48 protein-coding genes and 9 pseudogenes are annotated in these 49,290 nt (G+C 59.3%); 31 read left to right on the top strand and 26 right to left on the bottom strand.

The window, feature by feature from the left end:
- Positions 1 to 345: 345 nt before the first annotated feature.
- A complete protein-coding gene (locus FHX14_RS31355) occupies positions 346 to 528 on the top strand; it encodes a hypothetical protein (protein ID WP_003591008.1) in 183 nt (60 codons plus the stop codon).
- 642 nt (positions 529 to 1,170) lie between these two features.
- A pseudogene (locus FHX14_RS31350) lies at positions 1,171 to 1,390 on the top strand (SOS response-associated peptidase); the annotation flags it as partial.
- Between the two features lie 545 nt (positions 1,391 to 1,935).
- On the opposite strand, the pseudogene FHX14_RS31345 reads toward FHX14_RS31350, so the two are convergent.
- Positions 1,936 to 2,435 (bottom strand): annotated as a pseudogene (locus tag FHX14_RS31345) (ATP-dependent DNA ligase); the annotation flags it as partial.
- A 234-nt stretch (positions 2,436 to 2,669) separates the two neighbouring features.
- Between FHX14_RS31345 and FHX14_RS31340 the strand changes: the two are divergent.
- From FHX14_RS31340 to FHX14_RS31330, 3 genes are all read left to right on the top strand, one after another.
- Positions 2,670 to 3,080: a hypothetical protein gene (locus FHX14_RS31340; protein ID WP_003595326.1), complete on the top strand. Its 411-nt coding sequence runs from the start codon at positions 2,670 to 2,672 to the stop codon at positions 3,078 to 3,080.
- Positions 3,081 to 3,177: 97 nt separating this feature from the next.
- The gene (locus tag FHX14_RS31335; protein WP_012556075.1) at positions 3,178 to 4,272 is read left to right on the top strand and encodes a glycosyltransferase family 4 protein; all 1,095 of its coding nucleotides are present in this window, start codon (positions 3,178 to 3,180) and stop codon (positions 4,270 to 4,272) included.
- A gap of 15 nt (positions 4,273 to 4,287) precedes the next feature.
- Positions 4,288 to 6,498 (top strand): amylo-alpha-1,6-glucosidase, encoded by a 2,211-nt coding sequence (locus FHX14_RS31330; RefSeq protein ID WP_184380993.1) that lies wholly within the window; start codon positions 4,288 to 4,290, stop codon positions 6,496 to 6,498.
- A 25-nt stretch (positions 6,499 to 6,523) separates the two neighbouring features.
- On the opposite strand, the gene FHX14_RS31325 is transcribed toward FHX14_RS31330, so the two are convergent.
- Positions 6,524 to 6,757 carry a hypothetical protein gene (locus tag FHX14_RS31325; protein ID WP_012556073.1) on the bottom strand — a complete coding sequence of 78 codons (234 nt, stop codon included), beginning with the start codon at positions 6,755 to 6,757 and terminating at the stop codon, positions 6,524 to 6,526.
- A 309-nt stretch (positions 6,758 to 7,066) separates the two neighbouring features.
- Between FHX14_RS31325 and FHX14_RS31320 the strand changes: the two genes are divergently transcribed.
- Positions 7,067 to 7,576 (top strand): Hsp20/alpha crystallin family protein, encoded by a 510-nt coding sequence (locus FHX14_RS31320; protein ID WP_184380991.1) that lies wholly within the window; start codon positions 7,067 to 7,069, stop codon positions 7,574 to 7,576.
- Between the two features lie 269 nt (positions 7,577 to 7,845).
- On the opposite strand, the pseudogene FHX14_RS33305 reads toward FHX14_RS31320, so the two are convergent.
- From FHX14_RS33305 to FHX14_RS31310, 3 genes and pseudogenes are all read right to left on the bottom strand, one after another.
- Positions 7,846 to 7,992: pseudogene (locus FHX14_RS33305) on the bottom strand (ATP-dependent DNA ligase); the annotation flags it as partial.
- 868 nt (positions 7,993 to 8,860) lie between these two features.
- Positions 8,861 to 9,397: a hypothetical protein gene (locus tag FHX14_RS31315; protein WP_184380989.1), complete on the bottom strand. Its 537-nt coding sequence runs from the start codon at positions 9,395 to 9,397 to the stop codon at positions 8,861 to 8,863.
- 128 nt (positions 9,398 to 9,525) lie between these two features.
- On the bottom strand, positions 9,526 to 10,200 hold the full coding sequence (locus FHX14_RS31310) for a transcriptional regulator (RefSeq protein ID WP_184381003.1): 675 nt from the start codon (positions 10,198 to 10,200) through the stop codon (positions 9,526 to 9,528).
- A gap of 356 nt (positions 10,201 to 10,556) precedes the next feature.
- Here FHX14_RS31310 and FHX14_RS31305 point away from each other — a divergent pair.
- From FHX14_RS31305 to FHX14_RS33295, 3 genes and pseudogenes are all read left to right on the top strand, one after another.
- A pseudogene (locus tag FHX14_RS31305) lies at positions 10,557 to 10,738 on the top strand (helix-turn-helix domain-containing protein); the annotation flags it as partial.
- Between the two features lie 143 nt (positions 10,739 to 10,881).
- A complete protein-coding gene (locus tag FHX14_RS33300) occupies positions 10,882 to 12,369 on the top strand; it encodes a diguanylate cyclase (RefSeq protein ID WP_348649279.1) in 1,488 nt (495 codons plus the stop codon).
- Positions 12,335 to 13,045 (top strand): EAL domain-containing protein, encoded by a 711-nt coding sequence (locus FHX14_RS33295; RefSeq protein WP_348649278.1) that lies wholly within the window; start codon positions 12,335 to 12,337, stop codon positions 13,043 to 13,045. The genes FHX14_RS33300 and FHX14_RS33295 overlap by 35 nt, the downstream gene beginning before the upstream one ends.
- 108 nt (positions 13,046 to 13,153) lie before the next feature.
- Here the strand turns inward: FHX14_RS33295 and FHX14_RS33290 are convergent.
- A pseudogene (locus FHX14_RS33290) lies at positions 13,154 to 13,255 on the bottom strand (transport-associated protein); the annotation flags it as partial.
- On the opposite strand from FHX14_RS33290, the pseudogene FHX14_RS33285 reads away from it, so the two are divergent.
- A pseudogene (locus FHX14_RS33285) lies at positions 13,212 to 13,454 on the top strand (hypothetical protein); the annotation flags it as partial. The pseudogenes FHX14_RS33290 and FHX14_RS33285 overlap by 44 nt on opposite strands.
- A 222-nt stretch (positions 13,455 to 13,676) precedes the next feature.
- Here FHX14_RS33285 and FHX14_RS33280 read toward each other — a convergent pair.
- The gene (locus FHX14_RS33280; protein WP_348649280.1) at positions 13,677 to 13,910 is read right to left on the bottom strand and encodes an alpha/beta fold hydrolase; all 234 of its coding nucleotides are present in this window, start codon (positions 13,908 to 13,910) and stop codon (positions 13,677 to 13,679) included.
- A 193-nt stretch (positions 13,911 to 14,103) separates the two neighbouring features.
- Complete coding sequence (locus FHX14_RS31285) at positions 14,104 to 14,997, bottom strand: SDR family oxidoreductase (RefSeq protein ID WP_184380987.1); 894 nt, start codon at positions 14,995 to 14,997, stop codon at positions 14,104 to 14,106.
- 144 nt (positions 14,998 to 15,141) lie between these two features.
- Between FHX14_RS31285 and FHX14_RS31280 the strand changes: the two genes are divergently transcribed.
- The gene (locus FHX14_RS31280) at positions 15,142 to 15,459 is read left to right on the top strand and encodes a plasmid stabilization protein (protein ID WP_184380985.1); all 318 of its coding nucleotides are present in this window, start codon (positions 15,142 to 15,144) and stop codon (positions 15,457 to 15,459) included.
- 41 nt (positions 15,460 to 15,500) lie between these two features.
- Here FHX14_RS31280 and FHX14_RS31275 read toward each other — a convergent pair whose 3' ends face one another.
- Complete coding sequence (locus FHX14_RS31275) at positions 15,501 to 16,076, bottom strand: alpha-ketoglutarate-dependent dioxygenase AlkB (RefSeq protein WP_184381001.1); 576 nt, start codon at positions 16,074 to 16,076, stop codon at positions 15,501 to 15,503.
- A gap of 611 nt (positions 16,077 to 16,687) precedes the next feature.
- Between FHX14_RS31275 and FHX14_RS31270 the strand changes: the two genes are divergently transcribed.
- Both FHX14_RS31270 and FHX14_RS31265 read left to right on the top strand, forming a co-directional pair.
- The gene (locus tag FHX14_RS31270) at positions 16,688 to 17,059 is read left to right on the top strand and encodes a MarR family transcriptional regulator (protein WP_246713508.1); all 372 of its coding nucleotides are present in this window, start codon (positions 16,688 to 16,690) and stop codon (positions 17,057 to 17,059) included.
- 4 nt (positions 17,060 to 17,063) lie between these two features.
- Positions 17,064 to 17,879, top strand: coding sequence for an NAD(P)-dependent oxidoreductase (locus FHX14_RS31265; protein ID WP_184380983.1), 816 nt, complete (start codon positions 17,064 to 17,066; stop codon positions 17,877 to 17,879).
- A gap of 68 nt (positions 17,880 to 17,947) precedes the next feature.
- On the opposite strand, the gene FHX14_RS31260 is transcribed toward FHX14_RS31265, so the two are convergent.
- Complete coding sequence (locus FHX14_RS31260) at positions 17,948 to 18,721, bottom strand: SDR family oxidoreductase (RefSeq protein WP_184380982.1); 774 nt, start codon at positions 18,719 to 18,721, stop codon at positions 17,948 to 17,950.
- Positions 18,722 to 18,809: 88 nt separating this feature from the next.
- Between FHX14_RS31260 and FHX14_RS31255 the strand changes: the two genes are divergently transcribed.
- A complete protein-coding gene (locus FHX14_RS31255) occupies positions 18,810 to 19,427 on the top strand; it encodes a TetR/AcrR family transcriptional regulator (RefSeq protein WP_184380997.1) in 618 nt (205 codons plus the stop codon).
- A gap of 103 nt (positions 19,428 to 19,530) precedes the next feature.
- On the opposite strand, the pseudogene FHX14_RS31250 reads toward FHX14_RS31255, so the two are convergent.
- The 4 genes and pseudogenes from FHX14_RS31250 to FHX14_RS31235 form a co-directional block, all read right to left on the bottom strand.
- Positions 19,531 to 19,716 (bottom strand): annotated as a pseudogene (locus tag FHX14_RS31250) (MFS transporter); the annotation flags it as partial.
- Positions 19,713 to 20,420 (bottom strand): arsenical resistance protein ArsH, encoded by a 708-nt coding sequence (gene arsH / locus FHX14_RS31245; RefSeq protein ID WP_184380995.1) that lies wholly within the window; start codon positions 20,418 to 20,420, stop codon positions 19,713 to 19,715. The gene arsH and the pseudogene FHX14_RS31250, both read right to left, overlap by 4 nt.
- Positions 20,413 to 20,772, bottom strand: a complete 360-nt coding sequence (locus FHX14_RS31240) for a metalloregulator ArsR/SmtB family transcription factor (protein ID WP_184380980.1) — start codon at positions 20,770 to 20,772, stop codon at positions 20,413 to 20,415. Before FHX14_RS31240 ends, arsH begins: the two co-directional genes overlap by 8 nt.
- 99 nt (positions 20,773 to 20,871) lie before the next feature.
- Positions 20,872 to 21,579, bottom strand: a complete 708-nt coding sequence (locus FHX14_RS31235; RefSeq protein WP_184380978.1) for a haloacid dehalogenase type II — start codon at positions 21,577 to 21,579, stop codon at positions 20,872 to 20,874.
- Positions 21,580 to 22,066: 487 nt separating this feature from the next.
- Here FHX14_RS31235 and FHX14_RS31230 point away from each other — a divergent pair, with 487 nt between their 5' ends.
- The 4 genes from FHX14_RS31230 to FHX14_RS31215 all read left to right on the top strand — a co-directional run bounded on the left by FHX14_RS31230 (position 22,067) and on the right by FHX14_RS31215 (position 24,994).
- Positions 22,067 to 22,699, top strand: coding sequence for a hypothetical protein (locus tag FHX14_RS31230; RefSeq protein ID WP_184380976.1), 633 nt, complete (start codon positions 22,067 to 22,069; stop codon positions 22,697 to 22,699).
- 191 nt (positions 22,700 to 22,890) lie between these two features.
- Complete coding sequence (locus tag FHX14_RS31225) at positions 22,891 to 23,460, top strand: hypothetical protein (RefSeq protein WP_184380974.1); 570 nt, start codon at positions 22,891 to 22,893, stop codon at positions 23,458 to 23,460.
- Positions 23,457 to 24,170: a nucleotidyl transferase AbiEii/AbiGii toxin family protein gene (locus tag FHX14_RS31220; RefSeq protein ID WP_184380972.1), complete on the top strand. Its 714-nt coding sequence runs from the start codon at positions 23,457 to 23,459 to the stop codon at positions 24,168 to 24,170. The genes FHX14_RS31225 and FHX14_RS31220 overlap by 4 nt, the downstream gene beginning before the upstream one ends.
- Positions 24,167 to 24,994, top strand: a complete 828-nt coding sequence (locus FHX14_RS31215) for a protein phosphatase 2C domain-containing protein (protein ID WP_246713507.1) — start codon at positions 24,167 to 24,169, stop codon at positions 24,992 to 24,994. The genes FHX14_RS31220 and FHX14_RS31215 overlap by 4 nt, the downstream gene beginning before the upstream one ends.
- A gap of 246 nt (positions 24,995 to 25,240) precedes the next feature.
- Here FHX14_RS31215 and FHX14_RS31210 read toward each other — a convergent pair whose 3' ends face one another.
- From FHX14_RS31210 to FHX14_RS31200, 3 genes and pseudogenes are all read right to left on the bottom strand, one after another.
- A complete protein-coding gene (locus tag FHX14_RS31210; protein WP_184380971.1) occupies positions 25,241 to 25,630 on the bottom strand; it encodes a hypothetical protein in 390 nt (129 codons plus the stop codon).
- Between the two features lie 423 nt (positions 25,631 to 26,053).
- Entirely contained in the window at positions 26,054 to 27,148 is a 1,095-nt protein-coding gene (locus tag FHX14_RS31205) for a GSU2403 family nucleotidyltransferase fold protein (protein ID WP_184380969.1), read from the bottom strand.
- A 192-nt stretch (positions 27,149 to 27,340) separates the two neighbouring features.
- Positions 27,341 to 27,454, bottom strand: a pseudogene (locus tag FHX14_RS31200) (3,4-dihydroxy-2-butanone-4-phosphate synthase); the annotation flags it as partial.
- Between the two features lie 219 nt (positions 27,455 to 27,673).
- Here FHX14_RS31200 and fba point away from each other — a divergent pair.
- Positions 27,674 to 28,738, top strand: coding sequence for a class II fructose-bisphosphate aldolase (gene fba / locus FHX14_RS31195; RefSeq protein ID WP_184380967.1), 1,065 nt, complete (start codon positions 27,674 to 27,676; stop codon positions 28,736 to 28,738).
- Between the two features lie 7 nt (positions 28,739 to 28,745).
- Here the strand turns inward: fba and FHX14_RS31190 are convergent, their stop codons facing one another.
- The 7 genes from FHX14_RS31190 to FHX14_RS31160 form a co-directional block, all read right to left on the bottom strand.
- Positions 28,746 to 30,488, bottom strand: a complete 1,743-nt coding sequence (locus tag FHX14_RS31190) for a glycerol-3-phosphate dehydrogenase/oxidase (protein ID WP_184380965.1) — start codon at positions 30,486 to 30,488, stop codon at positions 28,746 to 28,748.
- Between the two features lie 43 nt (positions 30,489 to 30,531).
- Positions 30,532 to 32,061, bottom strand: a complete 1,530-nt coding sequence (locus tag FHX14_RS31185) for an FGGY-family carbohydrate kinase (protein WP_184380963.1) — start codon at positions 32,059 to 32,061, stop codon at positions 30,532 to 30,534.
- Positions 32,062 to 32,098: 37 nt separating this feature from the next.
- Positions 32,099 to 32,941, bottom strand: a complete 843-nt coding sequence (locus FHX14_RS31180) for a DeoR/GlpR family DNA-binding transcription regulator (RefSeq protein WP_184380961.1) — start codon at positions 32,939 to 32,941, stop codon at positions 32,099 to 32,101.
- Positions 32,942 to 33,091: 150 nt separating this feature from the next.
- On the bottom strand, positions 33,092 to 34,039 hold the full coding sequence (locus FHX14_RS31175) for a D-ribose ABC transporter substrate-binding protein (protein WP_184380959.1): 948 nt from the start codon (positions 34,037 to 34,039) through the stop codon (positions 33,092 to 33,094).
- A 111-nt stretch (positions 34,040 to 34,150) separates the two neighbouring features.
- Entirely contained in the window at positions 34,151 to 35,203 is a 1,053-nt protein-coding gene (locus FHX14_RS31170) for an ABC transporter permease (RefSeq protein ID WP_184380957.1), read from the bottom strand.
- Positions 35,204 to 35,225: 22 nt separating this feature from the next.
- Entirely contained in the window at positions 35,226 to 36,770 is a 1,545-nt protein-coding gene (locus FHX14_RS31165) for a sugar ABC transporter ATP-binding protein (RefSeq protein ID WP_184380955.1), read from the bottom strand.
- On the bottom strand, positions 36,767 to 37,423 hold the full coding sequence (locus FHX14_RS31160) for a DUF2291 domain-containing protein (RefSeq protein WP_184380953.1): 657 nt from the start codon (positions 37,421 to 37,423) through the stop codon (positions 36,767 to 36,769). Before FHX14_RS31160 ends, FHX14_RS31165 begins: the two co-directional genes overlap by 4 nt.
- A 403-nt stretch (positions 37,424 to 37,826) precedes the next feature.
- On the opposite strand from FHX14_RS31160, the gene FHX14_RS31155 reads away from it, so the two are divergent.
- The 11 genes and pseudogenes from FHX14_RS31155 to FHX14_RS31110 all read left to right on the top strand — a co-directional run bounded on the left by FHX14_RS31155 (position 37,827) and on the right by FHX14_RS31110 (position 46,335).
- Positions 37,827 to 38,207, top strand: coding sequence for a hypothetical protein (locus tag FHX14_RS31155; RefSeq protein ID WP_184380951.1), 381 nt, complete (start codon positions 37,827 to 37,829; stop codon positions 38,205 to 38,207).
- On the top strand, positions 38,204 to 39,778 hold the full coding sequence (locus FHX14_RS31150; RefSeq protein WP_184380949.1) for an FGGY-family carbohydrate kinase: 1,575 nt from the start codon (positions 38,204 to 38,206) through the stop codon (positions 39,776 to 39,778). The genes FHX14_RS31155 and FHX14_RS31150 overlap by 4 nt, the downstream gene beginning before the upstream one ends.
- A gap of 32 nt (positions 39,779 to 39,810) precedes the next feature.
- Positions 39,811 to 41,322 (top strand): glycerol-3-phosphate dehydrogenase, encoded by a 1,512-nt coding sequence (locus FHX14_RS31145; protein WP_184380947.1) that lies wholly within the window; start codon positions 39,811 to 39,813, stop codon positions 41,320 to 41,322.
- A gap of 11 nt (positions 41,323 to 41,333) precedes the next feature.
- The gene (locus FHX14_RS31140; RefSeq protein WP_184380945.1) at positions 41,334 to 42,266 is read left to right on the top strand and encodes a TIM barrel protein; all 933 of its coding nucleotides are present in this window, start codon (positions 41,334 to 41,336) and stop codon (positions 42,264 to 42,266) included.
- 70 nt (positions 42,267 to 42,336) lie between these two features.
- Positions 42,337 to 43,272 carry a sugar-binding transcriptional regulator gene (locus FHX14_RS31135; protein ID WP_184380943.1) on the top strand — a complete coding sequence of 312 codons (936 nt, stop codon included), beginning with the start codon at positions 42,337 to 42,339 and terminating at the stop codon, positions 43,270 to 43,272.
- Positions 43,273 to 43,370: 98 nt separating this feature from the next.
- Positions 43,371 to 44,147: a DeoR/GlpR family DNA-binding transcription regulator gene (locus FHX14_RS31130; protein WP_184380940.1), complete on the top strand. Its 777-nt coding sequence runs from the start codon at positions 43,371 to 43,373 to the stop codon at positions 44,145 to 44,147.
- Entirely contained in the window at positions 44,144 to 44,914 is a 771-nt protein-coding gene (locus FHX14_RS31125; RefSeq protein WP_184380938.1) for a triose-phosphate isomerase, read from the top strand. The genes FHX14_RS31130 and FHX14_RS31125 overlap by 4 nt, the downstream gene beginning before the upstream one ends.
- A gap of 11 nt (positions 44,915 to 44,925) precedes the next feature.
- Positions 44,926 to 45,381: an RpiB/LacA/LacB family sugar-phosphate isomerase gene (locus FHX14_RS31120; RefSeq protein ID WP_184380936.1), complete on the top strand. Its 456-nt coding sequence runs from the start codon at positions 44,926 to 44,928 to the stop codon at positions 45,379 to 45,381.
- Positions 45,372 to 45,506, top strand: a pseudogene (locus tag FHX14_RS33275) (ATP-dependent DNA ligase); the annotation flags it as partial. The gene FHX14_RS31120 and the pseudogene FHX14_RS33275, both read left to right, overlap by 10 nt.
- A gap of 221 nt (positions 45,507 to 45,727) precedes the next feature.
- Positions 45,728 to 45,982: a type II toxin-antitoxin system HicA family toxin gene (locus FHX14_RS31115; RefSeq protein WP_012556062.1), complete on the top strand. Its 255-nt coding sequence runs from the start codon at positions 45,728 to 45,730 to the stop codon at positions 45,980 to 45,982.
- Positions 45,979 to 46,335: a type II toxin-antitoxin system HicB family antitoxin gene (locus FHX14_RS31110; RefSeq protein WP_054185827.1), complete on the top strand. Its 357-nt coding sequence runs from the start codon at positions 45,979 to 45,981 to the stop codon at positions 46,333 to 46,335. The genes FHX14_RS31115 and FHX14_RS31110 overlap by 4 nt, the downstream gene beginning before the upstream one ends.
- 178 nt (positions 46,336 to 46,513) lie before the next feature.
- Here FHX14_RS31110 and FHX14_RS31105 read toward each other — a convergent pair whose 3' ends face one another.
- Positions 46,514 to 47,134 (bottom strand): hypothetical protein, encoded by a 621-nt coding sequence (locus FHX14_RS31105; protein WP_184380934.1) that lies wholly within the window; start codon positions 47,132 to 47,134, stop codon positions 46,514 to 46,516.
- Between the two features lie 493 nt (positions 47,135 to 47,627).
- A complete protein-coding gene (locus tag FHX14_RS31095) occupies positions 47,628 to 48,074 on the bottom strand; it encodes a hypothetical protein (protein ID WP_184380930.1) in 447 nt (148 codons plus the stop codon).
- 583 nt (positions 48,075 to 48,657) lie between these two features.
- Here FHX14_RS31095 and FHX14_RS33505 point away from each other — a divergent pair.
- Positions 48,658 to 48,969 carry a hypothetical protein gene (locus FHX14_RS33505; protein WP_184380928.1) on the top strand — a complete coding sequence of 104 codons (312 nt, stop codon included), beginning with the start codon at positions 48,658 to 48,660 and terminating at the stop codon, positions 48,967 to 48,969.
- Positions 48,970 to 49,290: the final 321 nt, after the last annotated feature.

The raw sequence follows: 49,290 nt of genomic DNA, 5'->3' as shown, positions 1-49,290 counted from the left end.
ACATGTCTCGCCTTGCCCCACACGGGTCATCGCCAGTTCTCGCAAATCCATCGAATAAGCACGACCCATCGAACAAGCCTCCATGGCTCATTCAACCAAATCTGATTTGCGACAAAAACGGAATCCCGATTCAACCAAGTCGCAATCTGCTCTAGAGCAATTACACAAGCTGAACGCGCGGCCGGCGGATCAGTCGAGTTTCTGGAGGCCTTGTAACGCGGGGGAGGTCCACTAGATCGCGGGAAGGTGTTCGGTAACGTACCAACGAGTTGGACATGTCTTATTTAATATATTTCTAATTTAGAAATGCCTACTTCATCTGCGTTGTAGTAGGAGGACTGAGTAATGATGCAGCGTATTGAATCTCTCGAGAATGTCGAAACAAAACCCATTTGGTCGGTTAGGGATTTCGCCAAGCGTCACCAACTCACTGATATCGAGGAAACCCGCCTGCTGCAGCTGTTCGGCCACTTTGCTACAGCATCCGAACTTCTTCATAACGTCCAGCGACAGCCTCGGTGGCGATAGTGTTACGCCCGGCCCATCGCTGGCCCATGGCTGGCACAGGGTTCATCGCCTTTGTCCGGATAAAGCGCTAGAGAGTGGGCGTTGAGATCGAGGTCGCATCGCTATAGAGGTATTCCTGATAGTCACCGACCGCCGAGGCCATATCAGCAATACGCACGAGCTGTCGGCAGCGATACGAATTTATGGCGCTGGACCCTAATCAGACGGGGCTGGTACGCTCGAAAGCGAGATGCGGCGGCATAGTTGGGACTTAGGGGTCGGTTTTGACCTCAATTAGGATGGGGCGGTCGGACGCAAGCGCGTCATCCCAGGCGGGCCCCGGGTCTCCCGAGTGTATCGCCCTTGCCGTATCACCGGGCATCCGTGTGATGGCGGATGCTCTCACGCTCGTCGGAAAGGCTACGAAGCACCTAGATCAAGACGACCGCCAGCGATGATGCATGACCAAGGGGTTGGAACTCCAGCAGATGCCAGGTCCGGATTGTGTCAGCTGACCGACCTCCGGAAGTCTCAACAGACATATTACCGCCAATGCCCGGTGCTTCGAAAGGCATCGCCCACTCAATAGCGATCACGTCTGCGGCTAAGTGGTCTTGCTTACGCCGCGCTACATGAAGTCGCCGGCGGCACCGATCCAGGCAGTTGCGCATCGCGAAGGGCTTCACCGACCCGAAAATCAAGATCCGCTTTGGTGAGGCAAACATTAACTTTGAGGCACGTGAGGACATCAAGATGATCACCCATCCCGGCCCCATCGTCCGAACGATCGATGGAGCCGGCGATGAGGCCGAGCTCGTGCAGCGGCGCTGGAGTTGGGCCGGGACCCGACAAGCGGCGGGTGTTCCGGTCGAAAGATCGGGACGTCGAGCAGCGCTCCGCCTTGCGCAATGCGACAGGTGTGTCGATGGATGATGATGTGGAAGAAGTCATTCGCGAACTGGCCGGCGGGTTCTGATTGACGCCCAACGACACCATCAAGTTCGTCGTGGGGAATGGAGGAGAGGAGCACCTACCTGCCGGTGCATGTGCTGGATGGGCACACGCGGCTCGGCTTGAACGCGCAGGGCCATTGTGGCAACAGTGACTCGTACAGGAGTCGAGGCCTTAAGCTGGCCAAACTCTAAGATTGGACTGCGGCCCCAGGTCGCAATCAGAATAGGCGACTCGACTTTGCGCGCGCATATCGTAGAATTCCTTGTGCACGTCGAGGGCTAAAGAGGGTTGGCCGATGAGCGCAAATTCCGTGAGGGTTTTCGAACGCGATGGAAAATGGATTGTGGTTATAACCGAAGGCGATGAGTGCACTGAGCGTGAATTTTTAAACGAAGAGTTCGCGCAAAACTACGCAGCTGGCCAAGCCTTGCGGTTACATGCCATGCCCGAGAAATCGCCTATCTCCGCGAAGCGTTAAGGAACCTCACAAACGCCAGCCTCATAAGCAGCGTCACGCAGCCGCGTATATGACGCTGTCGCAGCTTTCCTTCATGCGTCCACTCGCGATATTCAATATCGGCAACGAGCTTTGGCTCGATAAAGGACCGCGTTTCGCTTCGGTCCGGTGTCGACGGCCGGCTTGGCGATGGTTAACCTATCCATCTGCTCCCGGAGCTCGCTCACGGAACGTTCGTTAAACCCCGTCCCCAGTCCCCCGACATATACGAGCTCGCCTCCTTTGCGCGCGGCGAGCAGTAGCCGGACGATGACCCCGAACGATGCTGTGGACTTCTCATAGCCGACGATCGCGAAGCGATCGCTCTGAATGCACTTGATCTTGAGCCAATCGCCGAGGCGACCGATGCTATACGGGTTGTTGCGGTCTTTCGCGATGATGCCTTCGAGCCCAACATCGCACGCAATAACGCAAAAGCTTTACCGTCAGCATCGATCTCTTCAGAAAGCCTGATGGCCTCCGCACCGACATTGCGAAGGTGGCGCAGGATTTATGGCAATAACGGGATTGTTGTTCTTTTTTAGCGGGTTAGCAGCGCAGGAGCATGAATACTAATTTTTCGTTTCGCTCTCTCTTGAAATCGAAAAATGTCAGAACCAAATCTTTTCGCGCAAAGTGCTCGACAACAGGTTTTGCATCCGCCCGGACTGGTCATCCGGTCCGGCCAACCGCAGGCTAATGGAGCCAGACCATGAGAAAGGAAACCGCCAGTAATTCGATACCGGACGAAGCCAGGGCAGCGATCAGCGCCGACCACCTGCTGCATCCGGCGAAACATTTTGGCCACCCGCGTGACGTGCTTACCGCCAACGATATCGGCGATGACGAAAAGCGCGCCATTCTCGCGTCGTGGGCATCCGACATCTTTGCCGTCGAGTCTATTCCGGCGGTTCGTCTTTATCCCGGTGCGGATGAAGCCGTCTCCTATGACGAGATCATTGAAGCGCTGAAAACTTTGGACGGGCACAATCTGCAATCTGGGGTTCAAGACTCGCCTAAATCCAAATCCATTGACGTCCGCAGGGCACGCCGCCGCAGAGCGGGAGCGCGTCGGTTTGGTGGCCTTGGCCTCTCCGGCTACCGGAAAGGAGATCGATGCTGACAGCCATTTGAGATGTAGACTTCGACGTAACACCCGTGTGCCTGGAGGACACGAACAGGGTTTTTGGCGACGACCCTTAGCTGAGGAGGTTTTGCCGATGAAGATCGCTCAGATCGCACCACTTGCTGAAAGCGTTCCGCCCAAGCTTTATGGGGGAACCGAGCGCATTGTTTCCTATCTCACCGAAGAACTGGTCCGTCAGGGCCATGATGTCACGCTGTTTGCCAGCAGCGATTCTGTTACCGGCGCGCGCCTCGTAGGATGCTCCGATGTCGCGTTGCGTCTTAATCCGGCCATCAAGGACCATCTGCCGCATCAGGTCGTGATGCTGGAGGAGATCCGCCGGCGGGCGCACGAATTCGACGTGCTGCACTTCCATATCGATCTCCTGCATTTTCCGCTGATCCGCGACTTTGCCGATCGCACCGTCACGACATTGCACGGGCGCCTCGACCTGCCGGATCTCAAGCCCCTTTACAAGGCCTTTCCCGATATTCCGCTGGTGTCGATCTCCGATGACCAGCGCCGCCCGATGCCACCGGTCGACTGGCGCGGAACGGTCTATCACGGATTGCCTGCCGACCTTCTTCCCTTCACGCAGAACCCTAGGGGCAATTACCTTGCCTTCCTTGGGCGGATTTCTCCGGAAAAGCGCCCCGACCGCGCGATCCAGATCGCGGCAAAGGTTGGAATGCCGCTGAAGATCGCCGCCAAGATCGATAATGCCGACAAGGCCTATTGGGAAACCCTAATCGAGCCGATGGTGAAGAGCCATCCGAATGTCGAATTCATCGGCGAGATCGACGAACATCAGAAGGCTGACTTCCTTGGTAATGCTGGCGCCCTGCTCTTCCCGATCGATTGGCCGGAGCCCTTCGGGCTGGTGATGATCGAGGCCATGGCCTGCGGCACGCCAGTGATCGCTTTCGGCTGTGGCTCGGTACCCGAGGTCATTGACAATGGCATTTCCGGCATTCTCGTCGACAGCGTCACCGAGGCGGCTGAGAACGTCGAATGGGCGCTGCGGCTCGATCGGCAAAGGGTACGGGCAGCATTCGAAAAGCGCTTCACCGCGAAACGGATGGCGTGCGACTATGTCGACATCTACCGCAACTTGCCGGGCGTTCGTACCAAAGCCGCGCCAATCCGTCGGTCAAATGGTCAGGCGCCCGACCTGCAGGCCGTTGCCTGACGTCAAGGAGGAGACATGTCAAACATTTCTGCGGACAGCAACTCCGCCGCGGCATCGCCGGGCCCGGCGGCGGCGGTCGCTCAGTTTTTCATTCCGGCCGCCGCATCGCTGCAGGAGCGCCGGCCGCGCACCCTGAAGCACGGCGATACTTTCGCCGTCTTCGACCACAATGGCGATGCTCTTTCCGGTCCCGGCAGTCCGGAAGGTCTCTTTCACCGGGATACCCGTTACCTCTCGCATCTCTACCTGACGATCACCGGGCAGCGGCCGATGCTCCTGTCGTCGACACTGCGCGATGACAATGCCACGCTGACCTGCGATCTCACCAATCCTGATCAATTCGATGACAAGGGAAGGCTGGTTCTCGGCCATGACACCATTCATCTGCGCAGGTCGCGCTTTCTCTGGAATGCCTGTTGTTATGAACGGCTGGCCGTGAGGAACTATGACGAGCGTCGGCAACATGTCCGCATCCAGATCGCGTTTGATGCCGATTTCGCTGACCTTTTCGAAGTCCGGGGAACCGCAAGGGCAAGGCGAGGGCGCCATCTTCCTGCCGTCATAGAACAAGATAGCATCCTCCTTTCCTATATTGGCTTGGACGATCGCAAGAGGTCGACGCGACTTTCCTTCATGCCGGAACCGACCGAGATTCGGAGCGATCTTGTCACCTTCGATCTCCATCTAGAGCCACACGAGACCAAATCGCTGTTCATCCAGATCGGCTGCGACCAGACCTCCGCCGACCGACTGAGCCGCCTTTCTTTCTTCCTGGCCTTGCGGGACGCCCGTCGTGCGTTGCGCGCCTCTTCCTCGCGCGCGGCCTTGATCGCCACCTCGAACGAGATCTTCAACGAAGTCTCGCGCCGCAGCGTCTCCGACCTCTACATGTTGCTGACCGACAAGGCAGAAGGTCCCTATCCCTATGCCGGCATCCCCTGGTTCAGTACCGTCTTCGGCCGCGACGCTCTGATCACCGCGCTTCAGACGCTTTGGCTCGATCCGGAGATCGCCCGCGGCGTTCTCGGTTATCTGGCAGCCAACCAGGCGACGACTCTCGATCCTGCTTCGGACGCCGAGCCGGGCAAGATCCTGCACGAAACGCGCTACGGCGAGATGGCCGAACTTGGCGAGGTTCCGTTCGGACGTTATTACGGCAGCGTCGATTCTACGCCGCTATTTGTAATGCTAGCTGGCGCCTATCTTCAGCGAACCGGTGATCTTGCGACGGTCGACCGGCTCCTGCCATATGTCGAAGCGGCGCTGACATGGATCGACGAATATGGCGATCGCGACAGCGACGGCTTCGTTGAATATGGACGGCTGACGGAGGAAGGACTGATCAATCAGGCATGGAAAGACAGCCACGATTCGGTTTTCCATGCTGACGGCACATTGGCCCGGGGGCCGATCGCGATCGCCGAAGTCCAGGCTTATGTCTACGGCGCGTGGCAAAGTGCTGCTGAAATCTTCAGGCGGACGGGCAGGCCGGAACGAGCCGCGAGTTTTCTCGCGCGGGCGGAGGGACTGCGCCGGGCTTTCGACATCAGCTTCTTCGACGAGGAGCTTGGCACATATGTGTTGGCCCTCGACGGAGATAAGCGACCCTGCCGGGTTCGATCCTCAAATGCCGGCCATACGCTATTCACCGGCATTGCTTATCCTGAACGGGTCCAACAGCTTACCCGCACTCTGATGAGCGCATCGTCCTTCTGCGGCTGGGGCATTCGTACCATCCCCTCCACCGAAGCACGTTACAATCCGATGAGCTATCACAATGGCTCGATCTGGCCACATGACAATGCCCTGATCGCCAGTGGCCTTGCCCGCTTTGGCTATCGCGTCGAAGCGGCACGGATCTTCGAGGGGCTGTTCGCCGCCGCGACCTACATCGACCTGCGACGGCTCCCCGAACTCCTCTGCGGCATGCCGCGCCAGAGGGCACGCGGGCCCACCTTTTATCCGGTAGCCTGCTCGCCTCAAGCATGGGCTGCAGCAGCACCCCTGTCTCTGCTGCAATCCTGTCTCGGCCTCGACTTCGACCCCAACGGCCCGCTCATCAGCTTCAATATGCCGCGCCTTCCCTCCTTCCTCGACGAGGTGATCTTGCGACGCCTGCTGATCGGTGGCGGCTCGGCAGACGTCGCCATTCGCCGGTCGGGAGGCCAGGTCGTTGTCGACGTGATCAATCGCCAGGGCAATGTTCAGGTGCTCATCACGGCCTGATGAAGAGAGGGTTCCGGAAGGCGGGTCACCCGCCTTTCCAATCCTCTTCCTCTTCATCCGACCGTAGCAGATCGACAAGCCTGGCAACCCTGCCGGTCGGCAAATGCCGGCCTTCACCCATCAATGCTTCGTCGTTATTGGCCCATGCAAATGCCTCGGCAAGTTCGGCCTGCGTCGCACCTGTCGCGATGACCTCGGCGACAAGCGTTTTGTCGGCGGGCCCGAGGATGGCGATGACGTCGTCAGAAGTCATTGTCATGTCCGTTACTCCGTTTCTGGACTTATCTGGATCTGGCCTCACCCAGATCTGGTATTTGGAAACGAAACCAACAATTTTACATCGCAAAACTGCACTGCTCTTGAAACTCCAAGCCCATGAATTATATCACTATTGTTCGATTACCCACTAGGAATCTACAAGTCCAGGAGGCGCCATGTGCCCTTGGCGCCTCCTTGTATCCATGTTGCTTGCAAGGAGGATATGGCTATGAGGACAAACCTCGATTTCTCTCCCCTGTTCCGGTCACGGAAAGACTTTGCCACCTGAATCAACAGAAAGGAGAAAACCATGAGTGTTCGTGATCTGATTCCCTGGGGCCGCGCTAATGGCAACCAGGTTCCGAGTGGCTTGCGCGACGACAATCGGGATCCCTTCCTGTCGCTGCATCGCGAGGTGAACCGCCTGTTCGACGACGTTTTCCGCGGCTTTGGCTCCGGCCTGCCCACCTTCGGGAGCGGTTCCGCCTTCAGTGCCGGCTGGCCGAGCATCGAGATCTCCGACGCCGACAAGGAGATCAAGGTGACCGCCGAGGTGCCGGGCCTTGAAGAAACGGACATCGAGGTCCTGCTCAACGACGGCGTGCTGACGCTGAAGGGTGAAAAGCGCTCCGAGTCCGAAGACAAGGGCCGAAACTTCTCCGAGCGCTATTACGGCCGTTTCGAGCGCCGCATTCCGCTCGGGGTCGAGGTCAAGGATGACCAGGTTGATGCCCGCTTCAAGAACGGCGTGCTGACCGTGACCTTGCCGAAGAGCGAGAAGGCACAGTCGCAGGTCAAGCGTATCGCCATCAAAAGCTGATCGGTTAACCACCTGGCGGCCGGGTCGATTGGGCCGCCAGTATCCTTCGCCAGCCGGGAGGGGTTAACAACGGAGATTGCAAGAGAGACACAGCAGGAAACATAACGCGGGCCTCCAAGAACCGACCCCGCCGTCTTCTGCGAAGGTGGAAGGATACGGAAGCCACGAACGCCATGCCCACACCCACGGCTTGGCGCCAAAGGCAAGGAACCGCTGTCGTACTCATCGATACGGATCCTAATCTCACTCGGGCATTCTGATCGCTGATAGCCCCGGCCATTCTATCGACTGCAGCAGTTTGCCGAAATCCGAGCGGCTCTCGTCGTCCAACACTACGGCTTCGCCGTCGACGCGCCGAACTGTGCCGCTTCCGCCGCGATCGCTGGGAAGCGGTGTGTCCAGTCGTGCCTGCCGCGCTTGGTCCCGGCCGCAACGAATGGAGAGAAGATGTTCGCCCTTGGATCAGTGTTTATCTGTAAAGAGGGGGAACTGCGGCGGGCCAAGTAGGTTGTTAAGTGGATCGCAGGAGCCTTTCAACCTAGCGGTCAACCTATCCCCGAGTTGGGTCGTGCGGAGGAAAGTTTCGGTCTGCTCCCAAGCGACGCTCCGCGCGGCCCGACATTCTCGAAGCCGCAAGCCGTGAAATGCCGTAGCCGATCGTCTTCACGCCAAGGCCGGTCGTCTGCGCTTCGGCAGCCATGCCGAAGGCTGAACCGCAAAAGCGCCCTCCCCGGTTAACGAGAGGGCGCTTTGGAGTTTCGGCTGACGGAGTAGCTGCGGCCGATCAGCGTGAGGCATTGAAGCTGAAAAGGAGGCGGCCGTCTGCAAGCGATGACGGCTGTCTGCAAACTGCGCCGTTTCTAAGGCAATCGTCAAGAAATACTCAAGCGAAACGCCGGGCAAAGGCCGCCTCCATACCTGCGTCGACGCCTATCATTCGGCCAAAGACGCCGGCACGCTCGGCGATCTGAAGTGGATCCAGAAGGGCCGTGGCTATTGGAGCTTCTGCAACACGAGCATCACGGGTGCCGGCTGAGCAGGGGCTCCCGTACGCGAGAATCCAGGCGGCTTAGGCGCCGCCTGGTGACGAAAACCAAAACAGGCGCTATCCACCGTAAGCGTTCCGCCCCTTGGAGTATTTCTTAACCCTGCCCCAAACCGGTGACGAGAATTCGCTATGCCACCGTCCCCGGCGATATATCGAACCCACCGAAAAGGCACCACGCATTGGCGCCCGTGTGCGGTTGCAGTCGATCTCCGCTCAACGCCGTGCACACGACAGCGTCATCGTTCAAACCGCTCCAGCATTTTTCTTAACTGCGCATTTTGCAGCTTCAGCTTGCCCGCCAGCTGAGCCCTGAGCACCCTGATCTCTTCGTCAAGGGTCATCTCGACTGCATGGGAGACGTCTGAAATCGCACCCGCTTTCTTGCCGCGATTTCTTTGCTTACGCGGGATGACCTCCACAGCTCGCTTGAGGTCGGCAGCACCTCGTGCAGCAATGACGTCGATGTCAAGCCCACCTGACAAAGGAGGAGCAGCAGCCCCTTTGTTTCTGGTGCCTTTGCGGTCGACCTGGCCGGCGCGATCGTTTTCGGCTTTTTCGGAATGCACAGGCTGTAGGGAAAGCGCAACGGCTTCACGATGTGTCTCGGCGCTTGCCGGCCGATCAGCTCCATTTACGCCCTCGCTGGCAGCCGCGTCAGCCAAACCCGCAGTAGCCGACGCTTCCGGCGTAGCCTCGCTGGGCGAGCCGGCTTCTTTCTTTTGTTCGCGTCCCGGTGAGATCAGTCGGGCCAGAAATTTCCAGGGAGACGCCATCTATCCACCCTTGAGCTTTATCCCGCAAGCAGGCTGCAAATTTTAGTCCGGCAACAGCATCCACCGTCGCCAAACTGTATGTCTCGATAATCATAGAAATGCGGCCGGTGATTGACCGGCTGCTTATATCAATCGAGCTTAAGCCGCTTGCGCAGATCGGCGTTTTCAGCGCGAAGTTGCTCGGCAAGAAGCTTGCGCAGTCGTTGATTTTCTTCTTCCAACTGCAGGAGATCTTCCATCTCATCGATCGCCGTCATCGGCGCGGCCGAGGCGGTTTGCATAGCTTTTCGAGCACGGCCTGGAGGCCCACGTTTGGCGGTCGCGGTAGCTTCAATAACCTTTGCCTTGCGCCCTCGCCTCCTGCCGTCACCAGCGCTGGTCAGAGCAGCTGCTGGCTTTGCCGCAGCGTCAGCAGACGCCGTCTCGGGTGCCGCCGCTTTCTTGGCACGGGGCTTGCGCTGCTTCTTCGGCGCAGCAGGCGTTTCGACAACGGTCGGTACATCGATCTTGGCTGCCGTATCAGTCTCGTCGGCCATGCTCATCTCCTGTGTATCTGATGCAGTTGTCGACGGCCCGAGAGGCGGTGTCAACAATGACTCGACCCGATCTGCTTTTGGTGAAGACATTTCGCTCTCGGACCTGCCACTCTGGGAAGCATCCGATAGATATGGCGTTGTCTCTTCCTCGAGGTCGCGTGCGACTGACTTTAGATCCAGGTTCCCCCAGATCGAGCTTGACCTGGAATCGAGTTTTCGCCTGCCGCTTTTGTACTCGACGGCAAAACTACGTTGCACTTTCTTCAATATAAAGGGCCCTTGGAGAATTCGCGGATGATTTGGTGACTGGGAACATCCGGAATAGCGAATACCGCACTGCCAGTCTATACCCGCCACTGGCTGCCCGAAGCTTTTCGGCACCGAGTTTAGTGTTCCTCGCGCAATGCGAGAGCAGAACCCGAAGAGGCTGATGGCGCACGGTGAAGTAAGCACTTCCAGAATAAGGCAGGGCGGTTGCTTTCGCTTCCAGCGCAAGCTTGTCCAGCGTCTTCCGAAGTCTGATAGCCCTTGAGAGGAGGATCGGGTCGCCTGAAACACAAAGCTTTGCGGGAGGAGGTGCATCGCTCGGATGGACGGAAGATATCAAAGGCAATGTAGGCGAGATGTGTCGCGCGTTCGCGATGCTCTCGGGCAAGTGGAAGCTGGAAAACATGTGGCTGCTCCAGCGGCGGATTTACCGTTCGGCGAACTTCGCAACGCGATCCCGGGAATTACCCAGCACATGCTTTCGACGCAGCTTCGCGAGCTGGAGGCCGACGGTCTCGTTTCGCGCACCGTCTTCGCAGGAGTGAGATTTGGTATGATTTCGTACAATTAGAATTTAACGCCGCATTCATCGCTCACGAATAGCCTACAACTCCGCGGCTGACGAGGCATGACGCCAACTCGGTGCCCTTGGCGGAGGGCACATGCATAGCAGGTGTTTCGGTGAATTTTGACTTCTTTAGAACCAAATTGAAGTGGCGTCTCGCAACGGTTGCCGCAACGTCATTTATCTTCGTCTCGACGCTGGGAACCCTCGGATATACTGTCGCCGGAGCTTTTCACTACATGGCTTCGGTCGTCGACGATATAGACGATGCCCGCGCTGTGACAGCAGCGAAAGGCGCTCTGAGGGCGCTGCAGAAGCAGCTTGGGGCGACGGTGCGAGACAATGCCTATTGGGACGACGCCTTTAGCCAGATGTCGGGACCGGGTGCAACGGACTGGGCTACAGAGAACTGGGGATCAACCACAGCAAACTATCCACTCTACGACACGGCCATGGCTCTCGGGACGGACGGAAAACCAATAATGGCCTACCACAAGGGCGAGGTGGTTACCGACCCCAACGGATTCTATCTTGGAAAGCTGGCCCAGGTTATCGACGCCGCGCGGCGGCCAGATCCTGGCCGCGACGGGGTCCCGGTCTCTTTCATCAAGACACAAGACGGCATCGCGATAATCGGCGCTGCAGCAATCCAGCCTTCGGCATTCGAGGACAAGCTCGACTACTCCGCCCTTCCTGTACTGGTCTTCTCCAAGCAGCTGACGCCGACGGTGGTGGCCGAAATCAGTGCGACGTTTACAATCAGCGGGCTAGCGCTCCAGAATACAGTTGATCCGCTGCGTGCGTTGCATGCCGAACTGAAGGACATGGAGGGTCATGATGTCGGCTATCTCACCTGGCCGCATGTCGATCCAGGCACAACAGGCTACCTCAGGGTGAGGCCAACAGTCGTCGGTGCCGGCATCGTCCTAATCCTACTTCTTACGGCAGTTGGCGGCGCGGGATTTATGGCATTTCGCTCGATCAGCAGCAGTGAACGCCGATCAGCCTATGAGGCAAAGCACGACGCGCTGACAGGATTGTTAAACCGAGTAGGGTGCTTCGAGCAACTCGAAAAGGCCGTCCAATCAAACATCCTCGGCGCAAGCCTTCTGATGATCGACCTGGACGGCTTTAAGCCCGTCAACGACGCCTGGGGCCATGCCGTCGGGGACGAACTCCTCAGATCCGTTGCCGCGCGGCTGGTGGACCACCTACCGGATGGCGCGATAGTGGCTCGGCTAGGCGGCGACGAGTTCGCCGTCATCTCGCGGGATCAGGTTTTGAAAGATGGGGCGCTCGCCGCCCGCATACTCACGTCGTTGTCCAGTCCATTCGTCATCGGCGGGCGCACGATCGAAATCAGCTGCAGCGTCGGCGCCGCCAAGATGTCTGAACCCGGGACGAACGCCGCCGAACTCCTTCGCCGCGCGGACCTTGCGCTTTACCGCAAGGATATGGGCCGGGGACGGTCGATGATCTACAGTCCCTCGCTCGACGAAGACGCAGCAAATACCTCGGACCTTGAACAAGAACTGCGGGCACGCCCTTGCAAGCGGCCAAATAAGAACTGTGTTTCAGCCACTCGTCGACGCCACAACGCGTGAAATCCGAGGCGTTGAGGCATTGGCCCGCTGGAAAAGCGCGACGCGAGGCGATGTGACGCCGGAAGTGTTCATCAGCCTGGCCGAGAGAGCGGGCTTGATCGATCAGCTCGGTTTCGAAGTGCTACGGCTAAGCGTGCGAGAGGCGTCGCGATGGCCAGGTGTTGGCGTGGCGGTGAATGTCTCGCCTCTTCAGCTCAGGAACCCGTACTTTGCGTCCCAGGTCGGAGACATCTTGGCTCAGGCTGACTTCGACCCGATGAGGCTGACCATCGAAGTGACAGAAGGCGTTCTCATCTCAAATCCGGATCAAGCCAAACGCGCATTTAAGACGCTTCGGAACATGGGCATTAAAATCGCGCTTGACGATTTCGGATGCGGATATGCAAGCATCGGTGCGCTTCGCGAATTCGGGTTCGACCGCATGAAGATTGACCGCTCCCTCATCGTGGCCCTCGACCATGACGATCGAGACGGCGCGGTCCTCCATGCTACGATCGCACTCGCCAACGCCTTGCACCTTCCCGTGACCGCTGAGGGTATCGAAACTGAGGAACAGGCCGCGGCGGTGAGGCTGTCGGGATGCGACGAGCTACAGGGATACCTCTTCAGCCGCCCCGCCAGCGCAGATCAGATCACCCAAGCCTATTTCGCGCCATCGAGCCGTCTGGCGGGCTGAGCCTCAAAATGCCCGTGCCCGTTTATATCGCAGCTTCCTGATACGTCCTGGACGAATTTCAAAGCAACAGTCCGCGAAGGCGACGTTCGCGATCGCCGTGGTCGCGAACTACTGCATGGGGAAGCGGCTCAGCATTCGGTCATGGACGTTTTCCCAGCCCACGATCATGGCTGCAATCGAGGTCGCTCTGTCACGATCTGCTGCCTTCGTCGGCACGAAGCACGCGCGTTTCAGGGAGTTCTTCCCGACACCAAGAAAGGTCAAGGACCAAGTCTGTGGCAGTCACCTTTCCTTCACTGCCATGCCGTCTTTCGATTTTCGACGGTTCGGCGAAGCGCCTGAATACGGCGCGCCGGACGATAATATCGACTACGGGCTGTTCGATATCGGTGGTGTCGATATAGGCCCTCGCTCGCATCCGCGCGGCATCCCAGGGAGACTGCGCTGCGAACCTACCTCGCCGGTCGGCAATACCGGTCAGTGCGATTGTTGTATATGCTGCACTATGCCCGCCACTTTCCACGACCGCTGCGGCGACCAACTCCCGGAGGCGATTGGCAAGAAGCACGGCTGCGGCCTCATTCGTTTCGCGCAAGAGCACAACAAACTCCTCGCCACCGAAGCGGCGACCTTATCGGTTGTCCGGATGCCGGCACTGATGATTTGTCCCATCGTCCTGATCACAAGCGGCGACGATGCAGGCGGCCCGGCCACCCCAGTCGTATCCGCCGAGAATAGTTCTTTCGATGCCAAGGGCGTCCATCATCGCCAGCAGGTCCGCGCCCAAGGCCGCCTGTTCACCAGAACGTGGCGTCGTCGGCGATAAGAAGCGGGTCGCGCCGTAGCCGCGAAGGAACGGTACGATGCAACGGTGCCCCGGGGCGGCAAGGTTGCTCGCACCTCGTCATAGGCATGCGCATCATAGGGGAACCCATGCAGCAGGATCGTCGGGGCGCCATTGGCCGGTCCCAGCTCGAAGTATGCAATATCGAGCACACCCGCGCGAACCTGCTTCAAATCCTGATTCTGAACCATGTTTCGCCTTCAGCCCGATTGCTTTATGCGACGCCTTTGCCGCCGGTGACGCCGTAGACCTCGCCGTTGATGAAGCTGGCTTCCTGCGAGGCGAGAAGCACGAACACAGGAGCAAGCTCCACCGGCTGGCCAGGTCGACCAAAGTCGCTGTCCTTGCCGAAGTTCTTCACCTTCTCGTCCGGCTGACCACCGCTTGGCTGAAGCACCGTCCAGACTGGGCCGGGTGCCACGACGTTGGCGCGGATGCCGCGCTCAATCAACTGCTTGGCGAGTGCCTTGGTATAGGCGACGATGCCGGCCTTCGTCGTCGCGTAATCGAGCAGGATCGGCGATGGCTGATAAGCCTGGATCGAAGCGGTCGTAATTACAGCGGATCCAGCCGGCATGTGCGGTACGGCGGCCTGGGCGATCCAATGCAGCGCATAGAGATTGGTCTTCATGGTCTTGTCGAAATCGTCCGTCGACAGTTCCGCGATCTTTTCGCGGTACTGTTGGCGTCCGGCATTGATTACCAGGATGTCGAGGCCGCCAAGACCGGAGACGGCCTTTTCGACCAGTTCGCGGCACCAGGTCTCGTCCTTGATGTCGCCCGGCAGCGCGACCGCCTGTCGGCCCTCCGCCTCGATCAGCTTGATCACCTCTTTCGCATCCGCTTCCTCTTCCGGAAGATATGATATCGCGACGTCCGCACCCTCGCGGGCAAAGGCGATCGCGGCGGCGCGGCCAATCCCGGAATCGCCGCCCGTAACCAGGGCTTTGCGGCCAGTGAGTTTGCCGGACCCGCGATAGCTTTCTTCACCATGGTCCGGTACGGGGTCCATCTTGCGGGCAAGTCCGGGAGCGGCTTGCGGCTGGTCGGGAAACGGAGGCGCGGGATAGAGGTTGCGTGGGTCGCTCAAAGAGGCTTTGTCGTTCATCGTCACACCAAGATTATGTTTGTCGCTGATTGGATCTCCAATTCGCGAACGCGGCGTGCCTATGTTTGTTCCGGGATCGTGGCGCTGGGGAACTATCTGCGGAAGGGTTCGTTCGTTTTGATCATCAACCCAGGAGGAAGCATCATGCCCCAAGGTGACAAATCGAAATACACGGACAAGCAGGAACGCAAGGCAGACCATATCGCAGAAAGCTATGAGGACCGCGGGGTTTCGGAAAAAGAAGCCGAACGTCGCGCCTGGGCGACCGTCAACAAAGACGACGGCGGCGGCAAGAAGGCCGGCGGCTCCGGCAGAGGAAAGGATACCGGCCATCCGGCAGCCCACAAAGGTGGCGAGAAGGGCGGAAAGGCCGCCGCATCAAGATCTGCCGCCGACCGCTCGGCGTCGGCGAAGAAGGCTGCAGCAACGCGGAAACGCAACGCCGAGCACGCCCATCACTAGATGGCCGCGCTGACAGCCGGGGCCAACCTGGCACCTGTCGATCACGCGATTTCCCGGAAGGTGATCGAATAGCGGAGCTGATCGACGGGGGGGATGGAATGCTCCCATTCGCTGCGCGCGGGTCCCGAGAGCACATAGGCAGAGCCGGGTTCGGCAATCACCGAGATGCGCTCCCATTTGTCGCCGGCACGGTGCCGAAGCCTGAGTGTGCAGGCCGACAGCAGAGAAACCCCGACAATCCGCCCGAAGACGTTTTTATCCCGGTGCCAGCCGATCGGCGCACCGGGTGCATATTCGGCGATGAGAGCCTGCCGTAGTTGATCCGGCGCGATGCCGGCAAAGGCTGCGGCCATGGATCGTACAGGCAGGAGAAAAGGCGGGACATCTTCGGTCCGCCTCACCTGCTGGGTGTCGAAGTCGTATTTCCAGCCATAGGAGACCACCCTCCGCTTGCCTTCGAAACCGTGGAAGTCGAACGGCTTCAGTGGCAGTTGCGGTAGTTCACGCAATAGGTCCGACTGAACCTCTTTGGGAACGATATCGGGTTGGTAGCGGAAACCTGGCGGTAGAGCCGGTTCCGCTTTCCCAAATAGATCTGTTTGCTCTGACAAACCCATGGTCAATTCTCTTCAATGCGCGCTGGGACTTTGATGGCTGTGGCAAAGTGCGCCGATACGCGAGCTTGGTGATTGCGATCAGAACCTCCTCGGCCGAAAAGCCGCTTAACCGTGTTGCTCGGCGATGATGGCTTTCAGTTCCGCGCGGGTAAGCAGGCAGGGATATTTTTGGTTCTTCTCGGGCCGTTCGGTAACCTCGCTTCGGTCGCGCGGCTCTGGTACCGCCCGTGTGGCGGCATTATTAGCTTTGCTCAATTGGAATCCTTCGTGGCCGCACCGGAATAGCACGTGTAACGCGCTAGACCCTGGACGTTTGCAACGTCCGCCGCGGCATGGACATGTGAGTGATGTCTAAAACGTAAGAGGCAGGTGGCCCCATTTCAAGACAAGGCATCGTCGGCAGGAGGGGACGGGGAAGGAGCAATCAATGTCGAGACGCCTTTCTTTACGAGTCCAAGAACGTCCGACACTTGACAATTCGTTCGCTACCTTGCAATATTCGTAAGGTAGCAAACGAATGGGGTGTTTGGACCGTGCGGGACGAACGAGAAATCGAACAGCTGACTGTCGGGGCATGGACGAAGCGATGCTATCTTGCAGGACGGGCCCTCATGGACGCGACCCTACGCCCATACGATCTCGGTGCGACGCAATGGTACGTCCTGTGGCATCTGGCGAATGCCGGCCCAGCGGTGCAGCGCGATCTTGGTCGTGCCCTTGAGCTCGAGCGGGCAACTTTGAGCGGGATCATCGCCACCCTCGTTCGGAAGGGACTGGTCGAGCAAACCTTGGACGAAGGAGACCAACGCCAGCGTCTTCTGACCTTGACGAGTTCAGGCGAGGCGCTGTGGCGCGAACTGCCTGACCTTACGTTTATTCACCAGGCTGCGTTTGACGGCATCAATGAGGCCGATTTGGCCACGACGATCCGCGTCCTTCGATCGGCGACTGAGCGGCTACAGGCCCTCTCAAGAAAGGCGTGAGCTGATGACAATCCTGATAACTGGAGCAACAGGCCTCGTTGGCGAGCGCCTTGTTCCGCGGCTGGTGAAAGCAGACCTTGCTTGCCGGCTGCTGCTGCGGACGGGGAAAATCTGCCCGCCGGGAGCAACGGCCGTGACCGGCGATATTCTTGACCCACCGACGCTTTCGCAGGCTGTTCGAGGTGTTTCCGCGGTCGTGCATCTGGCCGCCGTCTTTCGCAGCCCGGATACCGATTTGATCTGGCGGAGTAATCTGGAGGGTACCCGCAATCTGATCGCCGCCGTGCAAGCCGATGCTCCTGACGCGCGCTTCATTATGGCGAGCACATCGAATGTCTATAACAAGAATTCGCCTCAGCCGGGCCGAGAGACCGACGACGTTGAGCCGGAGCAAGCCTACCCCGCCAGCAAGATCGCGGCCGAGAAACTGCTGCGCGAAAGTGGCTTGAACTGGTCGATCACACGGTTCCCGTTCGTTTATGGCGACGGTGACGGTCACTTGAAGATGCTGCCAAAGCACTTGGCCGCCTTCGGCTTCCATCCCGCCAATCGGATGAGCACGATACACCACCGCGATATTGCAACGGCAATGAAATTGGCGCTGGCGGGCAACTTTGACGGTCGGATCGTTAACATCTCCGATGAGGCGCCCACAACCGTCTATGAATTGGCAGGCCTCGTCGGCCACCAGATGAAACCATCGTCCACGCCAATGCATAACCCCTGGTACCTCCATGTCGATGCATCGCTCGCGCGAAGCCTTGGTTTCCAGCCGACAGTGAGGACGGTTTTTCAGGCCGTCCAAGAACAGATCCTGTGAACCGGGTAATTGCCGGGGCCCTGCTCCAGTTAGGTCACTGACGCGGAAGCAACGAGGAGAAGACTCGTTCAGATCCGGGCGCCACCCGTCGCGTCAATCATCTGGCCGGTCGTCCAGCGTGCATCGTTTGATGCGAGGAAAGCGATGACATCAGCAACGTCCTCTGCCTTTCCGACACGCGAAAAGACCGAGAGTGCTTCGGCGCCAGCCCGCGCATCCGGCGATGCCAGCCACTCGGCATTCATATCCGTCTCTGTCACACCCGGAAGCACGGCATTGACCGTAATCCCGCGCGCTGCAAATTCAGGAGCAAGCGCCAAAGTCAATGTCTCCAGCGCCCCCTTGGAAGCTGCATAGGCCGGATGCGTCGGCGCCGCGATCCGCGTAAATCCAGTCGAGACATTGATGATGCGGCCATTGTCACGGATGTGGTCGGCCACGGCCTGGATCAGGAAGAACGGTGCCTTGTAGTTAATCGTCATCACTTCGTCGAACACGGCTTCGCTGGTTTGCTTCAAAGGCAGTGCCGGCGCGATGCCAGCGTTGTTCACCAGAATATCGAGAACCGACGAGCCTGTCTCATTGCGGGCAGCTTCGCTGAACTGTGCCCAGAGGCTGTCGGCCGCGTCCTTGCCGTTTCGGAGGTCAGCCCTCACGCCTACAGCCTTGACGCCGAGGGCCTCGATGTCGCGGATCGTGGTATTCGCCGCATCGGCATTGGCGGTGTAGTGCACACCAATCAGTGCAGCACCCTCCTTTGCGAAGGCAAGGGCCGCCGCCCGGCCAATACCGCGCGAACTTCCAGTAATGAGGGCTATCTTTTTTGCCAGTCTCTGAGACATGGATCACTCCGTTGCTAAATTAAATAGTGATCTCTATAATAAGATTGAAAACGTGTCTGTCAACGATATTAATAGGGATCGCTATTTAATGAATGAGCCGGCTCGCAAACGTGGCAGGCCGCGCGTGCTCGATCGCGACGTCGGGCTTGATATCGCCGCACGGCTGTTCTGGGAACGTGGCTATGAGGGAACCTCGACCGCCGACCTGACTAAGGCCATGGGCATCAATCCGCCGACGCTCTATTCGATGTACGGCTCAAAAGAAGAATTATACCGTCAGGCACTCGACTTCAGCATTGCTCGGGAGACCAGCCGCCGGTTGGAAATTCTCCAATCGGATCTTCAAGCTTATGAGGCTTTGAGCCGTTACCTTTACGATATCGCCGACGGCGACACGCAGCCGGACAAGCCGCCAGGTTGCATGGTCTCAACCGCTGCCCTTCAGCATGCGGAAGAAAACGCTGCTGTCGCACGGATGACGGCAGCACTGCGTGAGGCGTCGGTGCAGACCCTGAAAGCTCGCTTTGATCGTGCAGTCGAGAACGGTGAATTACCCCCTAAAACCGATACCGACACCCTCGCCCGGTTTTACGGTGCGATCATTCAGGGCATGTCCGCCCAGGCCTGCGACGGCGCCTGCAATGCGCTGCTGAAGCGACTGATCGATGTCGCGCTCACGGCATGGCCTGGGAAGCGTGGCACGTGAAGGGAGTTCTGCCCGACATCTGCTCGTCCTTCCCGCAAGTATCAGCCGAACCGATCGTCATCACCCGGCCGGCGCCGATGCGGTCAAACAGCCTGCCCAGTCAGGGGGCCGTCAGGCCGCCGATCAGCAGCGCGATCGACAACGCCCCGAAGATCCATTCGGTCGACCACGCGAATTGAGCCGCCATATCCGGCGCCACGATGCTGAAGCTGTAATAGAGGGCGCCGTAGCCGATATTCTGGGTGACACCGAGGGCAACGATGGCGGCGGTCGGCACCCACTCGCTCATATGGATTTAAGACTCACGCGCTGCTCCAGCTTCTCCGCTTCTTCCTTCCGCTCGCTGTAGCGATCGGTGAGGTAGGAGGAGGCGTCACGCGTTAGGAGCGTGAATTTCACCAGCTCCTCGCAGACATCGACGACGCGATCGTAGTAGGACGACGGCTTCATACGACCGTCAGCATCAAATTCCTGGAAAGCCTTGGCGACGGAGGACTGGTTCGGGATGGTGATCATCCGCATCCAGCGGCCGAGGACGCGAAGCTGGTTGATGGCGTTGAATGACTGCGAGCCGCCTGAGACCTGCATCACCGCCAAAGTCTTGCCCTGGGTCGGCCGCACCGAGCCGACGGAAAGCGGGATCCAGTCGATCTGCGCCTTCATGACGCCGGTCATCGCGCCGTGACGCTCCGGGCTGACCCAGACCTGGCCTTCCGACCAAGCCGACAGGTCCCGCAACTCTTGTACCTTGGGATGACTGACCGGCTCGGCGTCCGGCAACGGCAAGCCTGTGGGGTCAAAAATCCGCACTTCGCAGCCGAAGTGTTCGAGCAGGCGTGCAGCTTCCTGTGCCAGCAGGCGGCTGTAGGACACCGGCCGCAGTGAGCCATAAAGGATCAGGATGCGCGGCTTATGTGTGGAAAACGCCGGACGTAGCGCGGCCGGGTCTGGTTGACGCAAATGCGCCAGGGATGCAGCGGGCAGATCAGACAACACGCGTGCCCTCCGGAGCCGGTAGGCAACATGCGGCAACCTCTGCAGCAGGTGCACAGATTTCCGGGTGGCCGACGCAGCAATCTTCCATCAGGAAACGGACCAGAGCCCCCAGGCCGTCGTAGTTGGCGGTATATATGATCGAACGTGACTCGCGCTTCTGATTGATCAGGCCCGCGCGCTCTAGCTCCTTCAGGTGAAACGAAACGTTCGATGGCGAAACCTTGGCCCTCTCTGCGACGGCTCCTGCGGCCATGCCGCCCGGACCTGCGACAACAAGGATGCGCACGATATACAGACGGGTCTCCTGGGACAGCGCCGCGAACGACATAAGAGCCTGACGTTCATCCATACTTTTACAATCCTTGAATTATTGAAGGATGGATAGCGAATATGAAAGCGACCGGCAAGCCAGGCCTCGCAAAAACAACTTGCGACTTAGGCACAGTGGTTACGGAAGAAGCAGGTTGGCGGCGCCTTCCAAATCGGAGACCTCGGCATAAGGCAGCCAGTCCGGGTTTCCTTTCTCTCCGCGGCGATTGACCCAGATGCCGCGGAAACCAAGTTCGTGACGCGCCTTCATGTCCCAATACATCCCCATCGCCACGTGAACAGTCTCGTTTAGAGTGACATCCATCTGGCGATAGGCGTATTCGAACAATTCCCTCGACGGTTTGTACGCACCGGCCTGCTCGGCGGTGATGACATAGTCGAATGGGACGCCGATGGCAGCGACTGTCGGTGCAATCAAATCATCGTCAGAGTTAGTGAAGATCGCAAGTTTATATCGCTGGCGCAGCCGGCGAAGGGCATGCGGCACCTCCGGATGCGGGCCCATCGTCATCGGAGATCGAGCGATCTTCTCGATCTCCACTTCGGTAGGCTCCACGCCATGTTCCCGAAACGCCGCGGCAAAGCCGACGCGAAGAATATCCTTGTACAGACGGTGCGGCTTGTCTGCGGTGAGTGTTCGACCTTGAGCCGAGAAGCTTTCCAGGATGACCGAAGCATCCCTACCGCTGGCGTAGTGCTGCTTCAAAATGACGTCGATCTCTTGCAGCAGAACTTCGTACCATTGCACGAGGGTACCGTAGCAGTCGAAGGTGATGATCTTGGCGGGCGGATCGGAAATAAGCTTCGACTGCGATTGTTGGGGCATGGGTTGCCTTCGGTTATCTGGTCGATTGGATTTGGGTTTGGCCTGTCATAACGTGCCGCTTGTGGGCCGAGTTCCGGTTATGCTACGCGATCACGGGCAGCATAGGTCTTGACAAGACTCGAACGGACGCCCAGGGCGTTTCCACAACTTCGCCTTGATGAGGTACGAACCACCGACCCTGTTGATTGGGTTGAAATGCGCTGCTCCGAAGTTCGCTCCTGTCAACGATGCGAACTTGAAACGAACACAATCAGTAGCTATCTATCGTTCCCGGGCGTCGCTGGTGAGTGTCTCAAGGGATGTTCGCGATAGCCGAAGTCGCTTTTTGCTTTTGACCACGGATGTACTGGCACTGGTATGAGGAGCGACGTGAGAAGGTCGGTGCGAATTCGCCCCGGCCTTTTTTGTTGCGCCGGCATTTAACGCCTGTCGGAACTACCGCGTTTTCCTTGTTGATCCCGAGCAACGCCCAACCCATCTACGCTGGATGCCGAAACAGGAGATCATCATCGCTCCCGCGCTCGTGGAGACCTGGACTTTATCGCCCGCCGCCACGTTCGGCTCCTCCGTCCGGGCCAAAGGTATTCTTCTGGAAGTCCGGGCCCGTCTGCCCGTGGCCGTTCGGAAATCTCTCGACGTGAACGGCATGGCTCTGGTTTTGGGGATGGCGAAAGATAGCGAGCACGAGTTCGCGTCGACGTCGGCAGCCGTCAGCCAGGCGCTCGAAGGGATCGAAAACCTGCCGGTCATTCCGCGCGAAATCCAGGATATACTCGGCATCTCCGCAGGCGAACGGCATCGCTGGCTGAAGGACGGCCGTCTTCAAAGCGCCGGAACACGAACTGTGCGACTGAGCGGCCGCGCAAGGCAGATCACCTTCCATGTGTTCGATCCCCGTGTGGTGGAGGATCTCCTTGACCGGGCCGTCATCGATGAATGGCGTGAAGAGGATATCGCCGCGAGAGCGGAGAATAGAAGGCAGGCCGCCTACCGGGCGAAACTTACCCGTTCGCTCAAGAAGGTGGCGAAGAAGCCAAAGACAGTCGGGAGCGAGATTGATGACGCGGCCAGCAAGCTGCTTGGCTGGGACGAGTTCGACGTCGATGGGCTGCTGCGATAGCCCCTCCCAAAAGGTCAGAAACGGAAGTCCCGTCCTCGATCATCATCAGCTTCCACCTCGCCATGCACTTGGTGTGAGTCACATCGAGCTCTTTGCAATAGACCATTAATCCTAGGCGCGGTGTCCACAGATTGACAGGACGCACCGCTTCAGGCTAACTGTCCTCAGTCCTAGGACAGAGGACAGTGTTTATGAAGAGCCAAGATATCGTCGTCCTGCTAAAGCTGGTAAGCCTGCAAGATCAGGAACTCACCAAGGGCATTGATCAGTTGCGATCGGAATCCGTGGGGGGAGACCCATATTCTGTTCGGAACCTAGAGGCGCTACTCGGGATCAGCAAGACCGAAATAGCACAGTCGATCAAGCGCAGTGTCGCATCAGGCATCGCGCGAAAAGACAATGCCAAGAACGAGCCTCGGCCAAGCCGAAGGAACCTGTTCGGCTTCATTACCACCGGGCTAAAGTTCGTCTTCCCAGCCAAAGTTGGGCCGATGCAGCGCGGCATACCGACCGCCTTCGCCGCACCTATGCTCACGGAACTCCTGATCAGCGGCGGGACGTACAACTACGTTTGGCCCTATGCCAACGGAAGGGAGATGGGGCAGGCGGTTGAGCCGCTCTTCAAGACCGTGCCGGACGCAGTCCTGAAGGACGACGCACTCTATGAGTACCTCGCGTTGGTCGATGCGATCCGGCTCGGGAACCAGCGGGAAGTCGGTCTCGCGACCGACCACCTCAAGTCAAGGATCATGAGCAAATGACAGCGATCCGCGCTCAACTGCTGGAAATGATGAAAGCCGTTGCCTCGGCCCTTGGCGAAGACCTCCGCTCGCGCCTGGTCTTCGTTGGGGGATGCACGACCGCGCTGTTCATCACTGATCCGGTCACGCTCGAGGATGTGCGTGCCACAGACGACATCGACCTGATCGTTGACCTGGCGGGCCTTCCTGCCTGGGCACAGCTCCAGGAGGAGCTCCGACACCGGGGTTTCATGGAGGCCGCTGACGAGGCGGTGATCTGCCGCATGCGTCTCGGTAAACTCACGGTCGACTTCATGCCGGATGATCCGACTATCCTCGGATTCGGAAATCGATGGTATGCGAGTGGAATCGAGACGGCACAGCACTACCAGCTCTCGGAAGACCTCACGATCCGGATCCTCACGCCGCCAATGTTTCTTGCGACGAAGCTCGAAGCCTATGCCGGAAGGGGAAATGGCGACTTAATCATGAGCCGTGACGCTGAAGACATCCTCCTTATTGTCGACGGCAGGGAGGAGCTCCTTGCCGAGGTCACGGCGGCCGACAATGACGTTCGAAACTTCATCGCCGGACAGTTTCGTGCACTCCTCGATCAAGCTGACTTTGACGATTTCCTCGATGGCAATATCCGCGGGCCCGCCGGTCGTGTAGAAATCGTCCGGGAAAGGTTTGTCTCGATTAGCCATTGTGCGGATGGCGCCGCACAATGAAAATCGAGGCCCGATGGTTGAGCCAAAAAGGAACGCGCACCGACGACAATCGCGACCATGCGGGGATCGCGGGGAGACATGGCGAATTTTTTGCTATTGTGGCTGATGGCGCCACGAACGGCTCGAACAACGGGGGATATGCACGGGCAATCGTCGAAGCTGTCGTCGACCGGTTTGCCGGAACCGACGATGCATGGGGCCACGAGCTCATGCAAGCCAAGCTCCGGGAGATTCATCAAGCCCTTCGCACATCGTTTCCGACGGGTTCCGCCAGCATTATCCTCTTTCACGTAACGGACAAAGGCTCCTCGACGGTCCTTTACTCCGGAGATTGCCTTCTTGGCAGGCAAGACGGCCAAGTACACTGGCAATTCAAGCCACATACCCTTGCAAACGCCCTGGCGGACCTACCTCTCGATGCCATCGCAAGATCCACCACGAGGCACCTTCTTACCCAGAGTTTTCGTTCCAGAGAGTTCATGGCCCCAGAAGTCCTCGCGGAACAGACGGCCAGCGGCACGCTTCTTCTTGCCACCGATGGCTTCTGGGCGGAATTGACAGAAAGCGAGCACGAGCCTTCCTTGGCGGCGGCCAGTCAGCTGCTCCAGAGAGAGATGATCGCAGCGTGCTACAATTATTGCTTTCCGCCGAGGAGCCGTCCGAAATCTTGCTGGAAGATGGTGGATCGACCAATTTTTACGTGTGGACTCAGGCGTCCCAGAAATAACCCAGGAGCGATAAGTCATGGAAGACGGGATAATTTATGGGCGAGACGCTGCCGAGTTTTTCAGACCTCTTCGTTGGCTCCGAGCGACCTTCGATAGAATTGTTGCAGCGTCGAGCGTTAATCTTCCTCCTAAGCTGGAGTCCGCCGAGGAGCACTCATCGATACTTTTCAAGTGCAAGCCAAGCGAGGCCTCGGTAACGGCGGACTGGCACGGAATTCCCAGCCTCTGGGCCTGTCGCAGGGTGTCGGCCGCTTGTGTGCAGCGATGTTCAACGCCCGTCGCTCCGGGCAACTGCGACTGAGGTTGGTGACGCTGACTGAGGAGCTAGCGCGTAGTCTCCGCTCAAGATCTACATGCTAGGAATCGAGGCTCCACATTAGTATCGTCACGGACAATCATGCGGCCCTGAGATGCGAGGGAAAGGGCAGAGAGCAGTCGGTCGGGCGTCGGCCCGAACGGACCGCTCACGCGCTTATGGACCCTGAGCCAACCGTTGTCGCCGAGCGCAAGCCGCAGGCGCTGGGTGCCGTCACCGTTGCGCGCCACTGACCATCTCACATGCTGGGCGATCACCCAGCTCTCGATTAATTCGCGCCAGAGGGTTTCAACCGTTGCTTCGGCCAAGGACACGAGCCGGCGGTGCTGCAGCGATATCGGAAAGCGATCCGATCGCCCTCCCAGTTCGCCGAACCTGCCATCGTCACCGCCTTCCCGCTTCAGTGCCGCATACATGGCCTCTACGTAGCCAAGAGCAGTGAGGGCCAGACGCGCTTGGCATCGAAAAGGCCGTTCTGGCAGGATACGACTGGGGTGGCCTCGCCTCATGTGTCGCAACGGCGTTATGGCCTGAACGAGCGGCCGGTCTTGTTTCCTACGCGGGTCACGACATCATCGATGTGGAAAGGCTCACCCAAGCCTACCAGCCGAGCCTGGAACAGGCTGTCTGGTATCAACACTTGTTTCAGCACGAGCGCGGCCGCGAATGCTTGTCCCTCCACCGCCGCTAGCTTTGCCGGATGTTATGGAGACAATGGTCTCCAAGCTGGGCTTTCAACGAAGACGTTCGACAGGACAGCGGCGTCATTCGACAATCCGGACTTCGTTGATGTCGTCATCCATTCCTATCGCTGGCTGGCTTTCAAAGCGAAAGACAGCCTATTCTCCAAACGGAAGTTCAATTTCTTCGCGATTTTTTTTAGCGCCCTCGATCAGGACTGTGTTGAACCGCTCGGCATCTTGTGCCGCCAGCATTGCCGCCCCGGTTCGAATACCTTCTTGCCAGGCAGGCCCACGCTCCCATGCTTCGTTGTAGACGAGCGCCAAGTCGGCAGATCGCCTTGTCTGCTGCAGGGCTTCAAAGAGCAGCGCAGCTTGACGAACATCCTTCTCTCGCTTCGCCGGCCCTTGCCCGTCAGTGTGTCGGCGGCTGGCGACGATGAGCTTGTGGACCGCATACCGGGACGGATCAGGGACGACGACTGGGACACCGCTCCGGTGGAGCAGCATTGTCCTGACGGGGTCCCTCATGAGAAAGTCGAGAAAGCGTAGTGGATCCGCGCTGGCGCCGCCAAGGGCGGGCATCTTCGCCGGCTGGTCGATGTAGTCGTCCGAACCGCGGTTCGACGTCAGGAATTCAACCCTGTAGCCGTCGGCATTCTGAAACGCCGACGAACTCGCGGATCCCGATCGATGTGGAACTGGCCGGAAGCTGGCGTCGACGCCCTGCAGCAGCTCAACGATCGGAGGCAGACTGTCCTCAACTTCCCGACTGATGGCATAGTCTCGGGCGATGTCCGCATCGCCGGTCAGGATTGCAGCCATGGGAAGGCGGACGCCCAGCATACCCGAGTAGCACTGAAAGGCCACCGTGCCGATGAGAATACCCCGGAGCCGAAAGAGACCTCCCTCGGCAAGAGCCTCGACGATGTCGCCCGACATGGCGTCAGGGGCGATCATCCCGCCTTCGCGGGTTAGGGTGTTTACTAAGCGCCTGCGAGCGCGTAGATCGTCCTTGTCCCGCTTATGATCAGCTACGCGCTGCGCGATATTCGGATCATCAGCAGAACCAACGTAACGACGTTTCGTACCACCATGTCCATCTGGTATGTCGAAGTACCAGTATTTGCGTCCTTTGATGTTCGCCGGGGTGAACCGACCCTCCGGAGGGAAATCGGCCGTCCAAGCGGCGTCGAGCGAGCGCTGACCTAGCTCGGCGAGCATAGTCTGATACATGAGGTCGATGGACTTCATAAGCTGGATCCCGGCGTTATACTGTTTTTCAAAAACAGTATAACTATCGAGAGGACAGGCCGCAAGGTAGGATGCTAGCTCTATAGCCTTAAGAGAATCCGAACCGTTGACCCCGTCTTTTCAGCCGCTGCGTGGCATAAGAGGTATCTATGGAACTTAGAGAGAGGTATAGCGCTCAACGGAACGTTCCACACCGAACACGTCCGGCGATACATCCTCGAGATGCAAGCGAACGGGAATGTGGACGCCCTCGCGGATGTCGCCGAAAATCACCGCCATATGTTGCATCGGATCCCAGGGCAACGAAGGGGCATGGCGCGCCATCTCTTCAGCAAAGGCACCGATTTTCATTTGGCTCGTGCACGCGAATTGACTCGTTTGTGACATTGTTATTGCTGAGTGTTGCATTCCTCCTCCTATGCCATTTTGCCTATTAAAATAAGATGCTTGAACGGCTCACGCCCGGGCTCTAGTTTCGTAGAGATGGCGGCGTTTCGATCGACCGTCGATATGGGGGAATCTTGGATGGCACGCATTACGCTTCGGCAACTGCTCGACCATGCTGCGGAGGAAGGCTACGGCGTTCCCGCTTTCAACATCAACAACATGGAGCAGGCCCTCGCCATCATGGAGGCTGCGGACGAGTGTCAGGCGCCCGTTATCATGCAGGCGTCGCGCGGAGCCCGCGCCTATGCCAATGACATCATGCTCAAGCATATGATGGATGCCGTCGTAGAAATCTATCCGCATATTCCGGTCTGCGTGCATCTCGATCACGGCAACGATCCGTCCAATTGCATGACGGCGATCCAGGCGGGCTTCACCTCGGTGATGATGGATGGTTCATTGAGGGCGGATGCCAAGACGCCCGCCGACTGGGCCTATAATGTCGGCGTCACCAAGATGGTGACTGATATGGCGCATTTCGGTGGCATCTCGGTGGAGGGCGAACTCGGCGTTCTCGGTTCTCTCGAGACCGGCACGGGCGAGGCCGAGGACGGCCACGGCGCCGAGGGCAAGCTTTCGCATGACCAACTGCTGACCGATCCGGACGAAGCCGTGAAGTTTGTGCGCGAGACCAAGGTCGATGCGCTCGCCATCGCGATGGGCACATCGCATGGCGCCTACAAGTTCACCCGCAAGCCGGACGGTTCAGTACTGGCGATGAACGTCATCGAAGAAATCCACCGCAAGCTCCCGAACACACATCTCGTCATGCATGGCTCGTCCTCGGTCCCGATCGAACTGCAGGAGATCATCAACAAATATGGCGGCCAGATGAAGCCGACATGGGGAGTGCCGGTCGAGGAGATCCAGCGCGGCATCAAGAACGGCGTTCGCAAGGTCAACATCGATACAGACGGCAGAATGGCGATGACCGGCCAGATCCGCCGCGTGCTGCAAGAGGATCCAAGCGAGTTCGATCCGCGCAAATATCTGAAGCCGGCGATGGCGGCGCTGGCCAAGCTCTGCAAGGAGCGCTTCGAACAGTTCGGCACCGCCGGCATGGCGGGTCGCATCACGCCACTTCCCGTTTCGGAAATGGCGAAGCGCTACAAGTCCGGTTCTCTCGATCCGGCTTTCTCCTGAAACTGGGTTAGCCCGAGGCCGGGCGCGGCGCCTTTTCCGGCTCGGCGGCAACCTTGCCTGTCAGTGCTTGGCCGTGGAAGAGGCTCAGCTGGCTGACAACGTCCTGGATTTCGCTTGCCGTTCGTTCGGCATTCCAATCGAGCGCTGCCCCCGCAACGCCGGCGATTTCCCGCAGGCCTTCCAGCGTCAACCGGCCCTCGATCGCAAGCGTCGTACGACGCATCACGATGTCCGACAGGTGGACGACGATTTCGTTCCGGGCGATCCAGTCGATCTCACGGAGACTGTAACGCGGCGCACCCGCCAGGCGCTGCTCGTCGGTATAGCCTGAAGGAGAAGAAAGCAGGGCTGCGGCCGTCGTGCCGTAGCGGGCGAGCAGTTCGTCGGCACGCTCGGCGGCAACGCCGCTGCGTGATGCGGTATCCCTGATCCAGGCGCTACGTTGCTGGGCATCAGCCGGAAAGGCCTTGCCGCCGCCGATCGCCAGATAGCGTGTCGACTGGCTGCGGCTGCGCTGCAGCCGGGAGAGAACCGTGTCGGCGACCTCTTCCGCAAAGCCACGGAACGTCGTCCACTTGCCTCCGACCAGCGAAATGATCGGAAACAGTCTGCCGCTCTCTGGCTCCTTTACCGGCGCGGAGTGATCGCGGCTGATCAACCCGGGTGCTGCCGCATCTGACGCCGGCAGCGGACGGATGCCGCTATAGCTGTAGACGATCTGATCGCGATCGAAGCGGAGCGTCGGCAGCAGCGAGCGGACGCTTTCGAGAAAATACTCGGTTTCCGACTCGTCGCAGCGGACATTGTCCGGATCATCCGCCGGAATGTCGGTCGAACCAACAAGTGCCAGCCCGAGATAGTCATAGACCAGGCAGATGCGGCCGTCGTCGGCCTCGAAATAGATCATGTGGCCGTTGAGGCTTCGCACCAACTCGGGATGGTCAAGCAGGATATGGGAACCCTTGGTGCCGCCGATCAGGTGCGATGGCGCGCCGAGCAAAGTGTTGACATGATCGATCCAAGGACCTGCCGCGTTGACGACCAGCTTGGGGGCAACGGTGACATCGCGACCATCCGGCTGCCGGAAGGTCAAACGCCCTTCTGAAACGGCAGCCAGTGTCGAGAAATTTGCCGCGAGGCTCCCCGCATTCGCATCGAGACCATCGCCCACAAGCTCATAGACCAGCCGCTCCGGCCTGCTGATCTTGGCATCGTAATAGATGCCGCCCGCGACGATGGCAGGGGTGACATGCGGCATCTCCTTGCGCGCCTGTTTCTTCAGGATCAGCCGGTGGCGCGGCATGACCTGGTCGCGTGAACCGAAGAAGTCGTAGAGCCGAAGCCCGATCTTAATGAGCACGGCTCCGCGGCTGCGTGGCGCCGTCTTCGACCCGAAGAGCGTCCTGATTGCTGCCCAGATACCGCGGGTCCAGGAAAAGACCGGAATGAAGGTCGGCAGCGGCTCGACGCAATGCGGTGCGTTTTTGAGCAGTAGGTTTCGCTCAAGCGTCGACTGCGCAACCAGTCCGAACTCACCCGTTTCCAGGTATTTCAGGCCGCCGTGGATGAGCCGCGATGGTGCAGCGCTCGTGCCGGAACCAAAATCGGCCTTGTCGACGATCAGGCAATTGACACCCTGTAGTGAGAGGTCGCGGAACAAGCCGGCGCCGTTGATGCCCGCCCCGATGATCAAAACGTCGATATCGTTCTCGCCGAGGTTGGAGAAGCGCTGCTGCAAATCGGGGGTCATGCTCGTCGTCCTAAATTGCCCGCCGCGGCAGGCATTTGTCTTTTCAGTTTGCCGATTGTTCCGGCGCAAGCGCGGCAATCCTAGGCCAAAGGGGGATCATCGCGTCGGCAATGTCGCGGAACACCTGGTAACGCTTCTCATAATCCGCCCTGCGAGCCGCATCGGGCCGGCAAGTCTTTGCGATGGAGGCAGTGTCGCGCGGATCGCTTTGCGGATCGGCGAAGACCCCGACGCCCGACCCGGCGCAAAGCGCAGCACCCCAGGCGGCCGCCTCATCCGTCTCGGTTACTGTGACCGGCATGCCAAGCACATCGGCAAACATCTGCACGATGGCAGGATTGCGCGAGATGCCTCCGGCGAGCCGCGCTTGATCGAAGGCAAAGCCGTCGCGAAGCGCGTCGACATGAATGCGATGATTGAAAGCGATGCCCTCAAGCACGGCGCGCAGCATGTCGCCACGGCCGTGCCATCCACCGAGCCCAAAGAAGCCGGCGCTGGCCGCCGCGCCATAGGGCGAGCCGAACAGATAGGGATGAAAGAGCGCGGTCGAGGGGCGTTCGAAGGCGGCCTCGATCTCGGGCGCCAGCAGGGCGTGGATCGAGCTGCCTTGCACCGCGCCATTCTTCCGTTCGGAAGCGCAAAGCGTGTCCAGAAACCAGTCGTAATTCGCTGTCGATGCCGGGGAAATCGACATGCTGTTCCAGATGCCGGGTGCAATGCCGTTGCGGCAGAACCAGCGCCGGTCGACACGCGGTTCCGACGAAAGCGTCTCGTTGATCGAATAGGTCCCGGCAATGACCGCGACAACGCCCTTGGCATACCCCCCTGCCCCGAGCGCCGAGGCCGTGACGTCGTGCAGACCGGCAACGACAGGCGTTCCCTCGGCAAGGCCCGTCAGCTGCGCGGCTTCACGGGTCACGCGTCCGACGATCTGGTCGGAGCGCGAGGCTGGTGGCAGGGCGTGGACGAGATCCTGCAAGCCAAACAGCCGCAGAGCATCCTCGCTGTAGTTCTGCGTCTTGAAATTGGTGAAGGAGGTACTCGCTTCGGTGCGGTCCGTACCGATGGTCCCGGTCAGGCAGAACCGCAGCCAGTCCTTGCAGCTGATGAAATGGCCGATGCGCTTGTAGCGCTCGGGCTCCATTTCGCGGATCCAGGCAAGTAATGCCGATGGCGCGGAGACGTGCGGGATCTGCCCCGTCAGCTCGATCGCCAGGTCGGCGACGTCGCTTTTCGTCCACCGGTCAACGATCGCCCCTGCCCGGCTGTCCAGGGAGAGAACGGCCCGGCCAAGCGGCTTCCGGGCGTGATCGAGCAAGTAGATGCCGTCTCCATGCGCGGTAGCGGCAATGCCCTCTATCTCGCTTGCCGGTCGCCCGCTGAGCGAAATCGCTTCGCGGATGGCATCGGCCGTCGCCTGCCACAATTCATCCATGTCGCGCTCGATATGGCGCGCCCTCGAAATGAACTGCGTGACGCGGCGCCGTGCGGCTGCAAGCGGCGTGCCGTCGATATCGAAGATGACCGCCTTGGTGACTGTCAAACCACTATCGATCCCGAGCAGTGTCGGCATTCACGTTTACCTCACGAGGGGCAACGGGCCCGCGCCGTCAGGAGCGCCCTCCGGCGCCCTTGGCGATGACCACGTTGATATCTCTGGACCGCATGCGGTCGACGTGCACCGGCTGGGTCTTGTCGTCGACGATAACGACGTCGAACTCATCCAGTGCTGCGAAACTGTGGAGTGCGCGCCGTTCGAACTTGGTGTGATCGGCAAGCAGGATGCGTTTTACGGAACAGTCGAACATGGCGCGCTTGGTATCGACTGTCTCAGGGGACTGGTGCAGCACCGTGCCATCGCTGATCGCCGACATCGAGATGAACGCGACATCGGCCCTGAGAGCCCTGATCTCGTTGATGGTTATGCGCCCCATGAAGGCATTGCACCAATTGTAATATTGGCCGCCGAGGGCGAGCAGCGTGACGTCGTGCAGGCCCGTCAGCGCATTCATCAACGTCAGGGAATTGGTGATTGCGGTGACCGGCACCTTCCAAGGCAGATGCGCCGCCATCTGAAGTACCGTGGTCGAGTCATCGAAAAAGATCGCCTGTCCAGGTTCGACGAATTGCATCGCCGCCTCGGCGATCAGCTTCTTTTCCACCGCCTGACGGTTGGACCGGTAGACGTCGCTGGATTCGATGAGATTGGTCGCCGCCGCAGTGACGATGCCGCGCGTCTTCCTGAAGAGGCCGCGGCTGACGAGTTCATCGACATCGCGGTGCGCCGTCATCAGGCTGATCCCAAAGCGATCGGTCAGGTCTTCAATCCGCATCGAGCCTTCACCCATCACGGCCTCTGCAATCATGCGGCGGCGCGCGATCTGGCGCGTCTGCCGGCTGTCGCTGGTGAGCTGGTCCAACAGATCATCGTCCCGGCTAGTCTTCTGTGTCACGGGTCACCCCTGTCGCTGAATTATGGATCCCAGCTTCGTACAGTGATTGCCGCGCCAAGGCAAAAGGGCGAAGCGCAACCGGTGGCTGGACCGCCGGCCATCGCTTCCAGCATGAAAATGAGGGCGCTCTTGCGAGCGCCCTCTTACCGTTTACTGCGCCAGAACGAATGGGCCGGTGTACTTGTCGATGTTGTCCTTGGTGATCAACAGGCAATCGAAGAGCTGCTTCTCGCTCTTGGCACCCGTGTTACCCGTCTTGATCAGGTTGTCGGCCTGCTTGACGGCTTCTTCGGAGAAGACGGCGACCGGTTGGAGGACGGTGTACTGGAGTTCGCCCGCCTTGATGGCAGCAACTGCATCCGGCGAACCGTCGAAGCCGCCGACCTTCACATTGGAAAGCTTGCCGGCTTCCTTGAGTGCGGCGATCGCACCGAGCGCCATTTCGTCATTGCCCGAGATGACGCCGACGATATCCGGGTTGGCCTGCAGCATGGACTGCATCTTGTTGTGGCCCTGGGTGCGGTCCCAGTTGGCAACTTCCTTGGCGACCTTCTTCAGGTCCGGATACTGCGAAAGGACGGTCTCGTAGCCGTTCGAACGCGTTGCGGCATTGTTGTCGGACGGCGCGCCGAAGAGTTCGGCATAGTTGCCCTTGTCGCCGATTGCCTCGACCCATTGCTGTGCGCCGAGGGCGGCACCCTGTGCGTTGTTGGAAACAAGCTGCGCCTTCGCCAGGCCTTCCTGGTTGATTTCGGCGTTGACGAGGATGACCGGGATGCCGGCAGCAACGGCCTTCTTGACCGCACCGACGGAACCGTCGGCATTTGCCGGGTCCAGGATGATCGCCACCGACTTGTTGGTGATCGCCGTATCGATCAGGTTGCTTTCGGTATTGGTGTCACCCTTGTGGGCGTTGACCGAGGCCGTGTAGCCCAGCTTTTCGGCGGTCGCCTTGGCGACATTGCCTTCCGTCAGCCAATAGGGATTCGACGGATCGTTGACGATGATCGTCATCATCCCCGCTGCCCAAGCGGAGCTTGCAAGAAGCGGTGCCACGGCCGCTGCGGCCAGAAGTATGCGCATGCCTTTCTTAAACATAGTCTCTCTCCCATTCGTGAGTTCAGTTATTGCCGGGGATCCGGCAGTGCTTTCCCCAATCGGCTTCGTGGACTCCAGCCTGCCGTCGTGGATAAGTTTCGGTCTCAGCCGTCAGGACGATTTGACCCGGCGGCCGTATTGGATGCTGTTCATGAGGACGGCGAGAACGATCACCGCGCCGGTGAATACTGTCTGCCAGTAGGCCGAGACGCCGATGATCACGAGGCCGTCCGAAAGGAAGCCGATGACGAAGGCGCCGAGCATGGTCCCGCGAACCGTACCGCGGCCGCCGGTCAGCGCCGCGCCGCCGATGACCACGGCTGCGATCGCCGTCAGTTCGTAGGTTGTGCCTGCCGTCGGACCGGCGGAGGTCAGCTGCGAGGAGAGGACCAGGCCGGCGATTGCAGCACAGACGCCCGAAAGCACATAGACGATGATCTTCACGCGCTTGACCGGGACGCCGGAGAGGTCGGCTGCACGTTCGTTACCACCTGAGGCGTAGAGCCAGCGGCCGAAGGCGGTGCGGCTCAGCACGATGCCGCAAACGATAGCGAGAACCGCAAGCACGATGACTCCGATCGGAATGCCTGCGAGCCGATTGAAGCCGAGCCAGTCGAAGCCGGTATTGCCGAGTTCCGGACGGCCGCCGAGATTGTTGTAGGTCAGGCCGTTGGTCATCAGCAGCGCGATACCGCGGGCCACGTAGAGCACGCCGAGGGAGGCAACGAAGGCCGGCACCTTGAGATAGGCGATCAGCACGCCGTTGACCGCACCGACCAGCGCACCGAGCGCACATGTGATGACGACGACGGCCCAGACCGGCGGATAGAGGATGACGCCGAGATAGGTGAGCGTGACCCCTTGCATCAGGAAACCGGCGATGCAGCCTGCAAGCCCGAGTGTCGAGCCGACCGACAGATCGATGCCGCCGTTCAGGATGACGAGCAGCATGCCGATCGCAAGAATGCCGAAGATCGCGACATGCGACGCCATGATCAGGAAGTTGTTCAGCGTGAAGTAATAGGGCGACAGGAACGAAAAGACCGCAATGATGACGATCAGCGCGAAGAAGGCCCGACCTTCCAGGATGAGACGCACGATATTGGTATTGCGCTTCGGCCCGCTGGAAACTGATTTCTTTTCGGTGACGTTCGTGACTGACATAATCAGTGCTCCATAATCCAGGCTAGTGCGCGACCACGGCTTCGCCGGAGGCGGCCATGATCTTTTCCTTGGTGACATCCGAGCCGAACTCGGCCGATATCCTGCCGCGATGCATGACGATGATGCGGTGCGCGATACTCAGGCATTCATTGACTTCGGACGTCGAATAGATGACCGCCAATCCTTGCTTGGCGCGCTCCGCGAGCAACTTGAAAACTTCCGCCTTGGCGCCGATGTCGATGCCGCGGCTTGGCTCATCGAGCAGGATGACCTTCGGCTGGGTTGCCAGCATCTTGCCGATGACGACCTTCTGCTGGTTGCCGCCGGAGAGCGAGCCGATCGAAGCTGCACCGCCATCGGTTTTCACATGCACCCGCCGGATCGCGTCGTTGACGAGATCGCGCTCCCGATGGCCGGAGGTGAAAAGCCCTTTGGTGAAGGCGCGGATACTCGCGAGCGACAGATTGGAGCCGACCGTCATCGTCTGGACGAGGCCGTCGCGCTGGCGATCTTCGGGCACAAGCACGAGACCGCTGGCAATGCGCCCGGCGATGCTGAGCCCACTGACGTCCTGTCCTTCGAGCAGAACCTGTCCGCCACTTGCGCGCAGACGTCCGGCAATGCATTCGAGCAGTTCCGTGCGCCCGGCGCCCATCAGCCCGTAGATGCAGACGATCTCACCGGCACGCACCTTGAGAGACAGACGATCGACTGCATTGTAAGCAGCGCCGGAGGGACCGGGGACACTGAGGTTTTCGATGGAAAGCGAGACGTCACCGAACGGGTGACCTTGCGGCGGGCTGCCAAGGTCGAAATTCTCGCCGACCATGTTGCGGACGATCCATTCGAGATCGATATCCTTGCGCTCGGCATAGGCCGTCATGTTTCCGTCGCGCAGAACGACGGCGTGATTGGTGATCTGGAGCGCCTCTTCCAGATGATGCGAGATGTAGACGATCGACACGCCGCGGCTCGTCAGGTCGTGGATGACTTTGAAGAGCACCTCCACCTCCGTCGCGCTCAGCGCCGAGGTCGGCTCGTCCATGATCAGGATGCGCGAATTGATGGAGAGTGCCCGCGCAATTTCGACGATCTGCTGCTGGCCGAGGCGAAGATCCTCGACGCGCGTCTGCGGATCGATGTCTTCCTCGAGCTCTTCCATGAGCGCCCGGGTCTGACGCTCCTCTTCAGCGAAGTCGACGACACCCCCCTTGATGATCTCCCGACCCATGAAAATATTGTCACGGACACTGAGATTGGGGGCGAGGCTGAGCTCCTGGTGAATGATCGAGATCCCGCGCTCGCGCGCATGGGTCGACGAACTAAAGCTGATCGGCGAGCCGTCGAGAATGATCTCGCCGGAGCTTGGCTGCGTCACACCCGAAAGGATCTTCATCAGGGTCGATTTGCCCGCGCCGTTCTCTCCGAACAGCGTTGTGACCTGGCCGCGATGGATGTCGAAGTTCACTCCCTTGAGGGCGTGAACGCTGCCATAGGATTTTGCGATGTTGCGGGCTGCGAGGACGACCTCGCCTTTCGCCCCGTTGCTGCGTTGCGGCTGGCTCATTTGAGCTCGACCTTCACCGGCGTGACGAGCCAGTTCTTCGGGTTGATGAGCTTGAAGACGCCGACGACGGTCGCCTGCTTTCCGTCCAGGGCGTCAGCATCCAGGCCCGCAAGAACCGCCTTCTTCATCTCGTTATTGATGGCCGAGCCGGCATCCTGATACTGGATCTGGTTGGTAAACTGGCCGAATTCGATGGTGCCGGTTGCATCGCGGAGGTCCGTGCCGTTGACCGCAGGGCCGGTCTGGACACGGACCACCGTCTCGGGAGGCAACCCATCGATCTTCATTTCATTGGTGTTCGACTTGCGGGCGCCGAAAACGCCGGTCAGCGTGACGGGAATGACCGGTCCCGTGCTCGTCGCAGTGCCGTATTTCTCGGCCGCCGCCTTCTTGTCGGCGGCAATGGCGGCCGCGAGATCGGCGGCCGCAGCGGCCCGCTCCTCGACATTTGCCTTGATCTTCCGGAACTGCTCAGCGCCGAAGGTTTCCGGAGAGAACGCCCGCTGGCGGACATCGTTTTCGGAACCGATCTTGACGACCGTCGTATCGAACGCGATCGCTGCAATGACGATGACCGCCAACGCCGCGCTGACAAGGAGCCCGCGATTGCCGCTGCTCGGCTTTGATGCTGCATAATCGGGCGAGGTACTCATGTCGGACGGCCTTTGGCTTGGAATAGCGAGATGGAGGGGCTAGCGCGATGATGATCGCAGGCGCGCTGAAGCACTGCGTCGCACCGGAACAGAAACCGGCGGGCCACCCGCAAGAGCACAACTCTGGACGAAAATTCGCATTGGAATGCCTCCTCAACAAGACCGGCAGCTGTCTCCTCCAACCGCCTGGGCCTGCAAATTCTCCATCAGGAAGCGCACTTCCGTGATAGAAGTATGTTACTTATGCCGTAAATTATGTTATATATTTTATAAACTGTCAACGGCACTTTCACGCCAACTCGACTGAAATGCACGAACTCACATCTTGTTCATCGCGCTGCGGTGCAGCAAAAAATGACACGCCCTAACACTTGTCATTCTACCGAAATATGGCGGCATCTATATGGTTTCAATGCATAATTTTAGAGACTTGGCATTGCGCGCGCCACCATTTTCGATGCTGCACGCCAATAGCCCGGCGCCGCGGAAGCAAGCCCCTTGCTCTTCTATTTTAGTTGAAAAAAATTACATCGCTAGAAAAATCTTACTGGCATTATGGTATCTTTATGTTATCTTGTCGAGTGAAGCTAGGGAGGTTTCGGCTGCGCGCCAGATCTGGGATCTGCCAAAGGCGGCGCGCTTGCCGTTGCCCGTGGAAGGGCCGACGTTGGCAGCCGGATGCATCATCCCAGATGAGTTTAGGGTCGGGAGGACTTCGGATGAATTTGATGCGCGTATTTCCTGCGGCGGTGCTTGCGATGGTGGCGAGATAGGCCTGCGATGACATCGACCCAGACGATCATCATTGGCATAGATGCCGGCACCTCGGTCATCAAGGCTGTCGCCTTCGATCTGTCGGGGCACCAGATTGCCGCAGCCTCCGTTCGCAACAGATACACCACCGGAGACAATGGCTCGGCAACGCAGTCACTGGATCAGACCTGGTTCGATTGCGCCAGCGCGTTGCGGGGCCTAGGCGAAAAAGTCGCTGATCTTGCATCATGCACCGCAGCCATCGCCGTCACCGGACAAGGCGACGGCACCTGGCTCGTCGGCCACGGCAATATGCCGGTCGCCGATGCCTGGCTGTGGCTCGACGCGCGCGCCGCGCCGACGGTTACGTCGCTTGCCGGCGGAACGCAGAACCGTGCCCGCTTCGAAGCGACAGGCACCGGTCTCAACACTTGCCAGCAGGGCGCGCAACTTGCCCATATGGACCGCTTCACGCCGGATCTTCTCGATCGGGCGGAGACGGCGCTTCACTGCAAGGACTGGCTCTATCTCAACCTCACAGGTGTGCGGGCAACCGATCCATCGGAGGCAAGCTTCACCTTCGGTAATTTCAGAACGCGGCAGTATGATGCCGTGGTGATCGATGCGCTCGGCCTTGACCACAGGCGCGGGCTCCTGCCCGAAATCATCGACGGCAGCGAGATCAGCCACCCGCTGAGATCGGAGGCGGCGAAGGCCTGCGGGCTTCTTGCCGGAACGCCGGTCTGCCTCGGCTATGTCGACATGGTGATGACGGCGCTCGGTGCAGGCGTGCGCAGCGACGCTCGCAACGCCGCCTGCTCGACCATCGGCTCGACCGGTGTGCACTTGCGCGCCAAGTCCGTTGCCGACGTTCAGCTCAATCGTGAGGGCACCGGCTATGTGATCGCCCTGCCTATCCCCGGCATCGTCACTCAGGTCCAGACCAATATGGGCGCCACGATCAACATCGACTGGATCCTGGATGTCGCCGCCTATCTCATGGCCGAGGCAGGTAAGCCTGCTTCGCATGCAGACCTCATTGCGCGCATCGACGGCTGGTTTGCACAAAGCCGACCCGGGGCGGTGCTTTACCATCCCTATATTTCCGAAGCGGGCGAACGTGGGCCTTTCGTCAACGCCAATGCGCGCGCGGGCTTCACCGGGCTTTCGATGCGTCACGGCTTCCCCGATCTGCTGCGCAGCGTGGTCGAAGGGTTGGGGCTTGCCACCCGCGACTGCTACGCGGCGATGGGCGCGATGCCCGAAGAATTGCGGCTCACGGGCGGGGCAACACGCTCCGTCGCCCTTCAGCGTTCACTCTCGGCCGCCGTTAACGCACCTATCCGCCAGTCGCGCCGCGAAGAGACGGGGGCGGCCGGCGTGGCGATGATGGCCGCGGTGGCTGTCGGCGTCTATTCCAGCATAGACGATTGCATAGCCGACTGGGTGACGCCGCTGCTCGGCGATCCCGAGACACCGGATGCCAGCGAGGCCCGCCGGTTCGACCGGCTCTTTTCCGCCTATACCGATGTGCGCCAGGCAATGGCGCCCGCCTGGGACAAGCTTGCCGAAGCCGCAACGACGTCGCCGGTGGGCGTGTAATTCTGATGCAGCAGGCATCGAAGGAGCATGACATGACCGAACCCGAACTCCTGGATCTCTTCGTTATCGGCGGCGGCATCAACGGCGCCGGGATAGCACGCGATGCTGCGGGCCGCGGCCTGAAGGTTGTACTGTGCGAAAAGGACGACCTGGCACAGGGAACTTCGTCGCGTTCGGGCAAGCTGGTGCATGGTGGTTTGCGCTACCTCGAATATTACGAATTCCGTCTGGTGCGTGAAGCGCTGATCGAACGTGAAGTGCTGCTCAATGCCGCGCCGCATATCATCTGGCCGATGCGCTTCGTCCTACCGCACAGCCCAGAGGATCGCCCCGCATGGCTGCTGCGGCTCGGCCTCTTCCTCTACGATCATCTCGGCGGCCGCAAGAAGCTGCCAGGGACCCGCACGCTCAACCTGCTCCGCGACCCGGAAGGCACGCCGATCCTCGATCAATATACACGCGGTTTTGAATATTCCGATTGCTGGGTAGACGACGCCCGCCTCGTGACCTTGAATGCGGTCAGCGCAGCGGAAAATGGCGCTCTGGTGCTGACCCGCTCGCCGGCCGTGTCGGCCCGTCGCGAGAATGGCGGTTGGACCGTGGTCACGAAAAGCAACTCCACGGGAGAGACGCGAACCTTCCGTGCCAAATGTCTGGTGAACTGCGCCGGCCCCTGGGTGATGGACATCATCAATCGCGTCGCCGGCTCGAACTCCAGCCGCAACGTCCGCCTCGTCAAGGGCAGCCACATCATCGTGCCGAAGTTCTGGGCAGGCGCCAATGCCTATCTGGTGCAGAATAACGACAAACGCGTCATTTTCATCAATCCTTACGAGGGCGACAAGGCGCTGATCGGGACGACCGATATCGCGTACGAGGGCAGGGCCGAGGATGTTGCCGCCGACGAGACGGAGATCGAGTATCTGCTCAAGGCGGTCAATCGCTACTTCAAGGAAAAGCTGCGCCGCCACGATGTACTGCACAGCTTCTCCGGCGTGCGCCCGCTGTTTGACGACGGCAAGGGTAACCCGTCCGCCGTTACCCGCGACTATGTATTCGATCTCGACGAGACAGGCGGCGCTCCGCTGCTCAACGTTTTCGGCGGCAAGATCACCACATTCCGTGAGCTCGCCGAACGCGGCATGCAGCGCCTGAAGCACATCTTTCCGAACATGGGCGGCGACTGGACGGAGAAAGTGCCGCTGCCGGGCGGCGAAATTCTGAACGCCGATTATGAGAGCTTCGCCAACAGCCTGCGCGATATCTATCCCTGGATGCCGCGCAAGCTCGTGCATCACTACGGCCGTCTCTATGGCGCCCGCGCCAGGAACGTGATTGCCGGCGCGACAGGCATGGAAGGGCTCGGGCGGTATTTCGGCGGACAGCTCTACGAGGCCGAGGCCCGTTATCTCGTCGCTATGGAGTGGGCCGAAACGGCCGAGGACATCCTCTATCGCCGCACCAAACATTACCTCCATTTAAACGAAGCGGAGCGCGCGGCTTTTGGCGAGTGGTTTGCTTCAACCCGCCTTGCCGCCGCCTGAAGGATGCCGCCATGCCGCTGACCCTTTCGCTCAATACCAATCCGCTGGTGAACCGCTTCGCCGACCCAGACGACCTCATCGACACGGTTGCGAGGGATCTGCGGATCCGCGACCTCCAACTGACCCACGAGTTCATCAATCCGAGCTGGCAGGCGCCGGTCATCCGCCGCCTGACGCGCGCGATGAGCGCCGCGCTGAAGCGCACGGGGGTGCGGGTCACCTCGGGCATGACCGGCCCCTATGGGCGTCTCAACCATTTCGGACATCCGGATGCCGATGTCCGCCGCTACTACGTCGACTGGTTCAAGACCTTCGCCGACATCACGGCCGATCTCGGCGGCAACTCGGTCGGCACGCAATTTGCGATCTTCACCTATAAGGACTTCGACGATCCGGCCAGGCGCGAGGAACTGATCAAGATCGTCATCGAATGTTGGGCCGATGTCGCCGAGCACGCGCGCGCCGCCGGCCTCTCCTACATGTTCTGGGAGCCGATGAGCATCGGCCGCGAGTTCGGCGAGACGATCGCCGCCTGCCTGTCACTGCACGAGCGGCTGGCATCGGCCGGAATGGCCATCCCGATGTGGATGATGGCGGATATCGATCATGGCGACATCACATCCGCCGATCCCGACGACTACGACCCCTATGCCTGGGCGCGCGCCGTCCCGCAGGTATCGCCGATCATCCACATCAAACAGAGCCTGATGGACAAGGGTGGGCACCGGCCCTTTACCGCCGAATTCAACACCAAGGGCCGCATCCAGCCGGCACCTCTGCTGCAGGCGCTGGCCGAAGGTGGGGCGAAGGACAATGAAATCTGTCTGGAACTCTCCTTCAAGGAACGCGAGCCGAATGATCGCCAGGTCATCCCGCAGATTGCAGAAAGCGTCGCCTTCTGGGCGCCGCATATCGACACCGGCGTCGCTGACTTGAACATCTGAGACAGGGATATTTAAAAGGCAGCACTGCTATACGGCGAAACCGCCGCATGACCTTCGAAAAGGAGCCGTGATGACGGACGCCGATGATACGCTTGCCGTGCGTGCTGCCTGGCTTCATTATGCCGGTGGCCTGACGCAGTCCGACGTTGCTCGCCGCCTTGGCGTGCCGTCGGTAAAGGCCCATCGCCTGATCGCAAGAGCGGTTGCCGATGGCGTCGTCAAAGTCACCATCGACGGGGATATCGTCGAGTGCGTCGAGCTGGAGATGCGGCTTTCGGAACGGTTCGGGCTTCAGTACTGCGAGGTCGCACCCGATCTCGGCGAGGAAGGCTTGCCGCTCCGCGCACTCGGCCATGCCGGTGCCGGCTATCTCAAGCGTGAGATCGAGCGCGGCGACAATACGGTCATCGGCCTTGGTCATGGCCGGACGCTTTCCGCCGCTGTCCAATATATGCCGAGGGTGAGCGCGAAGAACCTGCGTTTCGTCTCGTTGCTTGGCGGCCTGACACGAAACTACGGTGCCAATCCCTATGACGTGATGCATCGCATCGCTGAAAAGACCGGCGCCCATGCCTTTGTCATGCCGGTTCCCTTTTTCGCCAATACCGGCGAGGACCGCGAAGTGCTAAAGTCGCAGCGCGCCGTCAAGGAGGTCTTCGACCTTGCTAACAATGCCGACCTGAAGCTCGTCGGCCTGGGAACTGTCGATGCCGAGGCGCAGCTTGTTTTGTCCGGCATGATTGAACCCGGTGAAATCGACGACATTGCCGCCGCAGGCGGCGTCGGCGAAATCCTCGGACACTTTTTCGACGCCGACGGCGACATCCTCGACACCGCGCTGACGGCGCGCACGCTCTCTGCGTCTTTCCCCAAGACCATGGAAGAGCGGCTTGTGGCGCTGGCGGGCGGACAGTCGAAAGTGCCGGCCATCCGGGCAATTCTGAAGAGCCGTCGTCTTTTCGGGCTGATCACCGACGAGCGCACCGCGCAGGCATTATTGAAGTAGCGATCGAAAGCAACAATATTTGATCGCAAAATAACATTATTTATGTTGATTATCACGTATTCTTCGTTATTTTGACATCAAACCAGGGTGGAGGCCGGATGAGGCGGGAAGAGCGGCAGCAGTTGATCGTCAACCTGCTTGTCGAAAACAAGACCGTCGATCTCGACGACCTTGCAGATCGCTTCACCGTGTCAAAGATGACGATCCATCGCGATCTCGATGATCTCGAGCAGGCGGGCGTTCTGCGCAAGGTTCGCGGCGGCGCGACCATTGACGCCGGAACACAGTTCGAAAGCGACTTCCGCATTCGCGAGCGCCAGGGCAACGAGGCCAAGGCGGCCATGGCGCAGACCGCGCTGGAACTGGTCGAGCCGGGGATGACGGTGATGGTAAACGACGGCTCGATGGCGGCCGTGCTCGGCGAAAGGCTGCTGCAGAGGCGACCGCTGACGTTGATCACCAACAATGCGGCGATCATGGAGCGGCTGAAAGGCGAAACGGGCATCACGTTGATTGCGCTTGGCGGCATCTATTCGGCGAAATTCAACGCTTATCTCGGCGTCGTGACCGAGGAGGCACTGTCGCGGCTGAGGGCCGACATTGCCTTCATTTCCACGCCCGCCGTCAGCGGCAGGCTCGCCTATCACATGGACGACAATGTCGTGCGCGCCAAGCGGGCAATGATCGCGTCCTCGACCAGGACCTGTCTTCTGGTCAATCACCAGCGCATCGGCCACACCGCCCTGCATGTCATGTCGGATCTGGCCGACTTCGACGCGGTTATCACCGACAGGGCACCCGATGCTGCTGTTCTGGAGGAATTCGAGCAGGCGGGCATCACGCTCACCATTGCATCAACGCAGGAGCCGACATGACCGAAAAGCCGCGTTTCTGGATTGGCACCAGCTGGAAGATGAACAAGACGCTTGCTGAAGCCGAGCATTTCGCACACGGCCTCAAAGCCGCCGATGCCGTGCGCGACCCGCGCATCCAGCGCTTCGTGATTCCGCCCTTCACGGCCGTGCGCGAGGTCAAGGCGATGCTTGCGAAGACCTCGGTGAAGGTCGGCGCGCAGAACATGCATTGGGCCGACCAAGGTGCCTGGACCGGCGAAGTCTCGCCGGTGATGCTAAGGGACTGCAATCTCGATCTCGTCGAGCTCGGTCATTCCGAGCGGCGCGAACACTTTGGAGAGACCGACGAGACAGTGGGTCTGAAGACCGAAGCGGCCGTTCGCCACGGTCTCATCCCGCTGATCTGCATTGGCGAGACGCTTTCCGACCGCGAAGGCGGAAAGGCTGCCGACATCCTGGCGACCCAGGTGCGCGGCGCGCTTTCGAAACTTTCCAGCGCTCAAAAGGCTGCCGAAATCCTGCTGGCGTACGAGCCGGTCTGGGCGATCGGCGAGAAGGGCATCCCGGCGACTGCAGATTATGCGGATGCCCGCCAGTCTGAAATCATCGCCGTTGCCGAAGCTGTGCTGGGCCGCAAGATCCCCTGCCTTTATGGTGGGTCGGTCAACCCGCAGAACTGCGAAGAACTGATCTCGAGCCCGCATATCGACGGGCTCTTCATCGGCCGTTCGGCCTGGAATGTCGAAGGTTACCTCGACATCCTGGCCAGATGCGCCGCCAAACTCTGAGGAGAAAGACAATGAAGCTTGCCATTGCAGGAGACAGCGCCGGCGAAGGCCTCGCCAAGGTTCTGGCCGACCATCTGAAGGACCGCTTCGACGTGTACGAAGTCTCGCGCACCAGCGCCGGTGCCGATCCTTCCTACGCCAACCTCTCGGATCGCGTCGCCTCAGGCGTCATCGACGGCACCTACGACAAGGCGATCCTCGTTTGCGGTACCGGCATCGGCGTCTGCATCTCGGCCAACAAGGTTCCGGGCATCCGGGCCGCCCTGACACACGACACCTATTCGGCCGAGCGTGCCGCGCTTTCCAACAATGCGCAGATCATCACCATGGGAGCCCGCGTCATCGGAACCGAGCTGGCAAAGTCGATCGCTGATGCGTTTCTTGCCCAGACCTTCGACGAGAACGGCCGCTCTGCCGGTAACGTCAAGGCCATGGATGATCTCGACGCGAAGTACACCGCCCGTTGAGGGATGCGGAGGGTGCTGAGATAGAACTGCCGGCCGAAGACCTTCTCGAGCACGCCTGCCATCGTCATTTGGAAAGCATCATCGCCAAGCATCGCGACCGCCCTTACCACAGTCGCCGCATGGGGGCGGCAACGTCCCATCCGCATCAGGCGCACGCTCCGAGTAATCTGGCCAGGCGCAGCGAAGCAGCGCAGGTTCGAATGCCCGAATAGTTCGCCTTGAAGGGATACGAACTGCCGACCCGTGATTATTGCCCCACCATGACCCCCGTTCGACCTTTGGGAGAATTCAAGAGGCTGTTGAGTTTGTGCTTGCATAATCAGCAAGCGTCTCTATATTTGCTAGCATGAACAGCAAGCAGAGAAAGACTCTCGCGGCGATCTTCAAGGACCCGGTCTCGGGAACCATTGAATGGACCGCTATAGAGAATCTGCTTGTGGCTGCCGGAGCCGATCTCATTGAGGGGAACGGTTCCCGCGTTAAGTTTGAAAAAGACGGGATTATTGCGAGCTTCCATAGACCACATCCGGCCAAGGAAGCAAAGCGTTATCAGGTGCGCGATGCTCGCGAGTTCCTGATGCAGATTGGAGTAACGCCATGAACATCATGACCTACAACGGATATCACGCTCGCATCGAATTCGACGCTGAGGACGACGTGTTTTTCGGCAGGATAGCAGGTATCTCCGATGTAATCGGCTTTCACGGTGACAGTGTCGCTGAACTCAAGAAAGCCTTCCATGAGGCAGTCGATGACTACCTGGAGACCTGCAGGAAAATCGGCAAAGAGCCTCAGCGACCCTATTCTGGGAAGATGATGTTTCGTGTCGCTCCCGAAGTCCATCGCCGAGCAGCTCTTGCTGCTGAGCTTTCGGGAAAGAGTCTGAACCAGTGGGCAGAAGAGGTGCTGGAAGAGGCCGCCGACCATTATGCCGAGGCGCGCTTGCCGGCGTAGTTCCCTTCACAGTGCGACCCATCGGCAGTCCGATGAATTGGTGGTCCCTTCGATGCATTATGCGATCTTCCTGGCCCTAACGGTACATTCTGTTTCCAAGCGCTTCTCCAGATAGGATGAAGCCCGAAAATTACGACCAAAGGTGCAACTTCGATGCCGCTAAATTAGATCGGTCTACTTATGACTCAACTTTCTGTGATGCGAAGGGTTTTGCAAACCACCGGGTTGATGTGCCATTGACGAAGCCTATGACGGACAAAGACTGTGACCTATCTCGATTAGCTATTTTCTTTATATCCTCCTCAAGATGTTGGCGGTCCGCCCGCCCCTGAAATAATGCGTTCCATCCCACATCTGCCGACTGGGACGTCGGAACATCTTCAACGCTCCAGATGAAAATGTCGATGACTAAGGTATCATCCCAAACTCGGCCCAGTGAAATTTCTTGAATTCCCTCATACGACAGTTTTACTTCCGATCCATCAACTCTCCTCAGAGTTAAAAGAAGCCGGTGACGGTTCACAAACTCCAACGAAATCAATCTAGCATCATGGGCTCTCGCCCCGAGAAGCATTCCGCCCTCGTCAATTTTCCATACTATTTCTGTCATTTCATACTCCCGATCATCACTTGTTTGCGCCACGCGGGATCGGTGGGTCACCGTCTTCTGGTGCTCTCCCCGTGCTACGGTCCTCATGGCTACGGCCGGCCCAATCATGCACATGGTCTTCACTTCCGATACCTTTTTCGTCAGGATGCGGCGTATCTCGATCTCGCAGAGGATAGCCATCTGGTCCATATGTTCGGCTCTGGGTGCCTCCCCTAACTGTTGAATTTGGCACGCCTTCTCCGCTGCGCAGATGAAATTATTGATCCGGCCAGTCGAAACATCCCCAACTACCGCTTCCCCAACGAGGCGGCGTCGTGGGTGTCGACGTTTGCACCGCGGTTCGGTTGCCGTTCGCATCATAGCTGTATTGAATGCAGAGGCCGTTGTCGTAGAGCGCAGTGGTCAGACGACCGTCCGCGTCGTACGAATATTTCGTTGTCGCTGTGTCTGCTTGGGCAGCCGAGGCGATTACCAAGGCCGCGGTCATCGAGGCCCAGAGCCTAGTTTCCCGATAGAAATGAGTAGTCATCAGTCGCCTCATTGATAGGGGCGGCACGATCAACCCGCAAAGCTCTAGTCGACTCGCCGGGGTATCAACGTGCCGACGTTGGGCAAAACCGCACTCCGCAACAGGATTTTTATGTCTGGATCATCGGGAACTCTCGGCGAGCAAATCTACTCCTCATGGCTCACGGCTCACCCACATGGTGGCCCATGGGATGTTTGCAAGATAGTTGCCGGTTGGCGCTGGGTCTGGGACGGTGCCGGTCGTCGAAAAAAATGCCGCTGCGGCACCACCGGGCGGGGGTGAAGCGACATTCAAGTCTGAACTGGTAAGCACAAATCCGACGTATACCGATTGGTAGCGCGCCAAAGAAAGTTGCGAATCTAATGGAAGGCGATTTACTCCATAGGTCGCGCCGGTAGTTGCCGGTCCGATGGCCAGCAATGCTCCCAGATTTCCGTTGATATTTTCGTAGATGGCGGGCTTCATCACGGCAGCGGGATTTGCCGTGATGATGAAGACCTCCACGGCATCAATATTGGCAGCCTGGGGCATGACGATTGCGCGGCCACCGTAAAAATTTGGACTGAAGAGACCGCTATCTCTGACACTGAATTCTGGCATGCCGAAGTTCAGTATCGCCTCAGGACCTGCTGTCGCAGAAATTTTTATTGACACCCGGGCCCATTTTCCACTGCGATTCCGGTACCAGCGGTAAGCGTTCCCACCTGCGGCGCGCTACCGGTTGAGCCAATTACAATCTGACCATTGATCGGAGGACTAAGGGCTCCGACGCAGTCCACTAATCCAGCGAAATTATCCATTACCGGGTTCGCGTCGGCAGGCTGCCCATTGGTCAAAACATGAGGGAGGAGACACGCGGATCTTGCGAGATTTGGGGTAAAGAGCATTGGTAAGAGTGCAACAAATGCCAGCCTAGCCATATAATTATAGATCATTGGCCATCTCTCGAAAGGATTGAAAAACCCGCCGCTTGCGTGGTCAGAGATAAAAACACGACTGCCAACGGAGCACTAAAACGTCCGCCGAGAAAATCATCTTCTAGTTTAGTTATTTATGCAGATACACGCACACAATGATCTTTCCGCGAAATGTTGTCAATAACCGCAAATTGAATTTTTCTGACATTCGCGTCGGGTTTGTAGACTGGCCTGCGTGGCCGCCTAGGTGGCGATGAGATACAAAGTTGGATGAATCGCTTGCGGAGCTGAAGCCACTCTCGCCGGAGGACCGTCTGCGACTGGCAACGGACCATTTTGAGGACCGCTTTACAGCAGCACAGGAGTTCTCCGAGTGGGCAGAGTTCTCCCGTTCCAAACGCCAAGCCGGAACTCGCCGGTATAATGAACTTCTATCTTTCCGCTTCGATGACCAACTGCGCCCCAAGTCCGACGCTCCGAGCATCGGCATTATCTTTTGCAAGGCTCCTGGTGATCCGCGACGGACGATTAACGTGATGCACGGCATCTCCCTGCAGCAGATTCCGGCAGCCCCGTAAGGCGAATGACGCCGCTCCTAAGAACTACTTTCCGCCCCTCGCCCCACTTCGGCTTGTGTGTTCCGGTCGATGCATTATGCGATCTTCCTGGTCTAAAACGTGAACGCTATGGCAACAAGTCAGCGCCTGATAATTTTGCTGCGAGCGCGAGATCGCTGACTCTGTGCCTCAGACGTAAGCATCCGAGCAGCCACGCGGAAGAGCCGGGGGGTAACCGTCAGACGACCTAGAGCGGCACCCGATCTGACTGAATCGCACTGGCTATTCAAATCATGATTTGGCTGATTCAATAGGAGCCGCCGGATGGAGGCGGCGGATATG

It is taken from the genome of Rhizobium sp. BK619, from assembly GCF_014195245.1.
Classification (GTDB): Bacteria; Pseudomonadota; Alphaproteobacteria; order Rhizobiales; family Rhizobiaceae; genus Rhizobium; species Rhizobium acidisoli.
Note: the sequence above shows the minus strand (reverse complement) of the source record. Positions and strands in the feature narration are given on the sequence as shown.

Bases quoted from the DNA above. Each gene is read 5' to 3' on its own strand.
- FHX14_RS31270 (WP_246713508.1), top strand. From the start codon at position 16,688: ATGGACGCGACCCTACGCCCATACGATCTCGGTGCGACGCAATGGTAC.
- FHX14_RS31115 (WP_012556062.1), top strand. From the start codon at position 45,728: ATGAACAGCAAGCAGAGAAAGACTCTCGCGGCGATCTTCAAGGACCCG.
- FHX14_RS31255 (WP_184380997.1), top strand. From the start codon at position 18,810: ATGAATGAGCCGGCTCGCAAACGTGGCAGGCCGCGCGTGCTCGATCGC.
- FHX14_RS31210 (WP_184380971.1), bottom strand. From the start codon at position 25,630: ATGTATGCGGCACTGAAGCGGGAAGGCGGTGACGATGGCAGGTTCGGC.
- FHX14_RS31280 (WP_184380985.1), top strand. From the start codon at position 15,142: ATGCCCCAAGGTGACAAATCGAAATACACGGACAAGCAGGAACGCAAG.
- fba (WP_184380967.1), top strand. From the start codon at position 27,674: ATGGCACGCATTACGCTTCGGCAACTGCTCGACCATGCTGCGGAGGAA.
- FHX14_RS31105 (WP_184380934.1), bottom strand. From the start codon at position 47,134: ATGGACCAGATGGCTATCCTCTGCGAGATCGAGATACGCCGCATCCTG.
- FHX14_RS31265 (WP_184380983.1), top strand. From the start codon at position 17,064: ATGACAATCCTGATAACTGGAGCAACAGGCCTCGTTGGCGAGCGCCTT.
- FHX14_RS31230 (WP_184380976.1), top strand. From the start codon at position 22,067: ATGCCGAAACAGGAGATCATCATCGCTCCCGCGCTCGTGGAGACCTGG.
- FHX14_RS31150 (WP_184380949.1), top strand. From the start codon at position 38,204: ATGACATCGACCCAGACGATCATCATTGGCATAGATGCCGGCACCTCG.
- FHX14_RS31130 (WP_184380940.1), top strand. From the start codon at position 43,371: ATGAGGCGGGAAGAGCGGCAGCAGTTGATCGTCAACCTGCTTGTCGAA.
- FHX14_RS31205 (WP_184380969.1), bottom strand. From the start codon at position 27,148: ATGAAGTCCATCGACCTCATGTATCAGACTATGCTCGCCGAGCTAGGT.
- FHX14_RS31340 (WP_003595326.1), top strand. From the start codon at position 2,670: ATGAGAAAGGAAACCGCCAGTAATTCGATACCGGACGAAGCCAGGGCA.
- FHX14_RS31140 (WP_184380945.1), top strand. From the start codon at position 41,334: ATGCCGCTGACCCTTTCGCTCAATACCAATCCGCTGGTGAACCGCTTC.
- FHX14_RS31330 (WP_184380993.1), top strand. From the start codon at position 4,288: ATGTCAAACATTTCTGCGGACAGCAACTCCGCCGCGGCATCGCCGGGC.
- FHX14_RS31325 (WP_012556073.1), bottom strand. From the start codon at position 6,757: ATGACAATGACTTCTGACGACGTCATCGCCATCCTCGGGCCCGCCGAC.
- FHX14_RS31155 (WP_184380951.1), top strand. From the start codon at position 37,827: ATGGTTTCAATGCATAATTTTAGAGACTTGGCATTGCGCGCGCCACCA.
- FHX14_RS31320 (WP_184380991.1), top strand. From the start codon at position 7,067: ATGAGTGTTCGTGATCTGATTCCCTGGGGCCGCGCTAATGGCAACCAG.
- FHX14_RS31145 (WP_184380947.1), top strand. From the start codon at position 39,811: ATGACCGAACCCGAACTCCTGGATCTCTTCGTTATCGGCGGCGGCATC.
- FHX14_RS31260 (WP_184380982.1), bottom strand. From the start codon at position 18,721: ATGTCTCAGAGACTGGCAAAAAAGATAGCCCTCATTACTGGAAGTTCG.
- FHX14_RS31160 (WP_184380953.1), bottom strand. From the start codon at position 37,423: ATGAGTACCTCGCCCGATTATGCAGCATCAAAGCCGAGCAGCGGCAAT.
- FHX14_RS31110 (WP_054185827.1), top strand. From the start codon at position 45,979: ATGAACATCATGACCTACAACGGATATCACGCTCGCATCGAATTCGAC.
- FHX14_RS31275 (WP_184381001.1), bottom strand. From the start codon at position 16,076: ATGGGTTTGTCAGAGCAAACAGATCTATTTGGGAAAGCGGAACCGGCT.
- FHX14_RS31220 (WP_184380972.1), top strand. From the start codon at position 23,457: ATGACAGCGATCCGCGCTCAACTGCTGGAAATGATGAAAGCCGTTGCC.
- FHX14_RS31095 (WP_184380930.1), bottom strand. From the start codon at position 48,074: ATGCCAGAATTCAGTGTCAGAGATAGCGGTCTCTTCAGTCCAAATTTT.
- FHX14_RS31315 (WP_184380989.1), bottom strand. From the start codon at position 9,397: ATGGCGTCTCCCTGGAAATTTCTGGCCCGACTGATCTCACCGGGACGC.
- FHX14_RS31125 (WP_184380938.1), top strand. From the start codon at position 44,144: ATGACCGAAAAGCCGCGTTTCTGGATTGGCACCAGCTGGAAGATGAAC.
- FHX14_RS31190 (WP_184380965.1), bottom strand. From the start codon at position 30,488: ATGACCCCCGATTTGCAGCAGCGCTTCTCCAACCTCGGCGAGAACGAT.
- FHX14_RS31170 (WP_184380957.1), bottom strand. From the start codon at position 35,203: ATGTCAGTCACGAACGTCACCGAAAAGAAATCAGTTTCCAGCGGGCCG.
- FHX14_RS31240 (WP_184380980.1), bottom strand. From the start codon at position 20,772: ATGGATGAACGTCAGGCTCTTATGTCGTTCGCGGCGCTGTCCCAGGAG.
- FHX14_RS31235 (WP_184380978.1), bottom strand. From the start codon at position 21,579: ATGCCCCAACAATCGCAGTCGAAGCTTATTTCCGATCCGCCCGCCAAG.
- FHX14_RS31120 (WP_184380936.1), top strand. From the start codon at position 44,926: ATGAAGCTTGCCATTGCAGGAGACAGCGCCGGCGAAGGCCTCGCCAAG.
- FHX14_RS31225 (WP_184380974.1), top strand. From the start codon at position 22,891: ATGAAGAGCCAAGATATCGTCGTCCTGCTAAAGCTGGTAAGCCTGCAA.
- FHX14_RS31335 (WP_012556075.1), top strand. From the start codon at position 3,178: ATGAAGATCGCTCAGATCGCACCACTTGCTGAAAGCGTTCCGCCCAAG.
- FHX14_RS31135 (WP_184380943.1), top strand. From the start codon at position 42,337: ATGACGGACGCCGATGATACGCTTGCCGTGCGTGCTGCCTGGCTTCAT.
- FHX14_RS31285 (WP_184380987.1), bottom strand. From the start codon at position 14,997: ATGAACGACAAAGCCTCTTTGAGCGACCCACGCAACCTCTATCCCGCG.
- FHX14_RS31175 (WP_184380959.1), bottom strand. From the start codon at position 34,039: ATGTTTAAGAAAGGCATGCGCATACTTCTGGCCGCAGCGGCCGTGGCA.
- FHX14_RS31185 (WP_184380963.1), bottom strand. From the start codon at position 32,061: ATGCCGACACTGCTCGGGATCGATAGTGGTTTGACAGTCACCAAGGCG.
- FHX14_RS31355 (WP_003591008.1), top strand. From the start codon at position 346: ATGATGCAGCGTATTGAATCTCTCGAGAATGTCGAAACAAAACCCATT.
- FHX14_RS31215 (WP_246713507.1), top strand. From the start codon at position 24,167: ATGAAAATCGAGGCCCGATGGTTGAGCCAAAAAGGAACGCGCACCGAC.
- FHX14_RS31165 (WP_184380955.1), bottom strand. From the start codon at position 36,770: ATGAGCCAGCCGCAACGCAGCAACGGGGCGAAAGGCGAGGTCGTCCTC.